This is a genomic window from Amycolatopsis sp. cmx-8-4, from assembly GCF_046548675.1.
Classification (GTDB): domain Bacteria; phylum Actinomycetota; class Actinomycetes; order Mycobacteriales; family Pseudonocardiaceae; genus Amycolatopsis.
This window is the reverse complement of the sequence record NZ_JAEBDZ010000006.1, coordinates 394,453-449,307: the sequence shown is the minus strand read 5'-3', so window position 1 is coordinate 449,307 and position 54,855 is coordinate 394,453. Positions and strand designations below refer to the sequence as shown.

At 70.8% G+C, this 54,855-nt stretch carries 57 protein-coding genes (1 of these 57 only partly in view); 31 read left to right on the top strand and 26 right to left on the bottom strand.

Features of this window, described 5'->3' with window-relative positions; all coding sequences use genetic code 11:
- Window positions 1-78: 78 nt before the first annotated feature.
- The 3 genes from ACLJQZ_RS16065 to ACLJQZ_RS16055 all read left to right on the top strand — a co-directional run bounded on the left by ACLJQZ_RS16065 (window position 79) and on the right by ACLJQZ_RS16055 (window position 1,804).
- Window positions 79-999 (top strand): MBL fold metallo-hydrolase, encoded by a 921-nt coding sequence (locus tag ACLJQZ_RS16065; protein ID WP_410620767.1) that lies wholly within the window; start codon window positions 79-81, stop codon window positions 997-999.
- Window positions 987-1,460: a GNAT family N-acetyltransferase gene (locus ACLJQZ_RS16060; RefSeq protein WP_410620766.1), complete on the top strand. Its 474-nt coding sequence runs from the start codon at window positions 987-989 to the stop codon at window positions 1,458-1,460. The genes ACLJQZ_RS16065 and ACLJQZ_RS16060 overlap by 13 nt, the downstream gene beginning before the upstream one ends.
- 68 nt (window positions 1,461-1,528) lie before the next feature.
- Window positions 1,529-1,804: a YggT family protein gene (locus tag ACLJQZ_RS16055; RefSeq protein WP_410620765.1), complete on the top strand. Its 276-nt coding sequence runs from the start codon at window positions 1,529-1,531 to the stop codon at window positions 1,802-1,804.
- On the opposite strand, the gene ACLJQZ_RS16050 is transcribed toward ACLJQZ_RS16055, so the two are convergent.
- From ACLJQZ_RS16050 to ACLJQZ_RS16040, 3 genes are all read right to left on the bottom strand, one after another.
- Window positions 1,784-2,449, bottom strand: a complete 666-nt coding sequence (locus ACLJQZ_RS16050; RefSeq protein ID WP_410620764.1) for a TetR/AcrR family transcriptional regulator — start codon at window positions 2,447-2,449, stop codon at window positions 1,784-1,786. The two genes, ACLJQZ_RS16055 and ACLJQZ_RS16050, sit on opposite strands and share 21 nt — an antisense overlap.
- 68 nt (window positions 2,450-2,517) lie before the next feature.
- The gene (locus ACLJQZ_RS16045) at window positions 2,518-3,369 is read right to left on the bottom strand and encodes an alpha/beta hydrolase (RefSeq protein ID WP_410620763.1); all 852 of its coding nucleotides are present in this window, start codon (window positions 3,367-3,369) and stop codon (window positions 2,518-2,520) included.
- A gap of 2 nt (window positions 3,370-3,371) precedes the next feature.
- Window positions 3,372-4,193, bottom strand: a complete 822-nt coding sequence (locus ACLJQZ_RS16040; protein WP_410620762.1) for an alpha/beta fold hydrolase — start codon at window positions 4,191-4,193, stop codon at window positions 3,372-3,374.
- A 148-nt stretch (window positions 4,194-4,341) separates the two neighbouring features.
- Here ACLJQZ_RS16040 and ACLJQZ_RS16035 point away from each other — a divergent pair, with 148 nt between their 5' ends.
- The 4 genes from ACLJQZ_RS16035 to ACLJQZ_RS16020 all read left to right on the top strand — a co-directional run bounded on the left by ACLJQZ_RS16035 (window position 4,342) and on the right by ACLJQZ_RS16020 (window position 7,736).
- Entirely contained in the window at window positions 4,342-5,052 is a 711-nt protein-coding gene (locus ACLJQZ_RS16035; RefSeq protein ID WP_410620761.1) for a helix-turn-helix domain-containing protein, read from the top strand.
- A gap of 65 nt (window positions 5,053-5,117) precedes the next feature.
- The gene (locus ACLJQZ_RS16030) at window positions 5,118-6,308 is read left to right on the top strand and encodes an FAD-dependent monooxygenase (protein WP_410620760.1); all 1,191 of its coding nucleotides are present in this window, start codon (window positions 5,118-5,120) and stop codon (window positions 6,306-6,308) included.
- A 69-nt stretch (window positions 6,309-6,377) separates the two neighbouring features.
- Window positions 6,378-7,364 carry an MCE family protein gene (locus tag ACLJQZ_RS16025; RefSeq protein ID WP_410620759.1) on the top strand — a complete coding sequence of 329 codons (987 nt, stop codon included), beginning with the start codon at window positions 6,378-6,380 and terminating at the stop codon, window positions 7,362-7,364.
- A 21-nt stretch (window positions 7,365-7,385) separates the two neighbouring features.
- The gene (locus ACLJQZ_RS16020; RefSeq protein ID WP_410620758.1) at window positions 7,386-7,736 is read left to right on the top strand and encodes a YciI family protein; all 351 of its coding nucleotides are present in this window, start codon (window positions 7,386-7,388) and stop codon (window positions 7,734-7,736) included.
- On the opposite strand, the gene ACLJQZ_RS16015 is transcribed toward ACLJQZ_RS16020, so the two are convergent.
- Window positions 7,723-8,544 carry a class I SAM-dependent methyltransferase gene (locus ACLJQZ_RS16015; protein WP_410620757.1) on the bottom strand — a complete coding sequence of 274 codons (822 nt, stop codon included), beginning with the start codon at window positions 8,542-8,544 and terminating at the stop codon, window positions 7,723-7,725. The two genes, ACLJQZ_RS16020 and ACLJQZ_RS16015, sit on opposite strands and share 14 nt — an antisense overlap.
- Window positions 8,545-8,614: 70 nt before the next feature.
- Window positions 8,615-9,346, bottom strand: coding sequence for a class I SAM-dependent methyltransferase (locus ACLJQZ_RS16010; RefSeq protein WP_410620756.1), 732 nt, complete (start codon window positions 9,344-9,346; stop codon window positions 8,615-8,617).
- Window positions 9,347-9,429: 83 nt separating this feature from the next.
- Here ACLJQZ_RS16010 and ACLJQZ_RS16005 point away from each other — a divergent pair, with 83 nt between their 5' ends.
- Window positions 9,430-10,035, top strand: a complete 606-nt coding sequence (locus tag ACLJQZ_RS16005; protein WP_410620755.1) for an NAD(P)-dependent oxidoreductase — start codon at window positions 9,430-9,432, stop codon at window positions 10,033-10,035.
- Here the strand turns inward: ACLJQZ_RS16005 and ACLJQZ_RS16000 are convergent.
- Complete coding sequence (locus ACLJQZ_RS16000; RefSeq protein WP_410620754.1) at window positions 10,032-10,952, bottom strand: proteasome assembly chaperone family protein; 921 nt, start codon at window positions 10,950-10,952, stop codon at window positions 10,032-10,034. The two genes, ACLJQZ_RS16005 and ACLJQZ_RS16000, sit on opposite strands and share 4 nt — an antisense overlap.
- Window positions 10,953-11,136: 184 nt before the next feature.
- Between ACLJQZ_RS16000 and ACLJQZ_RS15995 the strand changes: the two genes are divergently transcribed.
- The 6 genes from ACLJQZ_RS15995 to ACLJQZ_RS15970 all read left to right on the top strand — a co-directional run bounded on the left by ACLJQZ_RS15995 (window position 11,137) and on the right by ACLJQZ_RS15970 (window position 15,425).
- Complete coding sequence (locus ACLJQZ_RS15995) at window positions 11,137-11,646, top strand: PH domain-containing protein (protein WP_410620753.1); 510 nt, start codon at window positions 11,137-11,139, stop codon at window positions 11,644-11,646.
- Entirely contained in the window at window positions 11,643-13,184 is a 1,542-nt protein-coding gene (locus ACLJQZ_RS15990; RefSeq protein WP_410620752.1) for a PH domain-containing protein, read from the top strand. Before ACLJQZ_RS15995 ends, ACLJQZ_RS15990 begins: the two co-directional genes overlap by 4 nt.
- 151 nt (window positions 13,185-13,335) lie before the next feature.
- Window positions 13,336-14,121 carry an IclR family transcriptional regulator gene (locus tag ACLJQZ_RS15985; protein ID WP_410620814.1) on the top strand — a complete coding sequence of 262 codons (786 nt, stop codon included), beginning with the start codon at window positions 13,336-13,338 and terminating at the stop codon, window positions 14,119-14,121.
- Window positions 14,122-14,164: 43 nt separating this feature from the next.
- On the top strand, window positions 14,165-14,668 hold the full coding sequence (locus ACLJQZ_RS15980; RefSeq protein WP_410620751.1) for a GNAT family N-acetyltransferase: 504 nt from the start codon (window positions 14,165-14,167) through the stop codon (window positions 14,666-14,668).
- Window positions 14,669-14,811: 143 nt separating this feature from the next.
- Window positions 14,812-15,009: a hypothetical protein gene (locus tag ACLJQZ_RS15975; protein WP_323323023.1), complete on the top strand. Its 198-nt coding sequence runs from the start codon at window positions 14,812-14,814 to the stop codon at window positions 15,007-15,009.
- Window positions 14,988-15,425: a VOC family protein gene (locus tag ACLJQZ_RS15970; RefSeq protein WP_410620750.1), complete on the top strand. Its 438-nt coding sequence runs from the start codon at window positions 14,988-14,990 to the stop codon at window positions 15,423-15,425. The genes ACLJQZ_RS15975 and ACLJQZ_RS15970 overlap by 22 nt, the downstream gene beginning before the upstream one ends.
- A 59-nt stretch (window positions 15,426-15,484) precedes the next feature.
- Here ACLJQZ_RS15970 and ACLJQZ_RS15965 read toward each other — a convergent pair whose 3' ends face one another.
- The gene (locus ACLJQZ_RS15965) at window positions 15,485-16,750 is read right to left on the bottom strand and encodes an aspartate aminotransferase family protein (protein ID WP_328644682.1); all 1,266 of its coding nucleotides are present in this window, start codon (window positions 16,748-16,750) and stop codon (window positions 15,485-15,487) included.
- A 144-nt stretch (window positions 16,751-16,894) separates the two neighbouring features.
- Between ACLJQZ_RS15965 and ACLJQZ_RS15960 the strand changes: the two genes are divergently transcribed.
- Window positions 16,895-17,503 carry a hypothetical protein gene (locus tag ACLJQZ_RS15960; RefSeq protein ID WP_410620749.1) on the top strand — a complete coding sequence of 203 codons (609 nt, stop codon included), beginning with the start codon at window positions 16,895-16,897 and terminating at the stop codon, window positions 17,501-17,503.
- Window positions 17,504-17,506: 3 nt separating this feature from the next.
- Here the strand turns inward: ACLJQZ_RS15960 and ACLJQZ_RS15955 are convergent, their stop codons facing one another.
- Window positions 17,507-18,697, bottom strand: coding sequence for a CaiB/BaiF CoA transferase family protein (locus ACLJQZ_RS15955; RefSeq protein WP_410620748.1), 1,191 nt, complete (start codon window positions 18,695-18,697; stop codon window positions 17,507-17,509).
- 151 nt (window positions 18,698-18,848) lie between these two features.
- Here ACLJQZ_RS15955 and ACLJQZ_RS15950 point away from each other — a divergent pair, with 151 nt between their 5' ends.
- On the top strand, window positions 18,849-20,813 hold the full coding sequence (locus ACLJQZ_RS15950) for an NPCBM/NEW2 domain-containing protein (RefSeq protein ID WP_410620747.1): 1,965 nt from the start codon (window positions 18,849-18,851) through the stop codon (window positions 20,811-20,813).
- Here ACLJQZ_RS15950 and ACLJQZ_RS15945 read toward each other — a convergent pair.
- From ACLJQZ_RS15945 to ACLJQZ_RS15920, 6 genes are read right to left on the bottom strand one after another with little or no spacing between them, the layout of a single operon-like run.
- Window positions 20,803-21,483, bottom strand: coding sequence for a GntR family transcriptional regulator (locus ACLJQZ_RS15945; protein ID WP_410620746.1), 681 nt, complete (start codon window positions 21,481-21,483; stop codon window positions 20,803-20,805). The two genes, ACLJQZ_RS15950 and ACLJQZ_RS15945, sit on opposite strands and share 11 nt — an antisense overlap.
- Before the next feature lie 10 nt (window positions 21,484-21,493).
- Window positions 21,494-22,279, bottom strand: coding sequence for an SDR family NAD(P)-dependent oxidoreductase (locus ACLJQZ_RS15940; RefSeq protein WP_410620745.1), 786 nt, complete (start codon window positions 22,277-22,279; stop codon window positions 21,494-21,496).
- Window positions 22,279-23,979: a hydantoinase B/oxoprolinase family protein gene (locus tag ACLJQZ_RS15935; protein WP_410620744.1), complete on the bottom strand. Its 1,701-nt coding sequence runs from the start codon at window positions 23,977-23,979 to the stop codon at window positions 22,279-22,281. Before ACLJQZ_RS15935 ends, ACLJQZ_RS15940 begins: the two co-directional genes overlap by 1 nt.
- A complete protein-coding gene (locus ACLJQZ_RS15930; protein ID WP_410620743.1) occupies window positions 23,976-26,006 on the bottom strand; it encodes a hydantoinase/oxoprolinase family protein in 2,031 nt (676 codons plus the stop codon). Before ACLJQZ_RS15930 ends, ACLJQZ_RS15935 begins: the two co-directional genes overlap by 4 nt.
- 10 nt (window positions 26,007-26,016) lie before the next feature.
- A complete protein-coding gene (locus ACLJQZ_RS15925) occupies window positions 26,017-27,648 on the bottom strand; it encodes a thiamine pyrophosphate-binding protein (RefSeq protein WP_410620742.1) in 1,632 nt (543 codons plus the stop codon).
- Between the two features lie 43 nt (window positions 27,649-27,691).
- Window positions 27,692-28,870 carry an NAD(P)/FAD-dependent oxidoreductase gene (locus ACLJQZ_RS15920; protein WP_410620741.1) on the bottom strand — a complete coding sequence of 393 codons (1,179 nt, stop codon included), beginning with the start codon at window positions 28,868-28,870 and terminating at the stop codon, window positions 27,692-27,694.
- 96 nt (window positions 28,871-28,966) lie between these two features.
- On the opposite strand from ACLJQZ_RS15920, the gene ACLJQZ_RS15915 reads away from it, so the two are divergent.
- Complete coding sequence (locus ACLJQZ_RS15915) at window positions 28,967-30,331, top strand: WS/DGAT/MGAT family O-acyltransferase (RefSeq protein ID WP_247057256.1); 1,365 nt, start codon at window positions 28,967-28,969, stop codon at window positions 30,329-30,331.
- On the opposite strand, the gene ACLJQZ_RS15910 is transcribed toward ACLJQZ_RS15915, so the two are convergent.
- The gene (locus ACLJQZ_RS15910) at window positions 30,324-31,322 is read right to left on the bottom strand and encodes an aldo/keto reductase (RefSeq protein ID WP_410620740.1); all 999 of its coding nucleotides are present in this window, start codon (window positions 31,320-31,322) and stop codon (window positions 30,324-30,326) included. The genes ACLJQZ_RS15915 and ACLJQZ_RS15910 overlap by 8 nt on opposite strands.
- Window positions 31,323-31,413: 91 nt before the next feature.
- On the opposite strand from ACLJQZ_RS15910, the gene ACLJQZ_RS15905 reads away from it, so the two are divergent.
- Together ACLJQZ_RS15905 and ACLJQZ_RS15900 are read left to right on the top strand one after the other, a co-directional pair.
- Window positions 31,414-31,929: an ArsR/SmtB family transcription factor gene (locus ACLJQZ_RS15905; RefSeq protein WP_410620739.1), complete on the top strand. Its 516-nt coding sequence runs from the start codon at window positions 31,414-31,416 to the stop codon at window positions 31,927-31,929.
- A gap of 313 nt (window positions 31,930-32,242) precedes the next feature.
- Window positions 32,243-33,487, top strand: a complete 1,245-nt coding sequence (locus tag ACLJQZ_RS15900) for an MFS transporter (RefSeq protein ID WP_410620738.1) — start codon at window positions 32,243-32,245, stop codon at window positions 33,485-33,487.
- Here ACLJQZ_RS15900 and ACLJQZ_RS15895 read toward each other — a convergent pair.
- Window positions 33,438-33,917, bottom strand: coding sequence for a MaoC family dehydratase (locus ACLJQZ_RS15895; protein WP_410620737.1), 480 nt, complete (start codon window positions 33,915-33,917; stop codon window positions 33,438-33,440). The genes ACLJQZ_RS15900 and ACLJQZ_RS15895 overlap by 50 nt on opposite strands.
- 238 nt (window positions 33,918-34,155) lie before the next feature.
- Here ACLJQZ_RS15895 and ACLJQZ_RS15890 point away from each other — a divergent pair, with 238 nt between their 5' ends.
- Window positions 34,156-34,650, top strand: coding sequence for a hypothetical protein (locus tag ACLJQZ_RS15890; protein ID WP_410620736.1), 495 nt, complete (start codon window positions 34,156-34,158; stop codon window positions 34,648-34,650).
- A gap of 281 nt (window positions 34,651-34,931) precedes the next feature.
- On the opposite strand, the gene ACLJQZ_RS15885 is transcribed toward ACLJQZ_RS15890, so the two are convergent.
- Genes ACLJQZ_RS15885 through ACLJQZ_RS15875 form a run of 3 tightly spaced genes read right to left on the bottom strand, consistent with a single transcriptional unit; the run spans window position 34,932 to window position 37,623 of the window.
- Entirely contained in the window at window positions 34,932-35,189 is a 258-nt protein-coding gene (locus ACLJQZ_RS15885; protein ID WP_247057269.1) for a hypothetical protein, read from the bottom strand.
- 56 nt (window positions 35,190-35,245) lie between these two features.
- Window positions 35,246-36,628: an amidase gene (locus ACLJQZ_RS15880; protein ID WP_410620735.1), complete on the bottom strand. Its 1,383-nt coding sequence runs from the start codon at window positions 36,626-36,628 to the stop codon at window positions 35,246-35,248.
- Window positions 36,625-37,623 carry a D-2-hydroxyacid dehydrogenase gene (locus ACLJQZ_RS15875; RefSeq protein WP_410620734.1) on the bottom strand — a complete coding sequence of 333 codons (999 nt, stop codon included), beginning with the start codon at window positions 37,621-37,623 and terminating at the stop codon, window positions 36,625-36,627. The genes ACLJQZ_RS15880 and ACLJQZ_RS15875 overlap by 4 nt, the downstream gene beginning before the upstream one ends.
- Window positions 37,624-37,728: 105 nt before the next feature.
- On the opposite strand from ACLJQZ_RS15875, the gene ACLJQZ_RS15870 reads away from it, so the two are divergent.
- From ACLJQZ_RS15870 to ACLJQZ_RS15860, 3 genes are read left to right on the top strand one after another with little or no spacing between them, the layout of a single operon-like run.
- Window positions 37,729-38,469, top strand: a complete 741-nt coding sequence (locus ACLJQZ_RS15870) for an Asp/Glu/hydantoin racemase (RefSeq protein ID WP_410620733.1) — start codon at window positions 37,729-37,731, stop codon at window positions 38,467-38,469.
- Window positions 38,470-38,528: 59 nt separating this feature from the next.
- Window positions 38,529-39,275, top strand: coding sequence for a maleate cis-trans isomerase (locus tag ACLJQZ_RS15865; protein WP_410620732.1), 747 nt, complete (start codon window positions 38,529-38,531; stop codon window positions 39,273-39,275).
- A 1-nt stretch (window position 39,276) separates the two neighbouring features.
- Complete coding sequence (locus ACLJQZ_RS15860; RefSeq protein ID WP_328644695.1) at window positions 39,277-39,987, top strand: GntR family transcriptional regulator; 711 nt, start codon at window positions 39,277-39,279, stop codon at window positions 39,985-39,987.
- Window positions 39,988-40,240: 253 nt separating this feature from the next.
- Here the strand turns inward: ACLJQZ_RS15860 and ACLJQZ_RS15855 are convergent, their stop codons facing one another.
- From ACLJQZ_RS15855 to ACLJQZ_RS15845, 3 genes are read right to left on the bottom strand one after another with little or no spacing between them, the layout of a single operon-like run.
- A complete protein-coding gene (locus ACLJQZ_RS15855; RefSeq protein ID WP_410620731.1) occupies window positions 40,241-40,705 on the bottom strand; it encodes a DUF4262 domain-containing protein in 465 nt (154 codons plus the stop codon).
- A gap of 60 nt (window positions 40,706-40,765) precedes the next feature.
- Entirely contained in the window at window positions 40,766-41,824 is a 1,059-nt protein-coding gene (locus tag ACLJQZ_RS15850) for a tartrate dehydrogenase (RefSeq protein WP_410620730.1), read from the bottom strand.
- The gene (locus tag ACLJQZ_RS15845) at window positions 41,821-43,284 is read right to left on the bottom strand and encodes an NAD-dependent succinate-semialdehyde dehydrogenase (protein ID WP_410620729.1); all 1,464 of its coding nucleotides are present in this window, start codon (window positions 43,282-43,284) and stop codon (window positions 41,821-41,823) included. The genes ACLJQZ_RS15850 and ACLJQZ_RS15845 overlap by 4 nt, the downstream gene beginning before the upstream one ends.
- A gap of 93 nt (window positions 43,285-43,377) precedes the next feature.
- Between ACLJQZ_RS15845 and ACLJQZ_RS15840 the strand changes: the two genes are divergently transcribed.
- Entirely contained in the window at window positions 43,378-44,634 is a 1,257-nt protein-coding gene (locus tag ACLJQZ_RS15840; protein ID WP_410620728.1) for an aspartate aminotransferase family protein, read from the top strand.
- Between the two features lie 2 nt (window positions 44,635-44,636).
- On the top strand, window positions 44,637-45,134 hold the full coding sequence (locus tag ACLJQZ_RS15835; protein ID WP_410620727.1) for a DUF3830 family protein: 498 nt from the start codon (window positions 44,637-44,639) through the stop codon (window positions 45,132-45,134).
- 536 nt (window positions 45,135-45,670) lie between these two features.
- Here ACLJQZ_RS15835 and ACLJQZ_RS15830 read toward each other — a convergent pair.
- Window positions 45,671-46,492 carry an aldo/keto reductase gene (locus ACLJQZ_RS15830; protein ID WP_410620726.1) on the bottom strand — a complete coding sequence of 274 codons (822 nt, stop codon included), beginning with the start codon at window positions 46,490-46,492 and terminating at the stop codon, window positions 45,671-45,673.
- A gap of 158 nt (window positions 46,493-46,650) precedes the next feature.
- Between ACLJQZ_RS15830 and ACLJQZ_RS15825 the strand changes: the two genes are divergently transcribed.
- From ACLJQZ_RS15825 to ACLJQZ_RS15810, 4 genes are read left to right on the top strand one after another with little or no spacing between them, the layout of a single operon-like run.
- Window positions 46,651-48,036: an FAD-binding oxidoreductase gene (locus ACLJQZ_RS15825; RefSeq protein ID WP_410620725.1), complete on the top strand. Its 1,386-nt coding sequence runs from the start codon at window positions 46,651-46,653 to the stop codon at window positions 48,034-48,036.
- A complete protein-coding gene (locus tag ACLJQZ_RS15820) occupies window positions 48,033-49,592 on the top strand; it encodes an acetolactate synthase large subunit (RefSeq protein WP_410620724.1) in 1,560 nt (519 codons plus the stop codon). Before ACLJQZ_RS15825 ends, ACLJQZ_RS15820 begins: the two co-directional genes overlap by 4 nt.
- Before the next feature lie 43 nt (window positions 49,593-49,635).
- On the top strand, window positions 49,636-50,436 hold the full coding sequence (locus ACLJQZ_RS15815) for an SAM-dependent methyltransferase (protein WP_410620723.1): 801 nt from the start codon (window positions 49,636-49,638) through the stop codon (window positions 50,434-50,436).
- Window positions 50,437-50,483: 47 nt separating this feature from the next.
- The gene (locus ACLJQZ_RS15810; RefSeq protein WP_410620722.1) at window positions 50,484-51,290 is read left to right on the top strand and encodes an SAM-dependent methyltransferase; all 807 of its coding nucleotides are present in this window, start codon (window positions 50,484-50,486) and stop codon (window positions 51,288-51,290) included.
- A gap of 32 nt (window positions 51,291-51,322) precedes the next feature.
- Here ACLJQZ_RS15810 and ACLJQZ_RS15805 read toward each other — a convergent pair whose 3' ends face one another.
- Entirely contained in the window at window positions 51,323-51,469 is a 147-nt protein-coding gene (locus ACLJQZ_RS15805; RefSeq protein WP_410620721.1) for a hypothetical protein, read from the bottom strand.
- Window positions 51,470-52,019: 550 nt separating this feature from the next.
- Between ACLJQZ_RS15805 and ACLJQZ_RS15800 the strand changes: the two genes are divergently transcribed.
- On the top strand, window positions 52,020-52,391 hold the full coding sequence (locus tag ACLJQZ_RS15800) for a hypothetical protein (RefSeq protein ID WP_410620720.1): 372 nt from the start codon (window positions 52,020-52,022) through the stop codon (window positions 52,389-52,391).
- Between the two features lie 26 nt (window positions 52,392-52,417).
- Here the strand turns inward: ACLJQZ_RS15800 and ACLJQZ_RS15795 are convergent, their stop codons facing one another.
- Both ACLJQZ_RS15795 and ACLJQZ_RS15790 read right to left on the bottom strand, forming a co-directional pair.
- Window positions 52,418-53,857 (bottom strand): MFS transporter, encoded by a 1,440-nt coding sequence (locus ACLJQZ_RS15795; RefSeq protein ID WP_410620719.1) that lies wholly within the window; start codon window positions 53,855-53,857, stop codon window positions 52,418-52,420.
- Between the two features lie 69 nt (window positions 53,858-53,926).
- Entirely contained in the window at window positions 53,927-54,421 is a 495-nt protein-coding gene (locus tag ACLJQZ_RS15790; RefSeq protein WP_410620718.1) for a DUF3761 domain-containing protein, read from the bottom strand.
- Between the two features lie 141 nt (window positions 54,422-54,562).
- Here ACLJQZ_RS15790 and ACLJQZ_RS15785 point away from each other — a divergent pair, with 141 nt between their 5' ends.
- Window positions 54,563-54,855, top strand: partial view of an MBL fold metallo-hydrolase gene (locus ACLJQZ_RS15785; RefSeq protein WP_410620717.1) — the beginning only. It continues 409 nt past the right edge of the window; 293 of the gene's 702 nt are visible here — the first part of the coding sequence; the start codon lies at window positions 54,563-54,565; its stop codon lies off the right edge, out of view.

Genomic DNA, 54,855 nt, shown 5'->3' with positions numbered 1-54,855 from the left:
GTAGCCGTGAGACGATCGCGCATTCAGACGAGCATTTCGGCCATGGAAACACTCACGCTGGCGTCCTAGCGTGGAGAAATGCAGATCGGTGACGTCGAAGTGCTCAAGGTCGTCGAATGGCAGGGCGAGATCGCCCCGGTGCGGACCATCGTGCCGGACAGCCCAGCCGGACTCCGGCGGGACAACGCATCCTGGCTCGCCCCCGACCACTGGAACCCGGAGACCGACGGCTACCACGCCGCCGTCCAGACGTGGGTGCTGCGCAGCGAGGGCCAGGTCGTGCTCGTCGACACCGGCGTCGGCGACGACCGGCAGCGGCCGCAGATCCCGTTGTTCGACCACTTGAAGACCGGCTTCCTGGACCGCCTCGCCGAGGCCGGGGTGCGGGCCGACGACGTCGACGTCGTCGTCAACACCCACATCCACTACGACCACGTCGGCTGGAACACCAAGCTGTGCAACGACGAGTGGGTGCCGGCCTTCCCCAACGCGACCTACCTGATCCCCCGCGCCGACCAGACGTACTTCGACCCGCGCAACGCCCACCGGCGCCCGGCGCCGCGCACCGAGCAGGAGCAGTTGCGCCGCGAAGGCAGCCTTCTCGTCTACGCCGACAGCGTCGGCCCCGTGCTCGGCCGGGCCGTGCTGTGGGAGACGAGCCACCGCATCGACGGCAACCTCACGCTCGAGCCGGCGCCCGGCCACACGCCCGGCTCGTCGCTCGTGCGCTTGGCGTCCGGTCCGGACCGCGCCGTGTTCGTCGGCGACCTGCTGCACAGCCCGGTGCAGCTCCTCGATCCCCGCCACAGCAGCTGCTTCTGCGAGGACCCGCGCCAGGCCGCCACCACTCGCCGGAGCGTGCTCGAACGCGCGGCCGACAACCGGGAACTCGTTGTGCCGGCCCACTTCGCGGGCCCTGGTGCGGCCGAGATCCGCCGGGACGGCAGCCACTTCGCGATCCACCGGTGGGCGGATACGGTCGCGGAGTGCCGGAACTGATCACGCCCGCCGCGGACCGCCGCACCGCCTGGCTGGACGCGCACGCCGAGTGGGGCCCCGGCCTCCACGAGGACGGCTTCGGGCTGCTCCCCGCCGACGAGATCGGGACGCCGGCCGGGTTCACGGCCTGGCTGACGCGGCTGGCGACCGACGAGTCCACCGAGTACTGGTGGATCGTCGACGGCGAGCGCGTGCTCGGCGGGATCGCTTTGCGCCGCAGAGACGCGGGCGCCGGGCACATCGGCTACGGCGTCCGGCCGTCCGCGCGCCGGCGTGGGCTCGCGGGCTGGGCCCTGGCCCGCGTGCTCGACGAGGCGCGCGCCCGCGGGATGCCCGAGGTGGTCCTCGTCTGCGAGCCGGGCAACGTCGCCTCGGCGAAGACCATCGAGCGGCACGGCGGCGTCCGCGAAGACGGGTCCTGGCGGTACCGCGTCACCCTGGTTCCTGTCGAAAAGCTGTGAAACCGGACAGACCTGGCACTCTCCGCCACGCCCACGCGTTCATCGGGTAGCAAGACGGAGGAGGACCGATGGGTGCGTTGGGGACGTTGCTGGGGTTCGCGCTGACCCTGTACATGCTCGTGCTGATCGCGCGGATGGTGCTGGACTGGGTCGCCGTGGTGGGCACCAGCCCGCCGTGGACCCGGCGGGCCCGCGGGCTGGCCTACGCGGCGACCGAGCCCGTGATCGGGCCGGTGCGCCGCGTCGTGCGGCCGGTGCGGCTCGGCGGGATCTCACTCGATCTGGCCTTCACGCTGGTGTTCGTCGCCGTGCTGGTGCTGCGGTCAATCGCCTTCAGCCTGTAGCGTGCCGCGGAAGCTCGCGGACAGCCGGTCGACGCCGCGCTCCAGCTCGGTGCGGACGCCGCGCAGGTCGATGCCGTCCGGGTCGATCAGGGCCTGCATCGAGATCCCGCGCAGCTGGGCGAGCAGCGCGGACGCGTACGCGTCGGCGTCCCGGACGCCCGTGATGCTCCCGTCCGCGACGCCGCTGGCGACGGTCTGGGCGATGGCGAAGCGGAACCGCCGGTCGGCCTCGGTGAGGGCGGCGCGCATGGCCGAGCTCTCCGCGGACGCGTCACCCCAGAGGGCCAGGAACGCGTGGTTGAGCGTCGGCATCGTCGTGATGAGCTCGAAGATGATGTCCAGCAGCGCCCGCAGCATGTCCATCGGCGTCGCGGTGGCGGACCCGGTCCGGGCCGCCACCGCTTCGCTGTAGGCGTCGGTGAACTCCTCGACGGCGTACTCGACCAGCTTGCCGCCGAGGCCGTCCTTGTCGCCGAAGTGCTGGTAGATCACGGACTTCGCGTACCCCGAGCGCGCGCAGACACTGCCGAGCTTCATCCGGCCGAAGCCGTCCTCGGCGATGAGGTGCGCGGCGGCGTCCAGAATGCGAGCCTCGACGGCCTCGTCGGCGTCTTCCTGGATCCGGCCTGCGGCGGAACGGTCCACCGCGCCATGCTAGCCACTGAAACTCCGACATCACCGGCCAACTGACGCTTTACCCGGCTGACCTGCGGTTATTTGACGAACCGGCTGACGAAGTCGAGCGCGGTGGCCGCCACCTCCTGCCAGCCGCTGTCGATGGTCAGCGAGTGCCCGCGGCCGGGGAGCTCGGCGAACTCCGTCGTGCCCGGGTTCTTCAGCTGCCGCTCGTAGGTGGCGTGCGCGATGGCGTGCGGCACCTGGTGGTCGTACTCGCCGGAGATGACGAGCAGCGGGCCGCGGTCGGGGTTGAGGTTGTCAGCCTTGACCTCGGTGCGCGGGTTGATGTTCGCGAACGCGGCCTGGAAGATCGGCACGCCCGAGCCGGCGACGTGGTACTTCTCGTACAGCTCGTGGGCCTCCTGGTCGCTGACGGCGTTGGCGAAGCCGTACTTGAACTGCTCGAACGTCAGCGCCACCGCGCGGTGGCGGTTGGCCGGGTTGGTCAGCACCGCCGAGGACGCCTTGAGCGCGCTCGCCGGCAGCGGGAGCACGCCGCGCGAGGGCGCCGGGTCGATCGCGACGGTCGCGGCCGACAGCCCGCGCCCGGCCAGCATCTGGACGAGCAGCCCGCCGAACGAGTGCCCGATGATCGCCGGCTTGCGGTCCAGCTTCTCGACGATGGCCTGCTGGTAGGCCGCGACGTCGCCGACGCTCTTGTTGGCGAAGACGTCCGGGTTCGCTCGGGCCTCCTCGACCGTGGCGGGGTCGTCGGGCCAGCCCGGGGTGACCGCGGCGTAGCCCGCGGCCTCGAAGAACTCGGCCCAGCGGTCCCAGCTGGTGTCGAGCAGCCACAGCCCGTGGACGAACACGACCGGCTGCTTGCCGGAGGTGTTGGCCCGCTCGACCTCGGCCAGTTCCTGAGCGGTGGGTGCGGGGACGGTCACAGTCACTCCCGGATGAATTCGAGCAGCTCGGCGTTGAACCGAGTCTCGTGGTCGCCGCACAGGCCGTGCGGCGCGCCCTCGTGGACGACGAGGGTGGCGTTCGGCAGGATCTCGGCGCTGCGCCGGCCCGCCGCGTCGATCGGCACGATCTGGTCGTCGTCGCCGTGCACCACCAGCACCGGGATCTCGATCTTGCCGAGGTCCCCGGTGAAGTCCTGCTCGGAGAACTGCGCGACGCAGTCGTAGGCCGCCTTGAGCCCGACCTGCATGCTCAGGCGCCAGAACTGGTCGCGCAGGCCTTGCGAGACCGCCGAACCCGGCCGGTTCGCGCCGTAGAAGGGCGCGGACAGGTCCTGGTAGAACTGCGACCGGTCGGCCGCGACGCCGGCGCGGATGTCGTCGAACGCGCTCAGCGGCAGGCCGCCGGGGTTGGCCGCCGTCTGCAGCATCAGCGGCGGCACCGCGCCCAGCAGCACGGCCTTGCGGACGCGCTCGGTGCCGTGCCGGCCCAGGTAGCGCGTCACCTCGCCGCCGCCGGTGGAGTGCCCGACGAGCACGACGCCGGTCAGGTCCAGCGACTCGATGAGCGCGGCGAGGTCGTCGGCGTAGGTGTCCATGTCGTTGCCGGTCCACGTCTGGCTGGACCGGCCGTGGCCACGCCGGTCGTGCGCGATCGCGCGGAACCCGTTGGACGCCACCAGGTTCAGCTGCGGATCCCACGCGTCGGCGTTCAGCGGCCAGCCGTGGCTGAATACCACCGGCGGCCCGGAACCCCAGTCCTTGTAGAAGATCTCGGCACCGTCGGAAGTGCGAGCGAACGGCATCACGACCTCTTTTCTCCGAGAAACCGAGCCTAGGAGCGCCCGGCGCGTGCCGGATCGGCTCTCGGTGCCCGGCCCTCGGCCGTCCGCGCCACGCGATTGCGGGATCCGGGCGCTGTCGAGACGCCCCGCGGTCCGGTTGACTGGCTCCATGGCCGTGGGGTTCGAGACGCAGCTCGCTTGGTGGTCGTTCGGGCCGCTGACGCTGTCCCGCGTCGAGGCCGCCGGCGTCCCCCTCCCGCGCGGGGAGGAGCCCGGCGAGCTGAGCCTGATCAGCACCCCGCGGCCGGTCACGTTCGTCTGGCTGGGTCCCGGCGGCTCGCGGACGCTGCACCTCCCGCCGGACGAGCTGGGCCTGTCCGCGGCCACGGTCCGCCGGGCCGCACCACGACTCGCGGCGAGCCCGCTCCACCGGCTGGTCGCGCACCACGTCCAGGCCCTGGCCCGCGACGCCGACGCCCTCAGCGCGACGCCCGCGGCGGACGCGCTGGGCCGCGTGTGCGTCGACCTGGTCCGGGCGCTGCTGGTGAGCGCGGCGGGCGAGGAGCCGACGCTGATCGCCCAGGTGCGCGCCCACGTGCGCCACCACCTCGGCGACCCCGGCCTGTCCCCCGCGTCCGTCGCCACCGCGCTCTCGGTGTCACCGCGCCAGCTCTACCGGGCCTGCGCGGCCGCGGACCTGAGCCTCGAGCAGTGGATCATCACGGCTCGGCTGGCGGGGGCCCGCGCCGACCTGGCCGACCGGCACCTCCCGATCGCCGCGGTCGCCCGCCGCTGGGGGTTCAAGGACCCGACCCACTTCACCCGCCGGTTCCGCGCGGCTTACGGCGTGCTGCCCAGCGAGTGGCGCCGCCGTCAGTGAACGGTGCGCGGGTCGTCAGCGGCGGCACGCAGTCTTCGGTCATCACCGACCGAGAGGACCTCCCGATGACCGCCAAGACCGTGCTCGTGTCCGGGGCCAGCATCGCCGGCCCGTCCGCGGCCTACTGGCTGCACCGCAGCGGCTACCGCGTCACCGTCGTCGAAACCGCGCCGGAGCTGCGGCCCGGCGGCCAGGCCGTCGACTTCCGGGGTGAGCAGGTGAAGCTGCTGGCCGCGATGGGGATCCTCGGCGACGTGCGCCGGTTCGAGACGGCGATGGGCGTGCAGACCGTGCTCGGCCTCGACGGGAAGCCGCAGCTGAGCGTGCCCGGCGCCGCGTGGAGCGGCGAGGTCGAGATCCTGCGCGGCGACCTCGCCCGCGTCCTGTACGCGCACACCGAGGACTACACCGAGTACGTCTTCGGCGACCGCGTCACGAGCCTGACCGAGCGCGCGGACGGCGTCGAGGTCACCTTCCGGCGCGGGGCGCCGCGGAAGTTCGACCTGGTCGTCGGGGCCGACGGCGTGCACTCGGGGGTGCGGGCCGCCGCGTTCGGTCCGGAGCGGGATTTCCGCCGCGACCTCGGCTTCGGCATCGCCGGGTTCACCGCGCCCAACCACCTCGGGCTCGACCACACGAGCGTGCACTACAACGAGCCCGGCCGCGGCCTGATGGTCGGCAGTCACCGGCACCCCGACCGGCTGCACGTCGGGCTGGTCTTCGCCGCCGACGACGTCGAGTTCCGCCGCCGCACCGCCGACGAGCAGCGGGCGCTGGTCGCGCGGTTGTTCGCGGACACCGGCTGGGAGACGCCGAAGCTGCTCGAAGCGCTGCCCGCGGCCGACGACCTCTACGTCGACTCGATCAGCCAGATCCACCTGGACCACTGGTCGAAGGGCCGGGTCGTGCTGCTCGGCGACGCCGCGTGGTGCGCCGGGCCGGGCGGGTCCGGCACCGGGCTGGCGATGATGGGCGCCCAGGTGCTGGCCGGGGAGCTCGCGGCGGCCGGCGGCGACCACGTGACGGCGTTCGCGAAGTACGAGGAGCGGCTGCGCAAACCGGCCGCTGTCGGGCAGAAGAACGGCAAGGGCTCGGGCAACTTCCTCGCACCGCGCACGGCCAAGAAGATCCGCAACCGCAACCGCGCCTACAAGATGCTGAGCACGCGGTTGTTCGGCGGTATCTTCCTGCGGATGACCGACCGGGCGGCCAACGCGCTGGAGTACCGCGAGTACCCGCTGCTCACTTCGGCGTGACGGGGCGATCTTCGCCTCTTCGGGGGACTTCGCTGGCGGCCCGGCGTGAGGTGCGTCACTCTTGACGCCATGTCAATACGCCGGGCCGAGGCCGCCCCGGTCCGGACGGCGCTCGTCGGCATTGCGGTGCTGGGCCTGGGCGTGGTGACCGCGATGAACGCCCGCTCTCTGCCGGTGATCGGCGACGGGACCACGTATTCCGCCGAGTTCGGCGAAGCCGCAGGCCTGTCCGAGGGCAACGACGTCCGGATCGCCGGCGTGCAGGTCGGCCGCGTCTCGGACGTCCGGCTGGCCGGCGACCACGTCCTGGTGTCGTTCAAGGCGAAGGGCGCGTGGCTGGGCGACACGACGAGCGCGGCGATCCGGCTGAAAACCGTGCTGGGCCAGAAGTTCCTGGCCCTCGACCCGCGGGGTGACGCCACGCTCGACCCGGACGAGCCGATCCCCCGCTCGCGCACGACCGTCCCGTACGACGTCCTCGCCGCGTTCGGCCAGCTGTCGTCCACTGTGGACAGAATCGACACCGCGCAGCTGGCGACGAGCTTCGACACGCTGTCCGCGACGCTCGCGAACACTCCGCAGGACGTCCGCGCCGCGCTCACGGGACTGTCACGGCTCTCGGACACGCTCGCCTCGCGCGACGGCCGGCTCTCGACGATGCTGGCCAACACCCGGACGGTTTCGCGGACGCTCGTCGACCGCGACGCCGCCGTGCGGCAGATCCTCGACGACGGCAACCAGCTGCTCGACGAGGTGAGCCGCCGCGAAAGCGCGATCACCGCCCTGCTCGACGGTTCGCGGCGGCTCGCGACCGAGCTGTCCGGGCTGATCGAGGACAACGAAGGGCAGCTCGGGCCGTTGCTCACCCAGCTCGACCAGCTGACGTCGATGCTGCAGCGCAACCAGGTCGCGCTCGCCGCCGGGATCCGCGGGTTCGCGCCGCTGGTCCGCCTCGCCGTCAACCTCACCGGCAACGGCCGGTGGGTCGACGGTTACCTGTGCGGGCTGCTGCTGCCGTCGTTCGGGCCGCTCAACGAGGAAGGCTGCTTCGGCTGAGCAGCGTGGCATGCTGACCGTATGCGATACCTGCTCCTGCTCGCCGGTGACGAGTCCGCGGCGGCGGCCGCCGGCCCCGAGATGGCCCAGCGCTGCCACGAATGGGGCGCCGAGCTGGCGCGGCGCGGGATCCAGCAGACCGGCACCGGCCTGCGGCCGCCGGCCGAGGCGAAGACGCTGCGGGTGCGCGACGGCGACGTCCTGCTCACCGACGGCCCGTTCGCCGAGACCAAGGAGCAGATCGGCGGCTACCTCATCCTCGACTGCCCCGACCACGAGACGGCCGTCGAGGTCGCGTCGCGGCACCCGTGGGCCGAGGCCGGCGCGCTCGAGCTGCGCCAGATCGCCGACGGACCGCCTACACCTTCGTGATCTTCACCGTGACCTGGTTGTCGTTGTAGGTGTAGGCCACGTACTCGAACTCGACGCCGGTGCGCTCGACGTACTCCGTCCAGGCGCGGTACTCGTGCCGCTGCCAGCCGGGGAAGTTGAAGAACTCGTCGAAGTGCACGATGCTGCCGGCGCGCAGCCGCGGCCCGCAGAGGTCGAGGACGGTCTTGGCGGAGCTGTACAGATCGCCGTCCACGTGCAGGAAGTCGACGTGACCGGCGTGTTCCTCCAGGAACCCGGGCAGGCTGTCGGCGAACAGGCCGACGACCAGCTCGGCGCCCGGGACGTCCGGCAGGTCGTCACGGGCGAACGCGCCGGCGGGCATGCCGTTGAGCCACGCCTCGGGCAGGCCGTCGAACGAGTCGAAGCCGTAGACCAGTTCGCTGTTGCGGGCGTGGGTGATCGTGCGCAGCGTGTTGCCGGACGCGACGTCGAACTCCAGCGCCATTCCGCCTTGCGGCGCCAGGGAAAGCGCGTACTCGAGCGTCTGCTTGGGACGGCCGAAGTGCGGGGCGCCGATCAGGTGCTCGCGGGCGAAGACGTTGCTCTCCAGCGCGGCGTCCTGGTCACCGGCGTAGACGATGTCGCGGCGGCTGCGGATCTCGAACTCCACCACCCGATCGAGGAGCCGGTCACCCTGGCGGACGATCTCCTCGCGCAGCTCCGCGCTCATCCGGTTCAGCTGATCGGTGTACGGGTCGTGCACTTTCGAGGCCACCCGGAACAACAGCCTGCCCAGCGTGCGCCTCAGGGTTTTCGCTGCGGACGACCGGCTTTCCGTCTGGTTCATCCCGGGACGGTACCTCACCCCGCGGTCACCTCTCGTGAGTGTTTAGGGCGGTTCTAACCGCCCTGAACACTCACGACGTGATCAGCCGGAAGCCCGCGTCCCACTCCGGCAGGTCCAGCAGGTCCCGGTGCTCCTCGTGCCAGCGACCGGACGCCAGGTCCGCGCGCAGCCGGGCGATGCCGCGCGCCACGGCGTCGGGTGCCGTCTGGGCCAGGGCCGAGCACGCCTGCCGGACCGCCGGGTCGAGGTAGGCCTCCGGGCGCCGCCAGTGGGCCGGGAAGACGCCGTCGGTGAAGTCCCACGGCACCGGCAGCGGGACGACGCTCCGCGCTCCCAGGAAAGCCGCGATGTCCGACGCCGACGGGCGTGACCGCTCCAGCTCCGCCACCTCCGGCACGTACTCGCGCACCAGCCAGAAATCGTTGTGGCGCCCGGTGTCGTAGGCCAGGACGACCTGCCGCCGCGCCACCCGTCGCAGTTCGGCGAGGCCGCGCCGCCACCCGGGCCAGTGGTGCACGGTCAGCACCGCGAGCGCGGCGTCGAACGTGCCCGCCGCGAAGGGCAGCGCTTCGGCGACCGCGCGCACGACCGGCGCGGCGCCGGGAGGGCGTTGCCGGATCATCTCCGCGGACGGCTCGACCGCGGTGACCCGCCGCCCGGGCGGCTCGTAGGACCCCGTGCCGGAGCCGACGTCGAGCACCGTGCCCGCGTCCCCCAGCGCGTCGAGCAGCGGCGCGAGCCAGCGCGGGTCGGTCCGCCGGCCCCGCGCGTAACCGACGCCGATGCGGTCGTAGGTCGTCATCGCACACCCCCAGGTCGAAGCCGATTTCGTTGCGGTAACCGGCACCCCCGAGCCTAGTTTCACCGGTGACGGAAGGGGATTCCATGAGCAGGATCATCGTGTTCGGCGCCGGCGGCCGGGCCGGACGGCGCGTCGTCGCCGAGGCGATCACCAGAGGCCACCAGGTCACCGCGGCGGTACGCGACCCGAGTCGCCACGAGGGGGTCGCGGCCGACGTCACGGACGCGGACAGCGTCGCGGAGGTGGTGGCCGGGCACGACGCGGTCATCAGCGTCGCGTACGCCGCCGGAACAGCGTCGGGCGAGTTCTTCCCGGCCGCCGCCCGCGCGCTGGTGGACGGCCTGCAGCGGGCCGGGGTGAGCAGGCTGGTCGTCGCCGGGATCGGGACGACGCTCGAGACGGCACCCGGCGTCGCGGTGCACGACGCGCCGGACTTCCCGGCCGAGCACCGCGCGTTCTCGCTGGGGCACGCGGCCGAACTGGCGGTGCTGCGCGAGAGCGGCCTGGACTGGCTGGTCGTCGCGCCGCCGCCGGTCGTGCTGGGTGAAGGCGACGGCACGGGCGCCTACCGCACCGCCGTCACGACGCTCGTCCCCGCCGAGACGTTCGCCTACGCGGACTTCGCGCTCGCGCTGGTCGACGAGGCGACGACGCCGAAGCACTCGCGCGTGCTGCTGGCCGTGGCCTAACGCTCCGGGGTCTCGCCGCCGTTCTGCTCGGCGAGGAACCGCTCGAACTGCGTCCCGAGCTCCTCGGCGGTCGGCATGTGCTCGACGGACTCGGCGAGCAGGCTGCCCTTCTCGGACGCCTCGACGAACGCGTCGTACTGCCGCTCCAGCGCGCGGACGACGTCGCCGGCGTTCTCGTCGGACGCGGCGATCTGCCGTTCGATCTCGGCGGCGGCGAGGTCCGCGGCCGTGCGCAGCTCGCCGACGGCCAGGTTCAGCCCGGTCGCGCGGCCCAGCGCGTCGAGCAGGTTGAGCGACGCGGTCGGGTAGGCCAGCTGGGCGAGGTAGTGGGGCACGTGCGCGGCGAAACCGACCGCGTCGTGCCCCCACTCGCCGAAGCGGTACTCCAGCAGCGCGGCGGCGCTGCCCGGCACCTGCAGCCGGTTGGGCAGCGGCTGGTGCTCGCCGACCAGGTCCTGGCGGGTGGCGTGCGCGGTGACGCCGAGCGGGCGGGTGTGCGGCGCGCCCATCGGGATGCCGTGGAAGCCGGCGGTCAGCCGGACGCCCCAGCGCTCGACCAGGTTCCGGACCGCGGCGCAGAACCGCTCCCAGTCGTGGTCCGGCTCCGGGCCCGCCAGCAGCAGGAACGGCGTCTCGTCGGCGTCGTGCAGCAGGTGGACGACCAGTTCCGGCGCGTCGTAGTCCTCCCAGTGGTCCACCGCGTAGGTCATCGTCGGGCGCCGTGAGCGGTAGTCGATGAGGCGGTCGACGTCGAAGCGCGCGACCACCCGGTGCTCCCCGCTCAGCAGGTGCTCGGCCAGCAGACGACCCGCCGAACCCGCGTCCATGAACCCCTCGAAGTGGTGCAGCAACACCGCCCCGGTCAGGTCGGGGACGTCCGAGTCCACCTCGTACAGGTCGTCGGGATCGAATCCCACCGGATCCTCCTGCTCACTGCTCGCCGACACGTATGCGAATCCTTCAAGCACAACACACCCCGACGGGGATTCCATTCCACCGGCTGTGCCGGGGATCGTAACGCCATGCGATCGAGGCCGGACCGGATCGGCATCGTGACACTTGTCGTGGGCGCGCAAGCCACCGATCGGGCACGCTGAAGCGGTGAGCGAACACACCACGAGTACGGCCCTGCGGCTGCGGCCGCCGGCACACCGGGTCAGCCGCCGGGCCATCGGCTACTGGACGACGACCGCCGCGATCCTCTGGATCGTGCTGATCGGGGTGCAGACGCTCATCGTGGCGACCAGCGACGACGCGCCCGCGTTCCTCGGCGTGACGCTGGTGATCTCGTGCGTGCTCGGTCCGCTGCACCTGATCGTGATGCCGCAGTGGCGTTATCGCGTGCACCGCTGGGAGGTCACCGGGGAGGCCGTCTACACGCAGGCGGGCTGGCTGAAGCAGCAGTGGCGGATCGCGCCGATCTCGCGGATCCAGACCGTCGACATCGAGCGCGACCCGTTCGAACAGCTCTTCGGGCTGGCGAAGATCACGGTGACGACGGCGTCCGCGGCCGGCCCGCTGCGCATCTCGGGCCTGCGGCACGACCGCGCGCTGGAGCTGGCCGACGAGCTGACGAAGACGACTCAGGCGATCCGGGGGGACGCGACATGAGCAGCACCGCCGACACCGAGACGGCCGTGGTCCGGCCCGCCGAGGGCACGCGGGACGCGCCGTGGCACCACCTCGACCGGCGCATGCTGCTCATCCGGCCGGTGCTGGACCTGGTGAAGTCGCTGCCGGTGCTGCTGGGCGCGCTGCTGTTCGGCCACGGCGAACCGTGGCAGTGGATCGGCCTGGCGTTCACCGCCGTCGCCGTCTTCACCGGCGTCTCGCACGTCCTGACGTCGCGCTACCGGATCACCGAGTCGCAGGTCGAGTGGCACACCGGGCTGCTGCTGCGCAAGCAGCGGGCCATCCCGCGCGACCGGATCCGCACGGTCGACGTCACCTCCGAGCCCAAGCACCGGCTGTTCTCGCTGGCCGCCGCGCGGATCGGCACCGGACGGCACTCGCACGGCAAGGGGCCGGGCAAGGACGAGCTGGTGCTCGACGCCGTCACGGTCGCCGAGGCCCAGCGGCTGCGGACGCTGCTGCTGCACCGGAAGGCCGTGGCGGCGTCTTCGGACACTGCCGCTGCCGAGCCGCCGGAGCAGCTCGTCGCCGCCGTCGACAAGCGGTGGCTGCGGTACGCGCCGTTCACGCTGTCCGGGCTGGCGGTGGTGGGCGCGGCCGTCGGCACCGTCTACCACTTCGCGCACGAACTGCACTTCGACCCGGTCCAGTTCTCGCTGGTCCGGACGGTCGTCGGGCACTTCGCCGACACGCCGGCGTGGGTGAGCGTGGTGCTCGCCGCCGTCGGGCTGCTGCTGCTCGTGTCGGTGCTGTCGGTCGGCGGCTACATCCTGTCGTTCTGGAACTTCCGGCTCACCCGCGAGCCCGCCGGCACGCTGCACATCCGGCGCGGCCTGATCACGACGCGCTCGGTGTCGATCGAGGAGGACCGGCTGCGCGGCGTCGAGGTCCGCGAGCCGCTGCCGCTGCGCCTGGCGGGTGGCGCCCGCTGCGTCGCCATCGCGGGCGGCCTGCGCGAGGGCAAGGGCGCGGACAAGGGCGGCGGCCTCCTGCTGCCCCCGGCGCCGGTCGCCCGCGTCCACGAGGTCGTCGCGGCGGTCCTCGGCGAAGACCCCGCGGCGACGCCGTTGGTGCGGCACCCCCGCCGGGCCCTCTACCGCCGGCTGACCCGCGCGGTGATCGGCGTGCTCCTGCTGGGAGCGGCGCTCTACGCCCTGGCGTGGCTCGCCGGCTGGCCGGATTGGCCGTGGCAGGTGGCCGTGGTGCTGCTGCCGTTCGCGGCCCTGGTGGGCTGGGACCGCTACCGCGGCCTGGGCCACGCGCTGACGGGCCGCTACCTGGTGACGCGGTCGGGCTCACTGGACCGCGGCACGGCGGTGGTCCGGTGCGACGGCCTGACGGGCATCGTGGTCGAGCGTTCGTTCTTCCAGCGCCGGGCCGGGTTGGTCACGGTGATCGCCCCGGTGGCCGCGGGCAAGGGCCACTACAAAGTGCTGGACGTCGGCGAGACGGACGGGCTGACACTGGCCGATGAGGCGCTTCCGGGGCTGCTGACGCCGTTCCTGGAGCGTCGCTGAACCCCGTTGTGCTACAACAAAAATCACTTCGGCGAACTCAAGTGGGAATCCGGCCGGGATTCGGAAATGCTGGCTTTCGTTTCACGCAACGTGCTAATTTATTCACCCCGTGTGATAGCGAAGGTCGTTTTTGTCTCACCGAGAGGTCATGATGACGCCTGCCGTCAGTGCCGTCGACGGTTCCGCCACCACTTCCCCCCGCCGTACCCCCGGTGCCAGCAGTTCCCGGAAGGTCCTGCAGCTGCTGCTCGCGTTCTCCGAGCGCCGGTGGGAGGCCAGCGTGGCCGAGCTCGCCGCCACGATCGGCACCCCGGTCGCGACGACCTACCGCTACGTCGCCCTGCTCAAGGAGCTGCAGCTGCTCGAAGAGGGCACTGCCGGCCACTACCACCTGACCAGTCAGGTGATGCCGCTCGCGCGGGCCGCGCAGCTGGCGAACGACCTCGTCGGGCTGGCCAAGCCGGCCATGGAAGAAGCGGCCCGCGAACTCGGTGAGACCGTGATGCTGTTCCAGCAGTTCGGCGACGCCGCCGTGTGCGCGGACCGCATCGAGTGCGACCGCGCCATGCGGTTCACCTTCGAGCCCGGGCATTCGGTGCCGCTCGGGCTCGGCGCGTCCGGCAAGATGCTGCTCGCGCTGCTGCCGGAGATCGAACGCGACCGGCGGCTGCCGCCGATCATCGAGCAGTACGGCACCGGCGTGCGCGACGAGCTGAAGTTCGCGCAGGAGAACAGGTTCTCGGTCAGTTCGGGGGAAATCGACGAAGGCGTCTGGGCCTGTTCGGTCCCGGTGCCGACGATGGGCAGGCGGCCGACCGTGCTGACCATGGCCGGCCCCGCCGCCCGGATCTCCGAAGGCGCCCGCGACAACGCGATCACGGCGTTGCGGGGCTACGCCGACCGCATCCAGCGGACGATTTCGTCGTACTCGCTGTAAAAATGCCGCGCGCCGGAGCCGGCGCGCGAGTAGGAATGCGAGGGTGATCCGGCTCGCGCGCCCCGATGACCTGCCCGCTCTGATCGACATCGAACGCGAGGCCGGGCGGCTCTTCCGCGACCTCGAGATGCACGCGATCGCCGACGACGACCCGGGCTCGGTCGCGGAGCTGTCGGCCTACCAGGCCGACGGCCGCGCCTGGGTGAGCGTCGACGCCGACGACCGCCCGGTCGCCTACCTCATCGCGGAAGTCGTCGACGGACGCGCGCACATCGAACAGGTCTCGGTCCGGCCGAGCCACGCGCGGCGCGGCCTCGGTCACGCGCTCATCGAGACGCTCGCCGCGTGGGCGGCCGAGCGCGGTCTGCCGGCACTCACGCTCACGACGTTCACCGCCGTACCGTGGAACGCGCCCTACTACGAGCGGCTGCGGTTCCGGGTCGTCGAGGACGCCGAAATCGGCGACGGGCTGCGTGACATCCGCCGCTCCGAAGCCGCCCGCGGCCTGGACACCTGGCCGAGGGCCGCGATGATCCGTCCGCTCTGACCTGCACAAATGCCCTTTTCTCCCCTACCTGGGGGATCCACTGGCGCGACCAGTCGAACATGTGTTCTACTGTGCGGGCCGGTCCCGGAGGGGGAAGCTCCGCGGGCCGGCCCAATCTTTTCGGGGAGTTCTGAGGAGGCAGCGTGGCGGTCAAGATCACCCACCTGACGAACGGCCAGCAAGTGCGTTTCGCGAACGCGGACGGCGCCCGCCGCTACGCCGAGATCATGGGCGGCGGCGTCGACAAGTGGCGGTTCACGGTGGTGCCCGAAGACCTCGCGCTCCGGAAAATGTCGGACTCGGTCGTTAACGTGCCGGTATGGCGTATGACTTCCAGGTGACCGTCGACTCAGCCGACCCGCACGTGCTCGCCGACTGGTGGGCCGAGACGCTCGGCTGGGACGTGGAACCGACCGACGAGAACTTCATCCGCGAGATGATCGCGAAGGGTTATGCGAGCGACGCGGAGACGAAGACGCACAACGGGGCACTGGTGTGGAAGACGGGTGCCGCCATCCGGCACCCGGACTCCCCGCCCGAAGGCCCGCCGAAGCGGGTGCTGTTCCAGCTGGTCCCAGAACCCAAGACCGTGAAGAACCGGCTCCACCTGGACGTCTGGGTCGGCGCGGCCAACGTCGACGCGACGGTGGAGAAGCTGACGACGCGGGGCGCGAAGTTCCTGCACCGCGGGCAGCAGGGGCCACACAGCTGGGTGACGGTCGCGGATCCGGAGGGCAACGAGTTCTGCGTGTCGTGACACGCAGGGTGAACGGCTCATTCCTGCCGTCGGAGGACAGGAATGAGCCGTTCACCGTTTCAGCGCAGGCGGTCGAGGGCCTTCGGCAGCGCCGTGGCCAGCAGGTCCAGCTCCGGTTCCGCCGCGATCAGCGGCGGCGACACGGCGATCCCGCGGCCGAGGTTGCGCACGATCACACCCTCGTCCCGGCAGGCGCGCTGCAGCTTGACCGGGGCGCCCGGGTCGGCGTCCATGACGTCGCCCGTCAGCTCCACCGCGGCGAGGAAGCCCAGGCCGGCGCGGACCTCCTTGACCAGTGGGTGGTCACTGACACCGGACACGGCGTCGGCGAGCGGCTTCTCGAGTTCGCGGCCGCGCGGGATCAGGCCGTCGCGCTCGTAGATGTCCAGCGTGGCGAGGCCGGCCGCGCAGGCGACGGGGTGTCCGGCGTACGTCGCGCCGTGGCGGAAGATCGGGGCGCCGGGCGCGCCGGTGAAGAACGGTTCCGCCACGCGCGGCGCCACGATCAGCGCGCCGAGCGGGATGGTCCCGCCGGTGATGCCCTTCGCCGTCGTGATCATGTCGGGTTGCACCGACCACCGGTCGATACCGAACCACGTGCCGAGCCGGCCCCACGCGGCGATGACGCAGTCCGCGACGAACAGCACGTCGTGGCGGCGGCAGATCTCCGCGACGGCCTCGATGTAGCCCTCCGGCGGCAGCAGCACGCCACCCGCGCCGATGACGGGTTCGCAGAAGAAGGCCGCCACCCGCGACGCGCCCACCCGCTGGATCTCGGCCTCGAGCGCGCCGGCGTCGTCGAACGGAACGTGCGAGAACTCCGGCGGCTGCGGGCCGACGCCGGCCGCGTTGGCCGGGATGCCGCCGACGGCCGTGCCGAACCCGTGCGTGCCGTGGTAGCCCTGCGTCCGGCCGATGACGTGCACCTTCTCCGGCCGCCCGGTCTGCGCGAAGTAGGCGCGCGCGAGCTTCACGGCGGTGTCGATGACGTCCCCGCCGCCGGAGCCGAAGAACACCTTCGAGCCGGGGGTCGGTGCCAGCTCGGCGACGCGGTCGGCCAGCTCGATCGCCGGCTCGTTCGCGTTGTAACCGAACAGGTTGTACGAGTCGAGCGCCCGCAGCTGCTTGCCGACGGCCTCGGTGATCTCCGGCCGCCCGTGCCCGAAGTTGGCGTACCAGAGCGACGCGGTGGCATCGAAGTACCGCCGCCCGGCGTCATCCCAGACGTAGGAGCCCTCGCCGCGGGTGATGACCATCCGATCCCCGTCGACGGCTCCCATATCGGCGAACGGGTGCCAGAGGGCGTGTTTCGGTTGTGCTGACATCGGTCCTCCTCAGGTCCCGCCCCCATCCTTACCAGGGCGAAGCACTCGGCGCGAACACTCCATCGTGCACAGTTCGACGGCCGGACCTGGCCGGAACGGCACCACAACCTGTAACAACGACACCGCCCGGCCGACCTGGTGGGGGTGCGCATCCCATTCAGCCGACGAAGCGACGACGCTCACCTCGGCCCGCTCGCGGAATACACGGCCCTGCGCGCCGAGATCATCCACCTGATGGACCAGCAGTGGAAGATAATCGCCTTCCTGATCACGACGAGCGGCGCCGTGTTCGGCTTCGCGTTCACCTCGGCAAGCCGGATTCCGCTGCTGCTGATCATCCCGTTCAGCAGCAACATTCTCGCCTCCCGCTGGGTCGGGTGCTCGCAGCACATAGAACGAGTCTCCTTGTACATCAGAACTGAACTCGATCCGCAGGTTCCCGGCGGAATTGGCTACGAAAAATGGCTCCGTAGAACTCCCGACGAGCCACTTGGTGTCCGGCGCATGATCAGGTACGTACAGGCCAGCCCGATGGGAGTCATCTTCCCCGCACTCGCCGTGCTGGCCCTGGACTCTGTCGCGTGGTGGTTTCTGCACTCCGGCCGTACCTGGTCCGACCAGGCCATCGGCCCAGGGCTGGCAACCTGGGCGATCGGCCTGCTCCTGACCTTGCTCAGCCTGCGGCTCCTCTGGGTGGCCGCCAACCGGCGGACAGTGACCGACTTCCTCCACTGGAGACCCGGCACGAACTGAGTCTCAGTCCAGGAACTCCGCGATCTCCGCTTCCGAATAACCCAGCTCGGCGAGCACCTCCGCGGTGTGCTGTCCCAACGTCGGCGGCGCGGACGTCGGCCGCGCGGGGGTGTCCGACGCCTTCACCGGAAAGCCGTTGCCCACGTACGTGCCCACCGTCGGGTGCGGCAGCCGCACCACCTGGTCGCGCGCGGCCGTCCAGGGGTCGGCGTAGACGTCGTCGAGCTCGTTGATCGGGGCCGCCGGGATGCCCGCCGCGTCGAACGCCTTCAGCCAGTCCGCCGCCGCGCGGGTCAGGAGCACCGGCTCCAGCAGTGCGTTCAACGCGTCCCGATGTGCCGCGCGCGCGGCGTTCGAAGAGAACCGCGGATCCGCGGCGATGTCCAAGCCGAGCACGCCGCAGAACGCGTGCCACAGCTTTTCGCTGCCCACCGCGATGATCAGCCAGCCGTCGGACACGGGGTACGCCTGGTACGGGACGATGTTCGGGTGCGCCGAGCCCATCCGGCGCGGGCGCGGCGCGTCGTAGAACACCGCGCCCGCCGCGTAGATGTGCCAGGCCAGCTGACTGTCCAAAAGGGACACGTCGAGGTACTGGCCGCGGCCGGTGGTGTGACGGGCCTGCAGCGCCATCAGCACCCCGATGATCGCCCACGTCCCGGCGTTGAGGTCGGCCACCGGCAGCCCGACCTTCGCCGGCGCGCCGTCGGGTTCGCCGGTCAGCGACATGACGCCGCCGAGGGCCTGCGCGACCAGGTCGTAGCCCGCGCGGTCGCGGTAGGGCCCGGTCTGCCCGAACCCGGTGATCGACACCTGGATCAGCCGCGGGTTCACCGCCGACAACGCGGCGTAGCCGATCCCCCACTTCTCCAGCGTCCCCGGGCGGAAGTTCTCGACGAGCACGTCCGCGCCGGCGACCAGCCGGCGCAGCGCGTCCCGCCCGCGGTCGCTCTTGAGGTCGAGGACGATCCCACGTTTGTTCCGGTTCGCCGCGAGGTAGTAGACGGCCTCGTCGCCGACGAACGGCGGGCCCCAGCCGCGGGTGTCGTCGCCGTGGCCCGGCGGCTCGACCTTCACCACGTCGGCGCCCATCTCGCCGAGGTGCTGCGTGCAGTACGGCCCGGCCAGGACGCGGGAGAGGTCGACGACCTTGATCCCGTCCAGCGGCCGGAATCCGTCAGGGGCAGGGGGCATCAACGGCTCCTCGTCGGGCTCGGCGTCCGCCCCTTTGTACCTCGCGCACCCGGGAAAGGGATTTCCTACCAACGGACCTAGACGGCGATCACTCCCATCGTGTTGATTGTTGATCGATTCTGTGCAGAGTTGCGCACTCCGGGAGGGAACGATGCGTCGTCTTGCTGGAATGGCGGCCGCGCTGGCCGTCTGTGCCACGCTGGTCACGGTCACCCAAGCCGCGGCCGCGGAGCCCCAGTACTTCGCCGCCCAGCGCGTCGGCGACCGCCCGCCGATGGGCTGGAACAGCTGGAACAAGTTCGGCTGCGCCATCAACGAGGACCTGATCCGCGGCGCCGCCGACGCGCTCGTGTCGTCCGGCATGAAGGACGCGGGCTACCAGTACGTCAACATCGACGACTGCTGGGCCGAACAAAACCGCACGGCCGACGGCAAGCTCGAACCCAGCCACGAAAAGTTCCCGCACGGCATCAAGGCGCTCGCCGACTACGTCCACGGGCTCGGCCTCAAACTCGGCATCTACACCAGCGCCGGCACGCTGACCTGCCAGAAGACCATGCCGGGCGCGCTCGACCACGAGGAGGCGGACGCGCAGTCGTTCGCCGACTGGGGCGTCGACTACCTCAAGTACGACATCTGCAACAACGAGGGCCGCGACGCGATCGAGCGCTACACGAAGATGGGCGAAGCGATCAAGAAGACCGGTCACCCGGTGGTCTACGCGCTCTGCGAATGGGGCGAGAACGACCCGTGGACCTGGGGCCGCGACGCCGGCGCGCAGCTGTGGCGCACCACCGGCGACATCAGCGACAACTGGGGCAGCATGACCGGCATCCTCGACCAGCAGGTCGGCCTGGAGAAGTACGCCGGTCCCGGCGGCTGGAACGACCCGGACATGCTCGAGGTCGGCAACGGCGGCATGACCGACGCCGAGTACCGCTCGCACTTCTCGCTCTGGGCGTTGCTGAACGCACCGCTGCTGGCCGGGAACGACCTGCCCGCGATGTCGCCCGCGAACAAGAAGATCCTGGAGAACAAGGACGTCATCGCGCTGGACCAGGACTGGGCGGGCACGCAGGGCCACAAGATCCGCGACGACGGCGACACCGAGGTCTGGGCCAAGCCGATGTCCGACGGCTCGGCCGCGGTGGTGCTGTTCAACCGCGGTTCCGCGACGGCGGCGATGAGCACGACGGCGAAGGACCTCGGCCTCAAGGCGCGCGACTACCGCGTCCGCGACCTCTGGAGCGGCACCGAAACCGAGACCGCCGGAACTCTCCGTGCGGTCGTCCCGTCCCACGGCTCGGCCGTGTTCCGTGTCTGGCCCGCCACCCACCCGGCGGCCGCGCCGCTGACGACGCTTGCCCTGCCGAGCCCGGACTACGTGCCCGCCGACCGGCCGCTGACGACGACGCTGAAGGTGACCAACGACGGCAGCACGCCGATCGCGGACGTCCGCGCCGGCGTCACGGCGCCCGCGGGCTGGAAGCTGGACGGGCCCGGCGCGTTCACGGTGCCGGTCGTCCTGCCGGGCAAGTCCTGGCAGAAGCAGGTCACCTTCAAGCCGGTGGCTCCGGCCGGCGACCACGTCACGCTCACCGCGAAGGCGAGCTACCTGACCCTGTGGGGCAAGCGCGACCTGACGTCGGAAGGCACGTCACCGCTCGTCTCGCGGCCGGCGGCCGGGACGACGGCGTTGTCGAAGGCGCCGTGGATGTCGTCCGACAACGGCTGGGGCCCGGTCGAGCGCGGCACGAGCAACGGCGAGGCCCAAGCGGGTGACGGCCACAAGATCACCATCGCCGGCACCGGCTACGACGACGGGATCGGCGCCCACGCGCCGTCGAGCGTGCGGATCTACGTCGGCGCGGGCTGCACTTCGGTCAGCACGCTGGTCGGCCTGGACGACGAGAACTCCGGTGGCAGCGCCGGGTTCCGCGTCCTCGGGGACGGCAAGGAGCTGGCCGCGACCGGCGTCATGCACCCCGGAGACAAGGCTCAGCCGCTGACCGCGCAGCTCTCCGGCGTCCAGGTGCTGGAGCTGTCGGTGACCGACGGCGGCGACGGCAACACCAACGACCACGCCGACTGGGCGAACGCCACGATCACCTGCTGAGGTCGATGAGCCAGGCTTCGGCGTCGCGGAGGTAACGGTCCAAAGCGGCCTCCGCGACGTCGAACCGGCCGCAGCGCAGGTCTTCCAGGATCTGCTCGTGGCAGTCGAGGAACGGCTCGTAGAACTCGCGGGTGTTCTCGTTGAGCACGAAGAACAACCGGGTCTCGGCGAGCACCTGGCGCATCGTGGCGGAGATCCGCTCGCTGCCGGCGAGGTCGGCCAGCGCCTGGTGGAAGTGGATGCTCGCGGTGCCGACCGCCGGCCAGTCCTCGGCCGCCGCCGCCGCGCGGCCGCTCCGCAACGCGCCCTCGACCGCCGTCAGGTCCACAGTGGATCTCTCGGCCGCGCGGCGCAGGGCACCGCATTCGGTGGCCCGGCGCAAGACGTAGAGGTCTTCGATGTCCTCTGTGGTCAGTTCGCGCACGAACACGCCGCGGTTCAGCTCGTGCACGGCCAGCCGTTCGTGGGCCAGCAGCTGGAACGACTCGCGCAGCGTGTTGCGCGAGACGCCCAGCGCCGAGCTGATCACCGGCTCGGAAAGCCGTTCACCGGGGGCGAAGACGCCGTCCGTGATGTACTGGCGCAGGATCGCGGCGACCCGCTCGGCCGTGCCGCTGCGCGCGAGCAGGTGCCGCTCGTGCTCCAGCCCCGAGGCGTCCACAGTGGACATCGGAACTCCGCTACCTGACGCCGAGTTCGAAGTCGAGGCTGTACCGGTTCCCCGGCATCGCCCCCGCGGCCTTCGCGCCGTCGATCGGCAGCACGACGCCGTTGATGAACCTCGACTCGTCGCTGGCCAGGAACACCACGGCCTTCTCGACTTCCCACGCCTCGCCGACGCGGGCCGCCGGGGTGCTCGCGACGAGCTGGTGCTGCTTGGCTTCGAACTCCTCGGCCGAGGCGAGCGTGCCGCGCAGCATGTCGGTGTCGATCGCGCCCGGGTTCACCGTGTTGGCGCGGATGCCCTGGTGCGCGTGGGCGACGGCGATCGACTTCGTCAGCCCGACCAGCGCGTGCTTGGTGGCGTTGTAGACCGGGTCGCCCGGGCGGCCCATCACGCCGCCGTTCGACGACGTCGTGACGATGCTGCCCGCCTTGCGCTCGAGCATGTGCGGCAGCACGGCGCGGGTGCCGAGGAACGCGGCCCGCACGTTGAGCGCGAAGATGTGGTCGAAGTCGGCCAGCGTCGTCTCGACCAGCGGCTTGCCGAGGTGGATGCCGACGTTGTTGAGCAGCACGTCGATCCGGCCGGTCTCGGCGATGACGCCGTCGACGAACGCGCCGACCTGATCCTCGTCGGTGGCGTCCACTATGGAGTGCCGATAGCCCGCCAGCGACTCGGCGGGCTCGCGGATGTCCGACGCGAACACCGTCGCGCCCTCGGCGAGGAACTCCTTCACCGTGGCGAGGCCGATACCCCGCGCGCCGCCGAAGACGACCGCCACCTTGCCGGCCAACCGACCCATCACTTACCCGCTCTCAGTCGTGCTGTCTGCTCTTCGTCCACCACGTAGTCCTCGGGCAGCCGGACGAGTGTGTCCGCGTTCCCGAGGTACCGCACTTCGACGCCGTACACCTCGCGCGCCGCTTCCGCCGAGACGTACCCCTCGACGACGTCAGTGAGCACGGCCGCCACCGGCCGTTCGCGCGGCGGCCCGTAACCGCCGCCGCCGGGGAGCGTGACGTCCACAACGGACTCCGCGGCGAGGGTAACGCGGCTCTTCACGGGCAGGTCGGTTCCGCCGCGCAAGCCGAACCGTCCGGGTGAGCCCGCACCACCACCGTCCATACCGGACGCGGCCGCGCGCACGCGGTCGACGTTCCCGTTGACGCTCCAGGAATCCACGTCGCGTGCCACCATCGTGGTCACCTGTCCGAGGCCACCGCGCCGGCGTCCCGCACCGCCGGAGTCCACGCGCAGTTCCCGAGACCGTTGCACGAGCGGCGCCATGGTCTCGATGACCTCGGTCGGCGTCGAGCGCAGCCCGCTCGGGAACCCCGTGGTGTTCAGGCCGTCCTTGGCCGCCCGCGCGCCCATGCCACCGGTCTGGAAGACGTTGAGCATGAACCCGGGGCCGCGCCAGATGGTCATCCACAGCGCGTCCGCGCTCGGCGCGATCGCCGACCCGGGCAGCGCGCCGATCAGCAGTGACGGCAGGAAGTGCCCGATCAGGTGCCGCGACGCGACCGGCGCCGGCGGCCGGCAGTTCAGCACCGAACCTTCGGGCGCGGTCACGTGCACCGGCCGGAACGAGCCGGCGTTGTGCGGCACCTCCGGCGAGATCGCCGCCTTGACCGCGAACGACGCGTACGCCCGGGTGTAGTTCAGCACGACGTTGATCCCGCGCCGGCTCTGCGGCGACGAACCCGCGAAGTCGAGGTGGATCTCGTCACCGTCCACAGTGGCCGTGACACGCAGGACGATCTCTTCGTCGTCGAAGCCGTCGGTGACGATCTCGTTGGTGTAAGACCCGTCCGGCAGCTCCCGCAGTGCGTCTCGCAGGGCCTTCTCGGAGCGGTTCATGATCTCGGCGGCGACGTCGTCGAGGGTGTCGAGCCCGAACTCGTCCAGCAGCCGCACCAGGCTCGCGGCACCGACCTCGTTGCCGGTGACCTGCGCGTACAGGTCGCCGATGGTCTCCTCCGGCGTGCGGACGTTGACGCGGATCAGCCGTTCCAGATCGGTGTTGACCTCGCCCGCGCGCAGGAACTTGAGGATCGGCAGCCGCAGGCCTTCCTCGAAGACCTCGTGCGCCTCGGCCGACACCAGCCGGCCGCCGATGTCGGGCGCGTGGCAGCACGACGCGAACCACGCGACCAGCCGGCCGCGCCGGAACACCGGCGTCGCGACCGTGATGTCGTTGATCTGCCCGGCGGTCTGCCACGGGTCGTTGGTGAGCAGCACATCGCCGGGTTCAAGCTGCTCCGGCGGGTACGCGGCGACGAAGTGGTGCATGCCGGTGGCCATCGCGTTGATGTGCCCGGGCGTGCCCCCGACGGACTGGCCGATCATCTCGCCGCGGGAGTCGAACACCGCACAGGCCAGGTCGAGTGATTCGCGGACCACCGCGGAGAAGGCCGTGTTGACCAGCGCGTTCTGCTGTTCGGCGAGGATCGAGTGCAGCCGGTTGGCGAACAGCCCGACGAGGATCGGATCGACGCTCACACCGTCACCTCCAGCCCCGCGTCACCTCGGACGACGCAGTGGGCACCGGATGGGACGACCACTGTGGACTCGCGTTCCTCCACAATGGCCGGACCGTCGACGCGGTCACCGGCTTCGAGCCGGTACCGATCGAACACGACCGTATCGACAAATCCCCCCACCGGGAAGTAGGCCTTGCGAGTGCCTTTCCGTGCCTCACCCGGTGACGTCGAGCCGGCCAGCCGGAGGCTGACGTCCGGCACGGGCCCGCTCGAGACGACCCGCCAGTTCAGCACCTCGACGCCGACGTCGGGCCCGGAGCGCCGGTAGAGCGCGCGATAGGTGCGCGTGAACTCGTCGATCAGGGTGTCCGGCCAGCTGCCGTCGTGGACCGGCACGCGGATCTCGTACCCCTGTCCGGCATAACGCATCTCGGCGATCCGCCGGTGCGTCACACTGTCCACACCAGACTTTGCGAGCAGCGCCGCGCCCTCGGCCTCCATCTCGGCGAACAGCGCGTCGACCTGCTCCCGCGACAGGTCGAGCACGGCCGCGCGGGCCGATCGGACGAAGTCGAACGCCAGCGGCGCGGTCAGGAACCCGGCCGCGCTGAGCACCCCCGCGGCCGGCGGCGCGACGACCGACGGCGCCCCGAGCGCGCGGGCGACACCCACCCCGTGCACCGGGCCCGCGCCGCCGAAGGTGTACATCGGCAGCTTCGCGGGATCCTGCCCGCGTTCGACGGCGTGCACGCGCGCGGCGTTCGCCATGTCCTCGTTGACGCTCGTGTGGATGCCCCACGCGGCTTCTTCGACGCTCACGCCGAGCGGCTCGGCGATGCGGCTGCCGATCGCTTCACGCGCAGCCGCGGCGTCGAGCGTCATCGCGCCGCCCAGGAAGTAGCCCGGGTCGAGGTAGCCGAGCACCAGGTCGGCGTCGGTGACCGTGGGTTCGGTGCCGCCGCGGCCGTAGCAGGCCGGGCCGGGTTCGGACCCGGCCGAATCGGGACCGACGGTCAGCAACCCCAGCGCGTCGATCCGGGCGATCGACCCGCCACCGACGCCGATCTCGATCATGTCGATGACCGACACCTGCACCGGCAGCCCGGACCCGGGCAGCAGGCGATACTTCCGGTCCACTTCGAACTGGTGCGTCACCAGCGGCGCGCCGTCGGCGATCAGGCAGAGTTTCGCCGTCGTGCCGCCCATGTCGAAAGCCAGCAGGTCCGCCGGGCCGATCGACGCGGCGGCGATCGCACCGCCGGCCGGGCCGGACTCGAGGATCCGGATCGGGTACCGGGCGGCGGTGTCCACAGTGGCCAGACCGCCGTTGGACAGCATGATGTGCGGTGCGCCGGCGACGCCGAGCCGACGCAGGCGGCGTTCGAGATCGCGCAGGTACCGTTCGGTGAGGTCCTGGACGTAGACGTTCGCGACCGTCGTCGACGCACGCTCGAACTCGCGGATCTCGGGCACGACCTCCGACGACAGCGCGACCCGCAGGCCGGGTGCGACATCGGCGAGGACCTCGGCCGCGCGCCGCTCGTGGGCCGGGTTGGTGAACGCGTGCAGGAAGCAGATCGCGACGGCATCGATCCCGCGGGCGACCAGCTCGCGGCCGAGCTTTTCCACGTACGCCTCGTCGAGTCCGATGTGGACGGAACCGTCGGCGAGGATCCGTTCCGGGACGTCGAAGCGCAGGTGCCGCGGGACCAGCGGCTCGGGCAGTTCGATCAGCAGGTCGTACAGCTCGTACCGGTGCTCGCGCCGCATTTCGAGGACGTCGCGGAACCCGGCGGTCGCGAGCAGCGCCGTGCGCGAACCCTTGCGCTCGATCAGCGCGTTGGTCACCAGCGTCGTCCCGTGCACGACCTGCTCGACGTCGCTCGCGGTGATCCCGGCGTCGGCGAAGAGCGCGGCCAGGCCCTCCTCGACCGCGCGGGCCGGTTCGTCGTGCGTGGTCAGCACCTTGCCGACGGCGACGATCCCGGTGCCGTCCACCGCGCAGAGATCGGTGAACGTGCCGCCGATGTCGACACCGATCCTCATCTGCCGACCTTCATCCGGCGGCCTTCCGGTACCACCGCGGCGACGTGTTCAGCGGCGGCTTCAGCTTGGCCTTCACCACCAGCACGTTCGGCTCGTCCGACTCGACGAACTCGCCGAGCAGCCGCCGGAACGCGCGCCCGAACCCGGAGACGCGGTCGGCGTGCACCCCGAAGGAGCGGGCCAGGCCGACGAAGTCCGGGCTGTCCCAGTCGACCCCGCGACGCGGCACGCCTTCCCGCTCCTGGTCGTAACGCAGCATGCCGTAGCCGCCGTCGTCGACCAGGACGACCGTGACCGGCAGCTGTTCCTGCGCGAGCGTCGCGAGATCACCGCAGGCGTAGAGGAAACCGCCGTCGCCGGTGATGCAGATGGCGCGGCCGACCCCCGCCGCGGCGGCGCCGAGCGACGCGGGGAAGCCGTAGCCGAGGGTGCCCCAGCCCATCGGGTAGGCGAGCTTGCGCGGCGCCCGCACCCGGTGGAAGCCGCCGACCCAGTAGCCGGCGACGCACATGTCGGACACCAGCACGGCGTCCATCGGCAGCACTTCGTCCAAAGTGGACAGAAAGTCGTAGGCCTGCGGCTCCTCGTCGCGGATCCGCTGGCGCACCCGGCGGCCGATGCCGGCCAGCCGCAGCGTGATGTCGTCGAGGCCGTCGCGCTGCTTGGGCAGCAGCCGCTCGATGATCGCGCGCGCGTCGCCGACCAGCGTCAGGTCCGGCGGGTAGTTCTTGGCGGCGTCGTCGGCGTCGACGTTGATCGCGATGAGCGTGGGCGGCTGGGGCATCAGCCAGTTCTGCGTCATCAGGCCGTCGAAGTCGGTGCCGACGGCGAGCACGACGTCGGCCTCGTCCCACAGCTCGCCGACCTCCGGCGTGTGCACCGGGTTCGGCGCCAGGCACGGGTGGTCGAGCGGCAGCAGGCCGCGGGCGGCGAACGTGGTGATCACCGGCGCGGCCAGCTTTTCGGCGAGCGCGCCGATGGCCTCGCCCGCGCCCGAGCGCAGGGCGCCGCCGCCGGCCCAGATCAGCGGGCGCTGCGCGTCGGACAGCAGCGCTTCGGCCCGGGCGAGGTCGGGGACGTCGCCGTCGGGCTTGCGGTGCGGCGCGGGCGAACGCCGGTGCGGCACGGCCTCGCGCAGGTAGTCGGTCGGCACGCCGAAGTACACCGGCCCGCTCTGCGGCTGCAGCGCGAGCCGGACCGCGCGGTGCACGGTGGTGCCGATCTGGTCGGCCGCGCGGACGGTGAAGCCGCCCTTGGTGATCGGCGCGAACATGGCCTGCTGGTCCGACGTCTCGTGCAGCACGCCGCGGACGACGCCGGGACGCCGCAGCGTCGAAGGGATGTCCGTGGCGATGACCAGCACCGGCGCGGCGGAAGCCATGGCCTCGCCGACGGCGCCGAGCGTGTTGGCGGCGCCGGGCCCGGTGGTCACCAGCGCGACGCCGAGCTTCCCGGTGGCGCGGGCGTAACCGTCGGCGGCGTACCCGGCCGTCTGTTCGTGGCGGACACCGATGATCTTGATGCCGACCTCGGCGAACGCCTCCCACAACGGCAGGTTGTGCACTCCCGGCAGGCCGAAGACGATCTCCGTGCCCAACGCCTTCAAAGCGTCCGCCAGCTCCCGCGCACCACTCACAGCCACGGCCCGGATACTGCCAGATCGTTGAACGATCTGGCAATCGGCCCTAGACGATGTGGTGCTCGGCCGGTGCGGTACCGGCCGCCGCGAACCGGCGGACGTCCAGCTCGGCGACGTCGACCGACGTCGGTCGCCCCAGGTAGAGGTCCCGGACCAGGTCGCCGGTGGCCGGGCCCATCTGGAAGCCGTGGCCGGAGAACCCGGTCGCGTAGAAGAACCGCGACAGAAGGACGCTTTCCCCGATGATCTGGTTGCGGTCCGGCGTCATCTCGTACAACCCGGCCCAGGCCGTGCGGACGCCGGCGTCCAGCACCGCGGGGATCCGGCGCCCGGCCAGCTCGGCCAGCCGCAGCAGCCACTCGCCCGCCTCGTAGCGGGTGCCGAAGCCCGGGAAGCCGTCGTCCTCGCAAAAGGACATCGCCAGGCCTGCACCTTCACGGTGGAAGTAGAACGCCGACGGCAGTTCGATGGTCAGCGGGACCGACTCCGGCAATCCGGGCACCGGGCCGGTGAAGACGACCTGCCGCCGGAACGGGCGCACCGGCAGGTCCAGCCCGGCCAGCTCGCCGACCCGCCCCGACCACGCGCCCGCCGCGCACACGACGGCGCCGGTCCGCACGAACCCCGCCGTCGTGCGGACGCCCGTCAGAGCGTCACCGTCCCGTTCGATCCCGGTGACCTCGACGCCGGTCCGGAGCTGCGCGCCGTGCGCGCGTGCAGCTCTCGCGTAGCCCTGCACGACCGCGTCCGGCGTCGCCTTCGCGTCGTCCGGCGACCAGAGCGCCGCGACGACGCCGTCCGGCTCGAGCAGCGGGAGGACGTCCCGCACTTCCGCGGGGTCGAGCAGGTAGCTCCGGACGCCGTGCGCGCGCTGCAGCTCCGCGCAATGTCCGATTGCGGGCACGTCCGCCGGGTCGGTGATCAGGTAGAGGTAGCCGTCGCGGCGGAAGTCGATCTCGACGCCGAACCGCTCCCGGAAAGCGCTGTACTCCGCGAGCCCGCGCAGCCCGAGCTCGACGTTCACGGGCCTGGTGAACGACGACCGGATACCGCCCGCGGCCTTCGCCGTCGAGCCCTCGCCCAGCCCGTCGCGCTCCAGCAGCACGACGTCGACGCCGGCCTCGGCCAACCGGAACGCGCAGCTCACCCCGATCACCCCGCCGCCGATCACGACGACTTCGGCCAACTGTGGCAGAGACGTTTCCCCGGCGCTTCGGACGGTCATACTCGCCAATGTAGAACGTGATCCACCGGTGGCACCCGAACGCGTAGAGTCGGCCCACCGGGGCAGCGACGCTCCGCGCGCGGAAGGTGATGCCCGATGCCGATGATGCCGGTGACCGACTCGATGTTCCTCCTGGTGGAGACGCGCGAGCATCCGATGCACGTCGGCGGCCTGCAGCTGTTCAAGAAGCCCGAGGGCGCGGGCCCCGACTACCTGAGCGGCCTCCGCCGGAACCTGCTCGACTCGGACAACATGCGGCCGGTCTTCCGCCGCCGCCCCGCCCGCCCGGTGAACACGCTCGGGCACGTCGCCTGGTCGACCGACGCCGACCTCGAGCTCGACTACCACTTCCGGCACTCCGCGCTGCCGCAGCCGGGCCGGATCCGCGAACTGCTGGAGCTCACCAGCCGCTGGCACAGCACGCTGCTCGACCGGCACCGGCCGCTGTGGGAGATCCACCTCGTCGAAGGCCTGGCCGACGGCCGGTTCGCCGTCTACACGAAGGTCCACCACGCGCTGATGGACGGCGTCTCGGCGCTGCGTCACCTGCAGGGCACGCTGTCGGACGACCCGTCGGACATGGACTGCCCGCCGTGGTGGGGCACGAGGCGCAAACCGGGCGAAGGCCGCACCAAGCGCCCCCGGTCCCTGCTGGACAGCGCCGGCAAGACGGTCAACCAGATCGCGAGCCTGGCGCCGGCCGCGGTGAAGGTGGCGCGGGAAGCGTTCAGCGAACACACGGTGACCCTGCCGGGGCAGGCGCCGCGGACGATGTTCAACGTGCCGATCGGCGGCGCGCGCCGGTTCGCGGCGCAGTCGTGGTCGCTCGACCGCGTGCGGCAGGTGGCCAACGCGGCCGGGGTGTCGCGCAACGACGTCGTGCTCGCGATGTGCTCGGGCGCACTGCGGGACTACCTCATCGAGCAGCGCGCGCTGCCGGACGCGCCGATGATCGCGATGGTGCCGGTTTCGCTGCGTCGCAAGACCGATCCGGGTGAGGCGACGGGCAACAACATCGGTGCCCTGCTGTGCAACCTGGCCACCGACCTGCCGGACGCGGGCAAGCGGCTCGTCGCGATCCACCAGTCGATGCGCAACGGCAAGCGGCTGTTCTCGGAGCTGACGCCGTTGCAGACGCTGCTGCTGTCCGGGATCAACGTGGCGCAGCTGGGCGTCTCGCCGATCCCCGGCGTCGTCAACAACACGCGGCCGCCGTTCAACCTGGTGATCTCGAACGTGCCGGGCCCGCGCAAGCAGATGTACTGGAACGGCGCGCAGCTCGACGGCATCTACCCGGCGTCGGTGCTGCTCGACGGCCAGGCCGTGAACATCACGCTGACCAGCAACGGCGACAACCTCGACTTCGGCATCATGGGGTGCCGCCGCAGCGTGCCGCACCTGCAGCGGATCCTCACGCACCTCGACACGGCGCTGGTGGAGCTGGAAGCCGCCGTCAAGTAAGTCTGTCCACAGTGGACCAGGCGACGCCCTCCGGCGCGGCGCCGGCGATCTGCACGGCGCCGGCGGCGATGCGGTCGATCTCGGCCAAGTCTTCCGGCGTCAGCGTGATGTCGGCGGCGGCGAGGCTCGCCTCGATGTGCCGCGGCCGGCGCGGCCCGACGATCGCAGCGTGCACTCCCGGCCGGGCGAGCGTCCAGGCGATGGCGAGCTGGCCGACTTCGACGTCCCGCTGGGCCGCGAACGCGGTGAGTTCGTCGACGATCTGGAGGTTGCGGCGCAGGTTGTCGCCCTGGAACGCACTCGACCTCGACCGCCAGTCGGTGGTTTCGAACGTGCTGTCCGGGGTGAACGCGCCGGTGAGCAGGCCGCTGCCGAGCGGGCTGTAGACGACCACACCGATGTCGTGCTCGCGGGCGTAGGGCAGTGGATCGGTCTCGATGCCACGCCGGAACAGGTGGTACGGCGGCTGGAGCGTCTCGACCGGCCGCGTCTCGTCGAACGCGGCCAGCTGCGCGGCGTCGTAGTTGGAGACGCCGACGTGCCGGACCTTGCCGGCGTCGACGAACTCCTGCAGCAGGCCGGCGACGTCGGCCGCCGGGGTGTCCGGGTCGGGCCAGTGCACCTGGTAGACGTCGATGTGGTCGCGCTCGAGGTTGCGCAGGCTCTCGTCGAGCCCCTGGGTGAGCCACGCGCGCCGCGAGTCGCGCGGCCGCTGCGCCCGCGGGTTGATGCCGCCCTTGGTGGCGACGACGACGTCTTTCTCTGTTCGCAGTGCCCGCCCCAGCAGCACTTCGGACCGGCCGCGACCGTAGGCCTGCGCGGTGTCGAAGAAGTTCACGCCGAGCGCGCGGGCGTGGTGGATCGCCGCGATCGCGGTGTCCTCGTCGAAGGCGCCCCAGTCGCCGCCGAGCTGCCACGTCCCGAAGGCGATCTTCGAGACTTCGAGGCCGCTGCGGCCAAGATCGTCGTACGCATGCGTCCAGCACAGCACAGACGTCGGACCACTGCACCGATCTTCCCGGCGAACGAAACCCCCAAATAACTCTTTGACAGTTGAGCCGGCGTCCCCGAAACTCGGGAGCATGTCCCTCGACGACCTCCGGGTCTTGGCCCACCCGTTGCGCATGCGGATCCTCTCGCTGCTGACGGGCACGGCGATGAGCGCGGCGGAGGCGGCGCGCGAGCTGGGCGAAACCCAGGCGAACATCAGCTACCACTTCCGCCGCCTGCACGACGCGGGCCTGCTGGAGGTCGCGGAAGAGGTCCGCATCCGCGGCGGCCGGGCCAAGCGCTACCGCCACGACCCCGACTCCGGCCGGCGCCTCACGTCCCGCGACCCCGTCGAGGAGCAGATGCTGACGAGGGCGATCGCGAGCGAACTGCTCCGCCGAGCGGAGTCGCGCGCCTCGGGCCGCCCGGCGTCGCTCTCGGACGCCGATCTGTGGCTGGCCCCGGAGGTGTGGTCGGACCTCCTGGCCCGCGCGAAGGAACTGAGCCACGAACTCCACACCGCGGCGCAGGCCCCGCGAACGCCGGGCACGGTCCGCGTCAGCGTCAGCATGGCGCTGTTCGAACTGAAGCCGGGAGAAGCACCGTGACCACCGGATCCGAGCCGGCCCGAAGAGCAGCCCCCACCCTTCCCGGGGGGCGTCCCCGATCCCAGCGTACCGCCGCCTGCCTGCGAAAACGGGGGGTGCGGGAATCTGTGGACAACTTCGGCCCTGTGGACAGCGAACTTGACATCGGCGCCGAACCGGGCCTGCCGTACCTTCCCGAGCCGGACCTCCCGCGACGAATCCGATCGACGCCGGCCCACCGCGACGTCGTTCAGGCGGGCACTGGCCATGCACCGCAAGCGCTCCCGACGAGCGCCGTGTCCGAACCAGCCCCGACGCCGGCGAAGGAGGAGCGATGAGCCTCCCGTTGCTCGCTCCGTTGCGGGAGCACCGGTTCCGGGCACTCGTCACCGGCCGGACCTTCGCCGACTTCGGCAACGCCGTCGCGCCCTTCGCGCTGGCCTTCGCCGTGGTCGATCTGACCGGGTCGGCGGTGGACCTCGGGATCGTCGTCGGAGCTCGGTCGATCGCCAACATCTTGCTGGTGCTGTTCGGCGGGATGCTCGCCGACCGGTTGCCGCGGTCGGTGATCCTGCAAGGCACCGAAACCGCCGCCGCGCTCACGCAGGCCACCATCGCCGCGAGTGTCCTCTGTGGATTCGCCTCCGTGCCGCTGCTGGTCGGGCTCAGCCTCGTCAACGGCGCCGTCTCGGCCATCTCGCTGCCCGCCGCCGCGTCGCTCACGCCGTTGACCGTGCCCAGCGCGCTCCTCACCCAGGCGAACGCGCTGCTCCGGCTCCTGTCGAACGTCGGCCGGATCGCCGGAGCCAGTCTCGCCGGCGTCTTGGTCGCCTTCGCCGGTTCCGGATGGGCGCTCGCCGGAAACGCGCTGCTGTTCGTCGCCGCCGCGCTGTCCTACCACCGCATCCGGCTGCCGAGCGGCGATCGCATCCCCGGCAGCCGCCCGCTCGCCGAGCTCGCCGAGGGCTGGCGCGAATTCCGCTCCCGGTCGTGGGTGTGGCTGGTGGTGCTGCAATTCATGCTGGTCAACGCGGTCAACTCGGGCGCGATCGTGGTGATCGGCCCGCTGGTCGCCGACGACACGTTCGGCCGCACCGGCTGGGGTCTCGCCCTGGCGGTCCAGACGGCCGGGGCGCTGCTCGGCGGCGTCCTCGCGGCCCACTGGCGACCGCGGCGGATGCTGTTCCTCGGCGTCGCGCTGGTCATGGCGGACGCGCTCCCGATGATCGCACTCGGCGTGACGCCCTACCTGGCGCCGCTGCTGCTCGCGATGTTCCTCGGCGGCGTCGCGCTCGAGCAGTTCTCCGTCGCGTGGGACGTGTCGCTGCAGGAAAACATCCCGCCGGAAAAGCTCGCCCGCGTGTACTCCTACGACATGCTCGGCTCGTTCCTCGCGCTGCCGCTCGGCCAGATCAGCGCGGGCCCGCTGGCCGAGCACGCCGGCCGCGAGACGACGCTGGTCGGCGGCGCGGTGCTGGTCGTCGTCACCACCGCGCTCGTGCTGTGCAGCCCGCAGATCCGCGGCCTGGTCAGGCGGACACCGGTCGCACCAGCAGGAGGTTCACCAGGCTCGCGCTGAACACCACGTCGCCGCCGTCGCCGACGAAATCGACCCGCGTGCGCAGCACTCCCCGGTCCGGCTTCGACCGCGAAACCCGGGCCTCGGTCACGGTCGCGCGCAGCCGCAGCACCGCCCCGGGCCGGACGGGACGCGGCCAGCGCAGCTCGTCCACCCCGGGACTGCCCAGACTGGCCACAGTGGACAGGTAGTGCGCCGCGTAGAGCCGCATCATCAGGCTCGCCGTGTGCCAGCCGCTCGCGATCAGCCCGCCGAACGGGCCGGCCGCCGCCGCGGCCGGGTCGACGTGGAAGCTCTGCGGGTCGTAGCGCTCGGCGAACTCCAGGATCTCGGCGTCGCTCACCTCGACGCTCCCGCAGTCGTAGGTCGCGCCGGGAACGTAGTCCGCGAAGTAGCGGTCGCCGATCGGGGTGCCGAACTCGCTCGTCATGGCCGCAGGGTGCCACAAGAACACTTCGATCCGGAGCGAACGGTTCCCCGGCTACGCTCGACGCCATGCCCGGCGAACCCGACTCGGTCGCCCAGGCAATCGGCGAACCGGCGCGGGCCGCGATGCTCCTGCAACTGATGGACGGCGCCGCGCACTCCGCACGGGCCTTGGCGACCGTGGCCGGATCGCGCCGTCCACCGCGAGTTCGCACCTGCGCCGGCTCCGCGACGCGCGACTGGTGCGGGCGACCGACGCGGGGCGTCAGCGCCTGCACCGGCTGGCCGGCCCGGAGGTCGCGCAGCTCGTCGAAGCGTTGACCGCCCTCGCCCCGCCCCGCTTGCCCGAGCGGCTCCAACCCGACCCGCCGACGGGGCCGTTGCTGCGAGCCCGGGCCTGCTACGGCCACGTGGGCGGACAGCTCGGCGTGGACATCGCGGCACTGCTGCGCAAGGACGGCGTGATCGACGACCTGGCCCCAGGCGAATCCGGCACGGTCCGCACCTTCGACCAGCCGCTGCTGACCGCCTCGGCATTGCCACGCTGTCGGACGCGACCCGGCGTCCGGGCATGCCTCGACTGGTCGCACGGCACCGTCCACCTCGCCGGGGCGTTGGGAGCCGCACTGTTCACGGCCTTGCTCGACGACGGCTGGGTGCGCCGCCGCCCCGGTGGCCGCGCCCTGCGGATCACCGAACCGGGACGCCGCCGGTTCACCGAACTCGGCATCGGCTGACGGCCCTCGCATCGGTCTCGGACCGCAATGGGTTGTCGCTCCCACCCACGCATCCCCACCGGACCTGCTCGCGCTACCGCCCGCGCGGACAATGGTCAGGCCTCAACGCTCGCACCGGTGACCCGCGTGGATATCGAGCTGAGCAGCGATGACTGTCGTGCCCGCGCCAACGGCTGTCACGCTCGCGCTACCCACCCGCGCCGTCATCAACGTCAGGCCACGACGACTGCCACGCCACCGGCCCGGATCTCAAGACCAGGTCGCGAAAGACACTGCTCGCGCTACCGGCCCGCGCGGGGCTCCGGGGTCAGGTCGCGGTGACCGTCCAGGCGCCACCAGCTCTCGAGCGTCTCGCGCAGCGCCTTGAGCAGCTCGCCGCCCGTCTCCAGCGGGACCAGCGCGGCCGGGCCGTCGCCGACTCTCAAGCCCGCGGCCAGCCGGTCGCCCTGCTCGACCAGCCCGACGACCACCCGCGTCGGTTCCCCGGTGACGTCGACGGTCGGAATAGCTCGTTCGTACCGCCAGCCTTGAGCGTTCACCCGGCCGACAGTGGCACAGCTTTCCCAGCCGTGGCCGGGGTTTCACCCTTACGTGGTCAGCCGGGCGCCCAGGGCCGCACTTCCTCCAGTAGCTTCGCGACGGCCAGCACGAGGTCGTCCGAGTGCCGCGGCCCGACGATCTGCAGGCCGACCGGCAAGCCCGCGGACGTCTTCCCGGCCGGCACGCTGATCGCGGGCTGCTGGGTCATGTTGAACGGATAGGTGAACGGCGTCCACTCCGGCCACTCGCTCAGCCCGCTGCCCGGCGGCACGTTGTGACCCGCCTCGAACGCGGGGATCGGGACGGTCGGCGTGATCAGCACGTCGTAGCGCATGTGGAACTCGCCCATCAGGATGCCCAGCGCGGCGCGCTCGGCGGTCGCATCGAGGTAGTCGCTCGCCGACCACGTCTTGCCCAGTTCCCAGACCTTGCGCAGGCCGGGATCGGTGCGGTCCTCGGAACCCGGCGGGAAGCTGTCGAGCAGCTTCGCCGCGCCGGAGGACCACAGCACGTCGAACGCCGGCTTCGGGTCGGCGAACCCGGGGTCGGTCTCTTCGACGTGCAGCCCGGCGTCGCCGAGCGCGCGCACGGCCGCCGCGACGATCGCGGCCACCTCCGGGTCGACGTCGACGTAGCCGAGCGTCGGCGAGAACGCGGCGATCAGGCCGCGCACGTCCCGCCGGACCGCCTCGCGGAACGACGCCACCGGCGGCGCCAGCGCGGCCGGGTCACGGTGGTCGGGGATCGACAGCACGTCCATCAGCAGCGCGGTGTCGTCCACCGACCGCGCCATCGGGCCTGCGTGCGACAGCGGCCCGAACGGGCTCGCCGGGTACAGCGCGATCCGGCCGTGGGTCGGCTTCAGCCCGACGATCCCGCAGAACGACGCCGGGATCCGCACCGAGCCACCGCCGTCCGTGCCGACGGACAGCTCACCCATCCCGGCGGCGACCGCCGCGGCGCTGCCACCGCTGGACCCGCCCGAGGTCTTCGTCGGGTCGGCCGGGTTGCGCGTGATGCCCTGCAGCGGGCTGTCGGTGACGCCCTTCCAGGCGATCTCCGGCGTGGTCGTCTTGCCCAGCAGGACAAGGCCGGCCTCGCGCATCCGCGCCGCGACCGGGCTGTCGACCTCCCACGGCTGGTTCGGGTCGATGCTCTTCGAGCCCCGGACGGTCGGCCAGCCCTGCGTCAGGAACATGTCCTTGATCGAGGACGGCACGCCGTCGAGCAGGCCGATCGGGTTGCCGTCGCGCCAGCGGATCTCGGACGCCTTGGCCTGTTCGAGCGCCCCGTCGGCGTCGACGAGGGTGTAGGCGTTGCACTCACCGTCCCGGGCCTCGATGGCCTGCAGCGCGTTCTGCGTCGCCTCGACCGGTGAAAGCTCACCGGTCGAGTAGGCGGCGACGAGCTCGCTGGCGGTCAGCATCCTGTCGTTCATCCGGCTCCCTGGTTCCCCGACGGCACGTACCCGAGCGTCTTGTCGACGACGTTGCGCAGCGGCTCCCCAGCGCGCCAGCGGCGGAAGTTCTCGGCGAACACCTCGACCAGCGTGGTGCGCCAGCCGATGAAGTCCCCGGACATGTGCGGCGAGAGCAGCACGTCCGGCATGTTCCACAGTGGACTCTCGGGCGGCAGCGGCTCGGTGTCGAACACGTCGAGCGCAGCTCCGGCGATGGCACGATCCGTCAGCGCCGCGACCAGGTCGGACGTGACCACCAGCTCGCCCCGCCCGACGTTCACGAACCGGGCCGACGGCTTCATCGCGGCGAACGCGCGCGCGTCGAACATTCCCTTGGTGTTCTCGGTCAGCGGCGCGACCGCGACGACGTAGTCGGCCTCGGGCAGGTACTCGGCGAGCTGCGCGGAGTCGTGCACGACGCCGAAGTCGGGGTCACCGGTACGGGCCCGGCGCCCCGCGCCGCTCACCCGCATCCCGGCTGCGCGCAGCAGCCGCGCGATGGCCCGCCCGATCGGCCCGGTGCCGACGACCACCGCCGTGCGCCCGGCGATCCGCTCGCTCTCGCGGTGCAGCCAGCGGCCCTCGCGCTGCAGGTCGTGCGAGCGCGCGAAGTCCTTGGCGAAGGCGAGCACGACGCCCAGGACGTACTCCGCGATCGCGTCGTCGAAGACGCCCCGCGAGTTGGTCAGGACGACGTCGCTCTCGACGAGCCCCGGGAAAAGCACCGGGTCGACGCCGGCGCTGGCGATGTGCAGCCAGCGCAGCTGGTCGGCCGCGTACCAGGCCCCCGGCACGGCCGTCGAGAGGAAGTCGTAGACGAACAGCGCGTCCGCTCCGGACAACGCTTCGGGCAACCCGGCCGCGTCCGTGTAACGCACGACCGCCCCGGATTCGACAGCACGCATGTCCGGTGGGCGGTGCTCGCCGCAGAGCACGGCCAGGACGGGAGGTTCCCGGTTTTCCGAGGCGATCACGTTGACACGGTAAAAGCGGCTCGTATGATTGTCAACAATCCGAGGAACGACCCCCCGGAGCACCGGACGTGTCATCAAGTTCAGACGTATTCCGGAGGCTGAGCCTTGGATTTCGACTTCCCGGCGTTCGAAGGCCCACTGGCGCAACGCGGCATCGGGGTGATCGCCCCCTTCGACCTCGCCCTCGAGCGCGAGCTCTGGCGCTGGGTGCCGATGGAGGTGTCGCTGCACCTCGCCCGCACGCCGTACGAGCCCGTGCCGGTCAGCATGGAGATGGCGCGCCTCGTCAGCGACAGCCACTACCTGGCCAGCGCCACCCGCGACGTGCTGCACGTCGAGCCCGAGGTCGTCGCCTACCTCTGCACGTCGGGCAGCTTCGTCAACGGCGTCGACTACGAACGCTCGCTGACCAAGGCGATCTGCGACGCCGGCGCGCCGGACGCCGTCACCACCTCGGGCGCGCTGGCCGAGGTACTGCACCAGCTCGACCTGCACCGAGTCTCGGTGCTCACGCCGTACGACGCCGACCTGACCCGGGCGCTGCACGACTTCCTCGGCGAGCTGAACGTTGAGTTCGTCGCCAGCGACCACCTCGGGCTGGGTGGCGGGATCTGGAAGGTCAGCTACCGGACCATCGCCGAGCGCATCCTCGCCGCCGACCACGGTGACGCCGAAGCGATCTTCGTCAGCTGCACCAACCTCCCCACCTACGACCTGATCGAGCCGCTCGAGACCGCGCTCGGCAAACCGGTGCTCACGGCCAACCAGCTGACCATGTGGGCATGCCTGCGGCGCATGATCCTGCCCATCGTCGGCCCCGGGAAGTGGCTTCGTGACGTGTCGTGAAGGGTTTCCTTGACCATCCCTCTAGGATTGTCGACAATTTGCGTCTCTCCGGAGGTTCCGTGACCACCATCGGCTTCATCTACCCCGACCACGCGGCCGAAGACGACTACCCGCTCGCCGAGCAGTTGCTCGGCGGGACGGCCGCCGCCGAAGGCGGCATCCGGCTCGCGGTCGAGCACATCTACGGCACCGACAAGCACGCGGTCGCCGAGTTGCTGGACCTCGGCAGCGAGACCCGCCTCGCCGACGGCGCCGCCCTGCTCAAGAAGCACGAGCCTGACGCCGTCATCTGGGCCTGCACCAGCGGCAGCTTCGTCTACGGCTGGGACGGCGCCCAGGACCAGATCGACCGCCTGAGAGCCGTTGCCGGCGTGCCCGCCTCCAGTACCTCCTTCGCGTTCGTGCACGCCGCGCGCGCCCTCGGCGTCAAGCGGGTCGCCGTCGCCGCCAGCTACCCGGACGACATCGCCCGGCTGTTCGCGGACTTCCTCGAGGCCGGCGGCATCGAGGTCGTCTCGATGGCCGGCGCCGACATCGTCACCGCGGCCGAGGTCGGCGCGCTGCCACCGGAGGCCGTCGTCGAGCTCGCCGTGCGCCACGACCACCCGGACGCCGACGCGGTGCTGGTGCCGGACACCGCGATGCGGACGCTCCAGGAGATCAACACCCTCGAAGCCGCCCTGCAGAAGCCCGTGCTGACCGCCAACCAGGTCACCGTCTGGGAGGGCCTGCGCCTGACCGGGCGGCACCGCCTCGTACGCTCCCTCGGCGCGCTCTTCCGGCATGTGCCGGACCGGAGCGCCTGACATGGCGCTCCCACCGGGCATGCTCCCCGCGATCGAGCCGGTCAGCCGCGAGTCGACGGCCGCCGTCATCGCGCGCCAGCTGCGTGACGCGATCATGACCGGCACCCTGCCGCCGGGCACCCAACTCGGCGAGACCGACCTGGCCGCCCGGTTCCAGGTCTCACGGGGGCCGCTCCGGGAAGCCATGCAGCATCTCGTGTCCGAAGGGCTGCTGCGCAGCGAACGGCACCGCGGCCTGTTCGTGATCGACCTCGAGCCCGGCGACGTCTACGACATCTACGCCGCCCGCTCCGCGATCGAACGCGCCGCGATGCTGCGCGCCATCCGCGGCGGCGAACGCGACCGGATCGCGCAGGTGCTCGAGCGGACCGTCGTCGAGATGGCGGCCGCCGCGAGTGACGACGACCCGAGCGCGCTTTCGACGGCGGACCTGAGGTTCCACGAGGCCCTGATCAACGCCTCCGGCAGCAAGCGGCTCGTCCGCATGGCCCGGACCCTGCTCATCGAGACCCGGATGTGCCTGACCGCGCTCCAGGGCACCTACCAGCGGGTCGAAGAGCGCGTGGACGAGCACACGAAGCTTATCCAGGCCCTCCGCGAGGGCGACGAGGAGACGGCGCTCGCCCTCCTGGACGCGCACATGGAGGACGCGGTGCAGCGCCTCGCACCGGGCACCAGCCTCGTGGAGGGACACGCCCCACCGGTGCCCTGACGCTCGGCCGAGCACCCGCGCCGCCGGTCCGATCACGCGATTTCCCCGCGCTCGCAACGAGGACGCGCGTGATCGGAGAGCCGACACATGTGATCGCAGGGTCGACACACGTGATCGGAGCGTCGGCACGCGTGAGCGCAAGGTCGACTCGGGTATCAGAGGGGTCGGCTCGCGTACCCGGAAGGGCGGCAGGCGTACCTGGACGGACGGCACGGGGACCGGGAAGCAGCCGACCGGCAGCGCGCACCCGCAGTCAGCGGACATGGCGGACCCCCAGGACCGGCTGGCCGCCGTGGCCGTCGCGGAAGTCGGGTGACCACGGCCAGCGGCCCCGGTCGTCCGCGTGGACCAGTTGCAGCGCCCGGATTTCCGGCCCGTACAACGCGACCGCGAACACCAGGTGCGCCGACGGCTCGGCGAGCGGGACGACCTCGATCAGCGGGCCGCCGCGCAACGGGATGCGTTCACCGGGCTCGGGTGGTGCCGCGTGCAGCGAATGGCTCGCCATGTCGTTGAGCAGGTTTGCCGCCGCTCGCAACGGAAGCCCGGTGGCGACCAGCTCGGGCAGGCCGTACCCGCTGAGCCCGATCGTGTAGGCCCACGGCGGGTACGGCCCGGCGCTTTCCACGCCCTGCACGAGCCAGCCCCGGTCGGCCACGCCGTCGCGAAGCCGTTCCAGGTACCCGGATCTGTCCGGGTCTTCGCACTGCTGACACATCGGTGTCTCCTCCCCCTCGGTGGACTGGGGACCACCGTGCCGGAGGGCACCGACAAAAACTCAGCCCAGTGCTTCGGCCACCGCCGTGCCGAGCCGTTCTGTGGTATCGCTGCCGCCGAGGTCCGGCGTGCGCACCCGGCCCTCGTCGAGCACCCGGTCCACCGCTGCGCGGATCGCTTGCGCGGCAACAGTTTCACCCAGGTGTTCGACCAGCATCGCAGCCGCCAGGATCTGCGCCACGGGGTTGGCGATGCCTTGTCCGGCGATGTCCGGAGCGCTCCCGTGGACCGCTTCGAACATCGACGGGGATTCACCCGATGGGTTGATGTTGCCGGACGGTGCCATGCCGAGGCCGCCGGTGATCGCGGCCGCGAGGTCGCTCAGGATGTCGCCGAAGAGGTTCGACCCCACGATGACGTCGAGCCGGTCCGGCGCCTGGACCATGCGCGCGGCCAAGGCATCCACGTGCATCTGTTCACTGTGGACGTCCGGGTACTCGGCCGCGACCTCGGCGAAGATCTCGTCCCAGAACGGCATCGAGTGGATGAGCCCGTTGGACTTCGTCGCCGAGCAGACGCGCGAAGACCGCGTCCGCGCGAGTTCGAAGGCGTACCGGATGATCCGTTCGACGCCGACGCGGGTGAACACCGACTCCTGCAGGACGAACTCGTCCGGCCGGCCCGCGTTGTGCCGGCCGCCGATCGCGGAGTACTCCCCTTCGGAGTTCTCCCGGACGATCACCAGCTCCAGCTCATCAGCCTTCCGCCCGGCCAGCACCGACGTCGTGCCCGGCAGCAGCCGCACCGGGCGCAGGTTGACGTACTGGGAGAACGCGCGCCGCAGCGGGATCAGCAGGCCCCACAGGGAAACGTGGTCCGGCACGCCGGGGAAGCCGACAGCACCGAGCAGGATCCCGTCGAACGCCGAGAGCTGCGCGACGCCGTCGTCCGGCATCATCGACCCGAGCTGGGCGTACCGCTCGCAGCTCCAGTCGAACTCGGTCCACTCCAGGGAGAAGCCGAACTTCGAAGAAGCGGCGTCGAGGACCTTGCGGGCCTCGACCGTGACGTCCACGCCGATGCCGTCGCCGGGGATGCTCGCGATGCGGTAGGAGCTCACAGGGCCACCGCGATGTACTTGGTCTCCAGGAACTCTTCGATGCCGAACGAGCCGCCCTCGCGGCCGAGCCCGGACGCCTTGATGCCGCCGAACGGCGCCGCCGGGTTCGACACGATGCCCTGGTTCAGCCCGATCATCCCTGCTTCGAGCGCCTCGGAGACGCGCAGCGCCCGCTTGAGATCGCTGGTGTAGACGTAGGAGACGAGCCCGAACTCGGTGTCGTTCGCCTTCGCCACCACTTCTTCCTCGGTGTCGAACGCGGAGATCGGCGCGACCGGCCCGAAGATCTCTTCGTGCGTCAGACGCGCTTCCTGCGGGACGTCGGTCAGGACGGTGGCCTGGTAGAAGTGGCCCGGACCGTCCACGCCGGCGCCGCCGGTGAGCACCTTCGCGCCGCGGTCGGTGGCGTCCTTGACCAGCTCGGTCACCTTGGTGACGGCGGCTTCGTCGATCAGCGGGCCGACGACGACGTCCTTCTCGGTGCCGCGGCCCATCGGCAGGGCCCGCATGCGCTCGGTCAGCCGTCGCGAGAACTCCTCGACGACGCCGCGCTGCACGTAGAACCGGTTCGCCGCGGTGCACGCCTCGCCGATGTTGCGCATCTTCGCGAGCATCGCGCCTTCGATGGCGGCGTCCATGTCGGCGTCCTCGAAGACCAGGAACGGCGCGTTGCCGCCCAGCTCCATCGACGTCCGCAGCACCTTGTCGGCGCACTGTTCGAGCAGCTTCCGGCCGACGCCGGTGGAGCCGGTGAAGGAGAGCTTGCGGGCGCGGCCGTCGCGGATCAGCGGCTCCATCACGCCGCCGGAGTCGCTGGTCGTGACGACGTTGAGGACGCCGGCGGGCAGCCCGGCCTCGGCGAGGATGCCGGCCAGCGCGAGCATCGACAGCGGCGTCTGCGCGGCGGGCTTGATCACCGACGTGCAGCCCGCGGCGATCGCCGAGCCGATCTTGCGGGTGCCCATCGCCATCGGGAAGTTCCACGGCGTGATCAGCAGCGTCGGGCCGACCGGCTGCTTGGTGATGAGGAAGCGGCCCGAGCCGTTGGGCGCCGTCGCGTAGCCGCCCTCGATCCGGACGGCCTCTTCGGCGAACCAGCGGAAGAACTCGGCGGCGTAGGCAATCTCGCCCTTCGACTCCGCCAGCGGCTTGCCCATCTCGAGCGTCATGAGCAGGGCGAGCTCGTCCTGGCGCGCCATCAGCAGCTCGTACGCCCGGCGCAGGATCTCGCCGCGTTCGCGGGGCGCCATCTTCGCGAAATCCGCCTGCGCGGCGACGGCGGCGTCCAGGGCGGCGACGCCGTCCGCCGGAGAGGCGTCGGCGACCTGGCACAGCTCCCGGCCGGTCGCCGGATCCACGACCGGGAAGGACTTCCCGGCCTCGGCGGCGACCCACTTGCCGCCGATGAACAGTTCCTTGCCGACCGCGTCGACGACGCCGGACTCGGTGCTCACGCTCATCCCGACTGCTCCTCACGTGTTGTCCCGAGGGCCATGCTATGGATATTGTCAACAATCGACAACCCACTCAGACCGACCAAGGAGCACGCTGCCATGGCCCAGCTATCTCCGCTGCTCAAGCAGGCAACGCCCGTCGTGGTCGACCACGGTGAAGGGGTTTACCTCTACGACGTCGACGGCAACCGGCACCTCGACTTCACCGCCGGGATCGGCGTCACGAGCACCGGGCACTGCCACCCGCACGTCGTACGAGCAGCGCAGGAGCAGATCGGCAAGCTCGTCCACGGGCAGTACACGACGGTGATGCACAAGCCGCTGCTCGAACTGACCGAGCGCCTCGGCGACGTCCTGCCGAGCGGCCTCGACTCGCTCTTCTACGCGAACTCCGGCAGCGAAGCCGTCGAAGCCGCGCTGCGGCTTTCGCGGCAGGCGACGAAGCGCCCGAACGTCATCGTCATGCAGGGCGGCTTCCACGGCCGGACCGTCGCGGCGGCGTCGATGACGACGTCCGGGACGCGGTTCAGCGCCGGCATCGGCCCGCTGATGGCCGGCGTGCACGTCGCGCCGTTCCCCTACGCCTTCCACTACGGCTGGGACGAGCAGACCTCGACGAAGTTCGCGCTGCGCGAGCTGGACTTCCTGTTCCAGACGGTCAGCGCGCCCAACGAGACCGCCGCGATCTTCGTCGAGCCGGTGCTCGGTGAGGGCGGTTACGTGCCGGCGAACACCGAGTTCATGGCCGGGCTGCGCGAGCGCGCCGACCGCCACGGGATCCTGCTGGTGGTCGACGAGATCCAGACCGGCTTCGGCCGCACCGGGAAGTTCTGGGGGCACGACCACTTCGACGTCTCCCCCGACATCGTGCTCATCGCGAAGGGCCTGGCGAGCGGCTTCCCGCTGTCCGGCATCGCCGCTTCGCAGGAGCTGATGGCGAAGGCGCTCCCGGGCTCGCAGGGCGGGACGTACGGCGGCAACGCCGTTTCGTGCGCCGCCGCGATCGCGACGCTCGAGGTGATCCAGCAGGAGAACCTGGTGGAGAACGCCGCGACGCGCGGGCAGCAGCTGCTCGACGGCGCGCGGCTCGTCGCGGACAAGACGCCGGCGATCGGCGAGGTGCGCGGGCTCGGACTGCTGGTCGGCTCGGAGTTCACGACGGCCGACGGCGAGCCGGACCCGGCGACGGCGGCGGCCGCGCAGCAGGCCGCGGCCAAGAACGGCCTGCTGCTGCTCACCTGCGGGCCGTACATGAACGTGGTCCGGATGGTGCCGCCGCTGGTGGTCACCGCCGAGCAGGTCGACGACGCGCTGCGCATCTGGGGCGAGGTCGTCGCGTCCGTCACGGGGAGCTGAGGATGGCCCGGTACGTCACGATCACACTCGACAAACGCGGGATCGCCTGCCGGGCCCGGCTGCTGGACGACGAGGCGCCGCGCACCTGCAACGCGGTGTGGGACGCGTTGCCGCAGAGCGGTTCCGCCTACCACGCGAAGTACGCGCGCAACGAGGTCTACACACTCGTACCGTCCTTCGCGGAGCCCAAGCCGGGGCGGGAGAACCCGACGATCACGCCGATCCCCGGCGACGTCCTGTACTTCGGCTTCGAAGCGTGGGAAATCGGCAACCCCGCGTACGGCTACGACGACGGCAGCGAGGCGCACAGCGACCAGGGCGCGACCGACCTAGCGATCTTCTACGGGCGGAACAACCTGCTGATCAACGGCGACGCGGGCTGGGTGCCGGGGAACGTGTTCGCCACGATCGAGGAGGGCCTGGCCGAGATGGCGGCCGCCACGCAGGACCTCTGGCTACGGGGTGTCGAGGGCGAGACGCTCTCGTTCGCGCGGGCCTGAAACCGTTACCCGCCAAGGGGACGCCGGGTGCGAATACCGCACCCGGCGTTCCCTTTTCACGCCTTCCGCCACTCGAAAGGGTGATCGTCGGAGTTTCACCTTTCGTGGCCGGTGATCACCAGATCGAGCTACGCGAGTGCCCAGGTTGCCGGATCAAGCCCGGCATCACCGACAGTGATGATCGGTCCAGTTGCTACCCAGAGTGGCTGACCGCCGACCAGGGCACCCCGGCGGCAAACACGAAGGGATTACGTGTTTAGCATGGGAAGATTCCGCGACGGCGGGATTCTCGGAATTCGGCTCTTTGACAGGTCGCCAGCACGGTGAAAACCTGATTCAGCTCCTCGCGAGAGCAACTCCAGGGAATCAGGAATCATTCATTAAGGAGCCTTTCCATGCAGATGTTCGCCCAGCACGCGCACCACGCCCACGACATCCTCACGGGCGTTCTCGCGCACCTGGCGCACGTCCTCGGCTGGCTGGTCTGACCTAGGCGACCGAACGGCCCGGTCGTGGGAAACCGCGGCCGGGCCGTTTCACGCGCTCGCGGACAACCGCGCGAAATCGTCGTCGGAAAGCTCGACTTCCGACGCGCCGCAATTCTCTTCGAGGTGTTCAAGCGACGATGTCCCGGGAATCGGGATGACGACCGGGGACCGGCGCAGCAACCAGGCGAGGGACACCTGAGCGGGTGTCGCGCCGAGATCGGCCGCGACCTTTCCGAGCACCCCGCCGGCCGTCGCATGACCACCGTTCGCGATCGGCAGCCACGGGATGAACGCGATCCCTTCGCGCTCGCAGTGATCGAGGACGTCATCGGACGCCCGGTCGGTCAGGTTGTAGCGGTTCTGCACGCTCGCGATGGGCGCGATGGCCCGGGCTTCTTCGAGCTGCGCGACGCTCACCTCGGACAGTCCGATCCGCGCGACCTTGCCTTCTTCCCGCAGCTGCGCGAGCGCGCCGATCTGGTCCGCGAGCGGCACCTGCGGGTCGAGCCGGTGCAGCTGCAGCAGGTCCAGGCGGTCGACGCGCAGACGTCGCAGCGAGAGCTCCGCCTGTTGCCGGAGGTACTCGGGCCGGCCGAGCGGGACCCACTCGCCGCGGCTCGGGCGGGCGTGCCCGCACTTCGTCGCCACGAGCAGCCCCGGGTACGGGTGGAGCACCTCGGCGAGCAGCTCCTCGTTCCGCCCCAGGTCGTAGGCGTCGGCGGTGTCGAAGAACGTCACGCCGAGCTCCGCCGCCCGGCGCGCGATCGCCGCGGCCCCGGCCGGCACGTGGTCCCACCCGGTCAGCCGCATGGCGCCGAACCCCAGGCGCCGCACGGAAAAGCCGTCGTCGAAGGTGTAAGTCGATGTCATGCCGGAAGCCTCACCCCGCCGGCCGTCACCCACCAGAGATTTAGGCTGAGCTAAATCCTGACTCGCCCCGCCAAATGTGAAACATCTTCATAGCGGCGTACTGGCGGTACGTACTACGCTGCGGTAACCACAGCAACGGCGCGGAGGAGAGACTCTCGATGGGCGACGTGGCGGCACAGCTGGCCGAGATCGTCGGGGACAAGAACCTGCTCACGGGCGAGGCGATCTCCGAGGACTACGCGCACGACGAAGCGCTGACGGCGGAGCCGCAGAAGCCCGCGTACGTCGCGAAGCCGGCAACGGCCGAAGAAGTCGCGGAGCTGCTGAAGGCGGCTACGGAGCACAACGTCCCGGTGACGGCGCGCGGCTCCGGCAGCGGGTTGTCCGGCGCGGCGCGACCACAGAAGGACGGCCTCGTCATCTCCTTCGAGCGGATGAACTCCGTGCTCGAGATCGACACCGGCAACCACGTCGCCGTCGTGCAGCCCGGCGTCACGCTCGCCGAACTCGACGTCAAGACCGCGGAAGCCGGGCTCAGCTACACCGTCTATCCCGGCGAGCTGAGCGCGAGCGTCGGCGGGAACGTCGGCACCAACGCCGGCGGGATGCGCGCGGTGAAGTACGGCGTCACCCGCAACAACGTCCTCGGCCTGCAGGCCGTGCTGCCGACCGGCGAGATCCTCCGCACCGGCGGCAAGACGTCGAAGGTGTCGACCGGCTACGACCTCACCCAGCTGATCATCGGCTCCGAGGGCACTCTCGCGCTGGCCACCGAGGTCATCGTCAAGCTGCACCCGCGGCTGACACACGGCGCCACCGTGCTCGCGCCGTTCGGCAACTTCGACCAGGTCATGGCCGCCGTGCCGGAGATCCTCTCCAGCGGGCTCGCACCGCACATCCTCGAATACATCGACAACCTGACGATGGCAGCGATCGTCTACAACGAGAAGCTCGAGCTCGGCGTACCGGACAAGATCCGCGAGACGACCGAGGCGTACCTCGTCGTCGCGCTGGAAAACCGCGAAGCGCAGCGCCTGGAGCAGGACGTCGAGACCGTCGGCGAGCTGCTCGGCGAACTCGGCGCGACCGACGTCTACGTCCTCGACGGCGGCGCCGCGCGAAAGCTCATCGAAGCGCGCGAGAAGGCCTTCTGGACCGCGAAGGCGGCCGGCGCGGACGACGTCATCGACGTCGTCGTGCCGCGCACCGCGATGCCGGAGTTCATCACGAAGGCGCGGGAGCTCGCGATGGCCGCGGGCGGCGGCGCGATCGGCTGCGGCCACGCCGGCGACGGCAACGTGCACCTCGGGATCTTCTGCAAAGACACCGACAAGCGGAAGCAGCTGCTCACCGACATCTTCGCGCACGCCATGGAACTGGGCGGCGCGATCTCCGGCGAGCATGGCCTCGGCCGCACGAAGGCGAGCTACTACCAGGAACTCGAAGACCCGGCGAAGATCGCGTTGATGCGCCGGATCAAGCAGAGCTTCGACCCCGCCGGGATCCTCAACCCCGGCGTTCTCTTCACCGAAGGAACCGCATGAGCGAGCTGAACGGCGCCCAGTCCCTGATCCGCACCCTGGTCGACGCCGACGTCGAAGTGTGCTTCGCCAACCCCGGCACGTCGGAGATGCACTTCGTCGCCGCACTCGACACCGTCCCGGAGATGCGGGGCGTGCTCGCGCTGTTCGAGGGCGTCGTCACCGGCGCCGCCGACGGTTACGCGCGCATCGCCGGCAAGCCCGCCGCGACGCTGCTGCACCTCGGCCCGGGGCTCGGCAACGGCCTGGCGAACCTGCACAACGCGCGCCGCGCGAACACGCCGATCGTCAACGTCGTCGGCGACCACGCGACCTACCACAAGCAGTACGACGCGCCGCTCGAGTCGGACATCGAGTCCATCGCGAGCTCGCTCGAAGGCTGGGTGCGCCGCTCGGAGCACACCAAGGACGTCGGGGCGGACGCCGCCGCCGCGGTCGCCGCGGCGCAGGACGCGCCCGGCCGCGTCGCCACGCTGATCCTCCCCGCGGACGCTTCCTGGGGCGACGGCGGCGAGACGTGCGCGCCGATCCCGCCGCGCGTGCCGCAGGCGGTGGACGCGACCACGGTCAAGGACGTCGCCGCGGTATTCGGCACCGGCGAACCGGTCGCGTTGCTGATCGGCGGCGCCGCGTGTCACGAAGAAGGACTCCGCGCGGCCAGCCGGATCGCGGCCGCGACCGGCGCGAAGGCGTTCGTCGAGACGTTCCCCTCCCGGCTCGAGCGCGGCGAGGGACTGCCGACGATCGAGCGGCTCGGGTACCTCGCCGAGCAGGTCACCTACCAGCTCGACGGGATCAAGCACATCGTCGTCGCCGGCACGAAGGCGCCGGTGTCGTTCTTCGCCTACCCGGGCAAGCCGAGCGACCTGGTGCCGGAAGGTGCCCAGGTGCACACGCTTGCGTCGCTCGGACAGGACGTCATGCGCGCGCTGACCGAGGTCGCCGGCCTCGTCGCCGCGGACACCGAGCCGGTGCTGCAGCAGGCGTCCCGGCCCGCGCTGCCGAGCGGCCCGCTGACCCCGCAGAACTGGGTCGACGTCATCGGCGCGCTGCTGCCGGAGAACGCGATCATCGCCGACGAGGCGAACACGTCCGGCCTGATGCTGCCGACGGCGACGGCGGGCGCGCCGCGCCACGACGTCCTGACGCTGACCGGCGGCGCGATCGGCTACGGCATGCCGGTGGCGACCGGCGCGGCCGTGGCGGCACCGGACCGGCCCGTGCTCAACCTGCAGTCCGACGGCAGCGCCCTCTACACGATCTCCGCGCTGTGGACGCAGGCGCGCGAAAACCTGAACGTGACGACGGTGCTGCTCAACAACCGCGCGTACGCGATCCTGCGGCTGGAACTGCAGCGCGTCGGGGCGCAGGGCGGCCCGAAGGCGAACGAGCTGCTCGACCTTTCGCGGCCGGACATGGACTTCGTGAAGATCGCGGAGGGCATGGGCGTGCCCGCGACCCGCGCGACGACCGCCGAGGAGCTCGCCGAGCAACTGCAGCGCGCGTTCGCCGAACCCGGGCCGCACCTCATCGACGCCATAGTGCCGCCTTTGCTCTGAATCCGGCTATTCTCGCCGTCACACCAGAGGGCTGGAGCGGCGGATGAGCGAAGACGAACACGCGAAGCGGGGCATCGACCTCGAGCGCCCGAACGCGGCACGCGTGTACGACTACATGATCGGCGGCAAGCTCAACTACGCCGTCGACCGGATGTTCGCCGACCAGGTCCTGGGCGTGCTGCCGAACGCGCGGCACATGGCCGTGGTCAACCGGGCGTGGCTGCGCCGGGCCGTGCGGTTCGGCGCGGAACAGGGCATCCGCCAGTTCCTGGACATCGGCTCGGGCATGCCGACGGTCGGGCACGTGCACGAGGTCGTCCAGGCGATCGACCCCGCGTCGCAGGTCGTCTACGTCGACAACGAGCCGATCGCTGTCGCGCACAGCGAGATCGTGCTGGAGGGCAACGACAACGCGGCGATGGTCCAGGCCAACGCCGAGTACGTCGACGACGTGCTGGAGCACCCGACCACCGAGTCGATGCTGGACTTCGACCAGCCGGTGATGATCATCATGGCCGCGTTCGTGCACTTCATCCCGGACTCCCGTGACCCGGCCGGCCTGATCGCGCAGTACTTGGACGCGTTCCCGCCGGGCAGCTACCTGGCATTGTCGTCGGGCACGTGGGAAGGCCAGGGCGAGGAGTCACAGCGCTCGGTCGCACTGTACGAGAAGAGCGGCACGCCGCTGACCCTGCGCTCCCCCGACGAGATGCGCGCGCTGGTGAAGGGTTTCGAAATCCTGCCGCCGGGTGTCGTGTTCACACCGGAGTGGCGCCCGGACGAGCCGCTCGAAGACCCGCCCGCCCTCTCCGGCGGTCTGTCGCTGGTAGCGCGCAAGGCCTGACCGGGGCCGGGCTATTCTCGCGTCACACCTGAGCCCGGGAGCGGCGGATGACCGAAGACGAACTCGCTAGGCGCGGCATCGACCTGGACAAGCCGAACGCCGCGCGTGTGTACGACTACATCCTCGGCGGCGAGCTGAACTACGCCGTCGACCGGATGTTCGCCGAGCAGGTGCTGACGGCGCAGCCGAACGCGCGGGAGCGCGCGCAGCTCAACCGGCAGTGGCTGCGCCGCGCGATCCGGTTCGGGATGGACCAGGGCATCCGGCAGTTCCTCGACATCGGCTCGGGCATGCCGACCGTGGGGCACGTGCACGAGGTGGCGCAGGCCGCCGACCCGACGTCGCGAGTCGTCTACGTGGACAACGAGCCGGTCGCGGTCGCGCACAGCGAGATCGTGCTGGAGGACAACGAGAACGCGGCGATGGTGTTTGCCGACGCCGAGTTCCCGGACGACGTCCTCGAGCACGACACCACCGAGATGATGCTCGACCTGGACCAGCCGGTGATGGTCGTGATGGCGCTGTTCGTGCACTTCATCCCGGACGAGCGCGAACCCGCCCGGCTGCTCGCCGCCTACCGCGACGCGCTCGCGCCCGGCAGCTACCTGGCGCTTTCGTCGGCCACGCACGAGCGGCAGAGCGACGAGACCGCGCGCGCGGTGGCGATGTACAAGAAGAGCTCCAACCCGGTGATCCCGCGCTCGGCCGACGAGCTGCGCGCCCTGGTCGACGGCTTCGAGATCGTCGACCCCGGCGTCGTGTTCATCCCGCAGTGGCGCCCGGACGCCGCCGACGACATGCCGGAAGACCCGACGGAGTGCGGCGGGCTGGCGCTGGTGGCGCGCAAGAACTAGCCGTGGTGAGGGCCGAGCGGATCGCCCGGCCCTTACCACGCGTGGCGCGTGATCCGCACCGGACCGACGACGATGTCGACCTGGAGCAGCCCGATCGCCAAGCAGAGGAGTGTCACGCAGACGGCGACCAGCACGACCAAGCGCGCCGTCGTGCCCCAGTTCGCGATGGCCGACTCCAAGATCGAGCGTAATGCTACCCCCTGACGGTCGGATACTTCGTCCTCCGGATCTCGGCGGTCCGGGACTGCGGCATCCCGAGGCTCGGTATCCATCTCGGGTCTCTCTTTCGCCAGTCTTGACAGCAGGAATCTGCGGCCAGTATGGCCAGCGAAGGCGACAGCGCCAACATGCGATGTGTACACATCGACACCTGCCTCGAAGTTCGAGGCATGCTAGCTTCCGACCATGCTTCGATTCGAAAAAGTCATAACTGAATCCGAAATCGGCGTACGTGAAGCACGAAATAAATTCACGAAACTCCTGAATGACGCCGAGGGCGGCGATCAGGTCGTATACATATTACGCCGAGGGAAGCGCATAAGTGCAATAGTCAGCCCGGGCTTCGCGGAAAGTATTGCGGCGATCCGAGGCGCGAACGGGCCAGTAATCCCAGGCGACTTAGTATCCGCAATCACGTTGGTCGAACAATTTCTGGTTGACGACGAAGTCGACTTGGGCCTTCAGTCACTGACACCTAATCGACACGGAATAGTAGGTACATGCATATCCTTGATCGACGTGATGCTGCCGGGACCAGCGCTCCATGACGGCGAACTTCGTTGCCAAATGGACGATGGCACCCTCGAGATCAAGCCTGTCGCAGACCTGCTGGTTCGCAAGTTGTACAACCGTCCGGACTTCACTCCGGCGGTCCGAGAAGAGCTACCGCTGGTCGCCGGCAGCCTGTGGGCCGCACAAGTGCACGATTCGGCCACCGAACATCGTTTGCGCATACCGAAAGAGGTTTCCGAAGCCGAAGCGCTCCTCTGGCTGTTCGCTCTGTGGGAACTGTGCTTGTTGATCAACGCCATACACGGCGACGGAACCGCTGAAGGGCTGATGTACGAGATCGAAGAGATCTTCCGCGAGGACACCCGGTGACGGCAGGCGCACGACGAAAGCGTCGCTTATACGACGCCGACCAGGACCGGCGCCACCTTCCTCTTCGGTACCAAAGCCGCCAGCGCGACGCCCGCCAGTGCGGCGCACGCGGCCACCGCGAACGTCGCGCGGAAGCCGCCCAGCGACGGCACCGCCAGGCCGCCGACGCTGATCGTCAGCTGGGCCAGCATCGCGGCCATCACCGCGCTCGAGACCGCTGTGCCGACCGAGCGCATCAGGGCGTTCAGGCCGTTCGCGGACGCCGTTTCGGTGACTGGCACCGAGCCCATGATCAGCGCGGGCATCGCCGCGTAGGCGATCCCCACGCCGGCGCCGATGATCACCGAGGCCGTGATGAGCTCGAGCGCGTTGTCCATCAGCACGATCGCGAACCCGTAGCCGACGGCGATCACCAGCGCGCCACTCATCAGCGTCGGCCGTGGGCCGAACCGGGTGATGAGCCGCGCCGACACCGGCGAGAGCAGCATCATCACCAGGCCGTTCGGCGCGAGCGTGAGCCCGGACTCGACCATGGTCTGACCGAGCCCGTAACCGGTCGACGACGGGGCCTGCAGCAGCTGCGGGAACGACAACGCCATGGCGTACAACGCGAAGCCGACCATGATCGACGCCAGGTTCGTGAACAGCACCGGACGGCGGGACGAGACGCGCAGGTCGACCAGCGGGTCGCGGCGGCGCAGCTGGTAGGCGCCCCAGCCGACCAGGATGACGACGGCCAGCGCGGCCAGGCCGAGCGTCGGCGCGCTGGTCCAGCCCCAGGTGCCGCCCTTCACCACGGGCAACAGCAGGCAGAGCAGACCGGCGGCCAGGCCGAACGCGCCGAAGTAGTCGAACGGCGCGGGCGTGCGCAGCGACGACTCCGGCACCACCGTGAGGATCAGCAGCGCGCAGGCCAGGCCGAGCCCGGCGGCCGTCCAGAACAGCACGTGCCAGTCGGCGTTCTCGGCGACCAGCGCCGCGACCGGCAGCCCGATCGCGCCGCCCACCCCGAGCGTCGCGCTCATCAGGGAGATCGCGCCGCCGACGCGTTCGGGCGGGAGCTCGTCGCGCATGATGCTGATGCCGAGCGGGATCACGCCCATCGCGCAGCCCTGGAGCCCGCGGCCGAGGATCTGGAACGCGAGCGCGCTGGTCGTCGCGGACACGACGGAACCGGCGATGAGCACGGCGAGGCTGATGAGGATCATCCGCCGCTTGCCGTAGAGGTCCCCGAGCCGGCCGCTGACCGGCGTGATCACCGCCGCGGCGAGCAGCGTCACCGTGACCACCCACGAGGCGTCGGCGGGCGACGCGTGCAGCAGCTTCGGGAACACCGGGATCAGCGGCACGACCAGGGTCTGCATGAACGACGCCACCAGTCCGCACGAAGCGAGGACGACGACGATCGCGCGGCCGGACCCTTCGGGACGAGACACCACACCCCCAGATGTGTAGTTAGTACGCATCATGCAACTTCATGCACTGTACCTACGTGCTGGGGGATTCCGATCCAATCGTGCTCGATGCCGCACATCTCACAGCCAGGTGCGCACTCCACCGTGCCCCGAGCAGGTCCCGGAGTGGTTCTGGCTGTAGCTGTAGGTGCCGTCCTTGCAGAGGGCGGTCGCGCCTGCGGGGCTGCTGCCGGGCCGGTGCACGCAGTTGCCGTCCACGTTCCGGTAGTAGTCGGCCCCGCACGCGGCCGGTTGCGGCGCGGGCTTGGCCGTGGTCTTCGGCGCCTGGGCCTTCGCCGCGGTCGTCTTCGGCGCGACGGCCTTCGGTGCGACGGCCTTGGGCGCGACGGTCGCGGTCGGAACCGTCGTGGCGACCGGCACTTCGAACGTCGTCGGCAATGCGGAGGTGGCCGGCGCTTCGGTCGTGACCGGAACGGAATACGTCGGCGTCGAATAGCTCGATGTCGTCGGCGCGATCACCCCGACGTTGCCGGTGTCCTTGTACTGCTGCGGACCCGCGCCGCAGCCCGCGACCAGCAGACCCGCCGCCAGGACCAACCCGAGCTTCTTACCCACGACCACTCCTCAGCCACGCGAATCAATGCCGCCTAGTCGGTGGCCGGAAACCGTTTGTTACAGCGAAAATCGCACGCGAAGTCCCTTACGCTGTGAGCAAATCCCGCCCCGCACGCACGCGCTCGCCCCTAATCTCGCGGCATGGAGCTCGTCGAGATCACCCCGCGGCTGCACCTGATCCGGGACGCGTTCGTCCAGGCCTACCTCTGGCAGGACGACGATGGCCTGACCCTGATCGACACCGGCCTCGCCGGCTGGGCGCCCGGTATCACCGCCGCGATCCGCTCCGCGGGGCGCGAACCCGGTGAGCTGCGCCGGATCGTGCTGACCCACTACCACTCCGACCACACCGGCGCGGCGGCCGATCTCCGCGCCGCGGGCGGGATCGAGGTGCTCGCGCACGGCGCGGACGCGCCGGTGGTGCGCGGCGAGCG

Bases quoted from the DNA above. Each gene is read 5' to 3' on its own strand.
- ACLJQZ_RS16065 (WP_410620767.1), top strand. From the start codon at position 79: ATGCAGATCGGTGACGTCGAAGTGCTCAAGGTCGTCGAATGGCAGGGC.
- ACLJQZ_RS16055 (WP_410620765.1), top strand. From the start codon at position 1,529: ATGGGTGCGTTGGGGACGTTGCTGGGGTTCGCGCTGACCCTGTACATG.
- ACLJQZ_RS16040 (WP_410620762.1), bottom strand. From the start codon at position 4,193: ATGCCGTTCGCTCGCACTTCCGACGGTGCCGAGATCTTCTACAAGGAC.
- ACLJQZ_RS16035 (WP_410620761.1), top strand. From the start codon at position 4,342: ATGGCCGTGGGGTTCGAGACGCAGCTCGCTTGGTGGTCGTTCGGGCCG.
- ACLJQZ_RS16030 (WP_410620760.1), top strand. From the start codon at position 5,118: ATGACCGCCAAGACCGTGCTCGTGTCCGGGGCCAGCATCGCCGGCCCG.
- ACLJQZ_RS16025 (WP_410620759.1), top strand. From the start codon at position 6,378: ATGTCAATACGCCGGGCCGAGGCCGCCCCGGTCCGGACGGCGCTCGTC.
- ACLJQZ_RS16020 (WP_410620758.1), top strand. From the start codon at position 7,386: ATGCGATACCTGCTCCTGCTCGCCGGTGACGAGTCCGCGGCGGCGGCC.
- ACLJQZ_RS16015 (WP_410620757.1), bottom strand. From the start codon at position 8,544: ATGAACCAGACGGAAAGCCGGTCGTCCGCAGCGAAAACCCTGAGGCGC.
- ACLJQZ_RS16010 (WP_410620756.1), bottom strand. From the start codon at position 9,346: ATGACGACCTACGACCGCATCGGCGTCGGTTACGCGCGGGGCCGGCGG.
- ACLJQZ_RS16005 (WP_410620755.1), top strand. From the start codon at position 9,430: ATGAGCAGGATCATCGTGTTCGGCGCCGGCGGCCGGGCCGGACGGCGC.
- ACLJQZ_RS15990 (WP_410620752.1), top strand. From the start codon at position 11,643: ATGAGCAGCACCGCCGACACCGAGACGGCCGTGGTCCGGCCCGCCGAG.
- ACLJQZ_RS15985 (WP_410620814.1), top strand. From the start codon at position 13,336: ATGACGCCTGCCGTCAGTGCCGTCGACGGTTCCGCCACCACTTCCCCC.
- ACLJQZ_RS15970 (WP_410620750.1), top strand. From the start codon at position 14,988: ATGGCGTATGACTTCCAGGTGACCGTCGACTCAGCCGACCCGCACGTG.
- ACLJQZ_RS15965 (WP_328644682.1), bottom strand. From the start codon at position 16,750: ATGTCAGCACAACCGAAACACGCCCTCTGGCACCCGTTCGCCGATATG.
- ACLJQZ_RS15955 (WP_410620748.1), bottom strand. From the start codon at position 18,697: ATGCCCCCTGCCCCTGACGGATTCCGGCCGCTGGACGGGATCAAGGTC.
- ACLJQZ_RS15950 (WP_410620747.1), top strand. From the start codon at position 18,849: ATGCGTCGTCTTGCTGGAATGGCGGCCGCGCTGGCCGTCTGTGCCACG.
- ACLJQZ_RS15945 (WP_410620746.1), bottom strand. From the start codon at position 21,483: ATGTCCACTGTGGACGCCTCGGGGCTGGAGCACGAGCGGCACCTGCTC.
- ACLJQZ_RS15940 (WP_410620745.1), bottom strand. From the start codon at position 22,279: ATGGGTCGGTTGGCCGGCAAGGTGGCGGTCGTCTTCGGCGGCGCGCGG.
- ACLJQZ_RS15930 (WP_410620743.1), bottom strand. From the start codon at position 26,006: ATGAGGATCGGTGTCGACATCGGCGGCACGTTCACCGATCTCTGCGCG.
- ACLJQZ_RS15920 (WP_410620741.1), bottom strand. From the start codon at position 28,870: ATGACCGTCCGAAGCGCCGGGGAAACGTCTCTGCCACAGTTGGCCGAA.
- ACLJQZ_RS15915 (WP_247057256.1), top strand. From the start codon at position 28,967: ATGCCGATGATGCCGGTGACCGACTCGATGTTCCTCCTGGTGGAGACG.
- ACLJQZ_RS15905 (WP_410620739.1), top strand. From the start codon at position 31,414: ATGTCCCTCGACGACCTCCGGGTCTTGGCCCACCCGTTGCGCATGCGG.
- ACLJQZ_RS15900 (WP_410620738.1), top strand. From the start codon at position 32,243: ATGAGCCTCCCGTTGCTCGCTCCGTTGCGGGAGCACCGGTTCCGGGCA.
- ACLJQZ_RS15895 (WP_410620737.1), bottom strand. From the start codon at position 33,917: ATGACGAGCGAGTTCGGCACCCCGATCGGCGACCGCTACTTCGCGGAC.
- ACLJQZ_RS15880 (WP_410620735.1), bottom strand. From the start codon at position 36,628: ATGAACGACAGGATGCTGACCGCCAGCGAGCTCGTCGCCGCCTACTCG.
- ACLJQZ_RS15860 (WP_328644695.1), top strand. From the start codon at position 39,277: ATGGCGCTCCCACCGGGCATGCTCCCCGCGATCGAGCCGGTCAGCCGC.
- ACLJQZ_RS15855 (WP_410620731.1), bottom strand. From the start codon at position 40,705: ATGTGTCAGCAGTGCGAAGACCCGGACAGATCCGGGTACCTGGAACGG.
- ACLJQZ_RS15845 (WP_410620729.1), bottom strand. From the start codon at position 43,284: ATGAGCGTGAGCACCGAGTCCGGCGTCGTCGACGCGGTCGGCAAGGAA.
- ACLJQZ_RS15840 (WP_410620728.1), top strand. From the start codon at position 43,378: ATGGCCCAGCTATCTCCGCTGCTCAAGCAGGCAACGCCCGTCGTGGTC.
- ACLJQZ_RS15835 (WP_410620727.1), top strand. From the start codon at position 44,637: ATGGCCCGGTACGTCACGATCACACTCGACAAACGCGGGATCGCCTGC.
- ACLJQZ_RS15830 (WP_410620726.1), bottom strand. From the start codon at position 46,492: ATGACATCGACTTACACCTTCGACGACGGCTTTTCCGTGCGGCGCCTG.
- ACLJQZ_RS15825 (WP_410620725.1), top strand. From the start codon at position 46,651: ATGGGCGACGTGGCGGCACAGCTGGCCGAGATCGTCGGGGACAAGAAC.
- ACLJQZ_RS15820 (WP_410620724.1), top strand. From the start codon at position 48,033: ATGAGCGAGCTGAACGGCGCCCAGTCCCTGATCCGCACCCTGGTCGAC.
- ACLJQZ_RS15815 (WP_410620723.1), top strand. From the start codon at position 49,636: ATGAGCGAAGACGAACACGCGAAGCGGGGCATCGACCTCGAGCGCCCG.
- ACLJQZ_RS15810 (WP_410620722.1), top strand. From the start codon at position 50,484: ATGACCGAAGACGAACTCGCTAGGCGCGGCATCGACCTGGACAAGCCG.
- ACLJQZ_RS15795 (WP_410620719.1), bottom strand. From the start codon at position 53,857: ATGCGTACTAACTACACATCTGGGGGTGTGGTGTCTCGTCCCGAAGGG.